We start from the raw sequence: 57671 nt of genomic DNA on the forward strand, positions 1-57671 counted from the left end.
AAATGGTTCTTATTCTCTTTACGCTGTCGTTACAATATGTATATGAACTTCTTTTCTTTTTTACTTCAAAAAACACCTTTTCGATGCCTTGGAAGCGCCCTGCCTTATCAGCTAAGCGGGTGCAAATATACGCACCTTATTTCCTTCCCACAAAATGTTTTTCAATATTTTTTTTCAAAAAAAACCAATTAATCTATAAGTGCTTGTTTTTCAGTATCCCCCTATTTTACCTCTCAACACATTTTATGAAAAGAAATTCCAAACCAACCCAAATCGAATCACAAAATCGCGATAGGGATAATTTGGCGCGGAGTAATAATTAGGCTCTGAAAATATGGAATTCAGATGTTCGGCTTTTAAATAGATCCTAGTTTGCTTTACCTTGGCATTAATGAAAACATCCATCAATGGATAACCTCCGAATTCTTCGTTATTCTGGATATAGAATTCGCCCAACAATGGATTATAGGCATTCATATTGTATGATGTAAAATATTTAAAGGTCACACCTGTTTGCAAAAACATGGCCTTTTTGAACACGTCACTTGAAAAGTACAAGCTGTTTCTTGTAACTACTTGTGGTAGATTGAGCACTTGATTATCCTGAGTTACCTCTTGATACATCACTGTGTTCATCAACGCCCACTTTCTCCATTTTAGTTCTTTCTCATACTTAACCTTAAGATGATTCACGGTCCCCGCTTCTTGGAACGGTCTCACGAATGCGGTCTCTTGCCCCAGACCTATTTCCTCTTCGTTGGCAGTGGACGCAAAATAGGTGTAATTATCAACCCTGCTAAAATCTGCTTGCAACTGACCAATTTTTTTGGAATTGAAACCAACCGAGATACTTTGCGACTGCTCTTTCTCGAAGGCATCGTTATTCTGCCAATTGAAATTGCGATAATCACTCTGGTAAAGCAAGTAGTTAAAGTCCGGCATTCTGGAGGAAATGTGCACACCCCCCGTCAATGAGTTATTTTCATTCAACCTAAATGACGCATAGGCATCCAAATTATTCCCTGTAAGTTCCCCCGAAACAGTGTAATTGATATTCCCTTTTAAAGACAGTGGCCCAAATTCATTACTGTACCCCCCCCCTACCGAAATCTCCTCTCCCTTCAACTTATTTTGGATGGTTTCTTCTTCAGTAATAAGAATACTATTGAAGTAGTAGTTATAATTGTACAGGCTTACATTACCGGACAATTTCCCCAATGTTCTATTTGAAAATGTCACTGTTCCCTTATTGAACATTGTCTTCAACCGGGCCCTATCTTCTATGGGGGTTAAAAACGGGTCTTGACCAAAAGCATCGTTCTGACGGGTTTGTTCAAAATCATATATTTTGGTTTCATAGCTAAACTCATGCCCTATGGTCAACGTTGTGGGTTCATTGTCCGTTGAATCCTTCTTATGGTTCACCAACTTGAATTGCTGATCTAAGAAGTAACGTTTACCCAAAATCCTATTGTTGGCATCGGTATACTGCAAATCAATTTTTGCCCTATCCTGAAAATCGGGCAAATCGTCTTCAAATTGACTTCTATCAAGTAACCCACCGCTTTCTTCACTTTCCATCTCCTGTGCTGCTATGTGACCTCTTAACCCGTATTTTCCGTTTTCTGTAATGTAATTGAAGCTTACCCTGAATTTTCCATCTTGAGCTTCTTCATATCTATATTTTCCCAAAGAGCGAAATCCGTTATACGCTATGGCCGCATTGAATCTTTCCGTCATATTAAAGGTCAACAGAGCGTCGAGGTACTGCCCCTGCTCCATGGTCGTCTTGAACATGAGCTCGGTCATAGGGGTAGGTACACTGTAATAATCAACATCCTCTTTTTCGAAGTATCCCGGATGCTTTGCCGTAGCTCCGATTCGAGGATAATAGGGAATAGCCCCAAAGCCAACGCCCAATTCATTATAAGGTTGCCCCATATTGGTAAAGGGCATTAACTCAAAATCATCTTTGCGGAGATAATTATACTTGTAGTCCTTTTGAATAGTAAGCATAGTATCCACAAAGGTGGTATCACGCTGATAGGATACGATTTTATAATCTCGGATACCAATGGAGTCCTTTTGCTTTGCAAGTAATTTTCCAGGCCCCTTTGGCCTAAGCATTTGTTTGATGGAATCTTTTTTGGCTATGGTATCCTTTATTCCAACGTTTATCGAGTCCCTACCCTGAAGCTCCAAGGAATCTGTTTCCTTTTTCGGGGGAATCGAATCTTGTTGCGCCATTAGTGAATGGCCAAAGAATAAAAGCAGGGTCAATACTATAAATCTCATTCCATGATATTGGTTGGGCAAAGGTAAAAGTTTTGTTTCTAAAGAAATGTGAAAAATTTATTCATGAAAAAACCAGATTACACATACGAACATCGAACATGAAACCTTTGACTGATTTATGATAACATTAAGAAAATTATAACAATCAAGTTCAATTAAATGTTGCTTATTGCCGTTGAAAATAAAATCGCTAAAAAAGAGTAAAAACTATTTAAAAATCAGGTTATAAATGAATTTTAAATTAAATATTTTGACTTTGCTAACCGCCACCGTTGGAGCAGCGCAAGTTAATTTTACAAATCCAGATGAAGGAGCCGTAGTATCGTTCCAAACAACAGCTATAGAACCGAAAGAAACAAAAACAGAAGGATCTCCATATTTTGATGAGAATTTCAAGTATGGCCAAGTTCTAATAAACGGAAAAGTAAAAACCATAGGAAATTTAAGATATAATGCGGCCAACAGTGAGATAGAACTTCAAAAGGGAGATAAAGAATACTCCGCTGTGTTAAAACGCAATTACATTTCTGCGCGAATCGATGATAAGTTGTACAAACTATACCCTTACTTGGATGACTCCAACAATGAAACCACTAGAATCGGATATTTCATCCCGTTGAATGAAGGTAAGGTAAAATTGCTCTACAAACCAGAGAAGAAACTTCGACGAGGTAGAACAGGAGCAACCAACTATGACAGAACGGTTCCTCCCAGATTTATAGATATAAGTGATTACTATATACAGAAAGAGGAAGAGCCTGCCACAAAAATATATTTGAGAAAAAAATACTTTTATGATTTATTGGGCAAGGAAAACATAAAAGACTTTATCAAAGAAAATGACATAAAGCCCTTCAAAGAAGAGGATGCCATTAAATTGATGCAATTCTACAATAACAATATCTTGTAGATACAGCAAATACTATAAATTCAATAAAAAAATGGAGCCATTATCAGATAATGGCTCCATTTTTTTATCATCAAACCAAAACGTTTCTGTAGTTTGCAAAACTCATTCTATAAGGCTCAAGGAATGAAAATATAAAACCGGGCTGAAAATTAATATCAGACCGGTTTTTATATTATAAAAGGATATATATCCTAGTTAAATAAATTATTGGTTAACACAGAATTCCAGAGTTTGAGAGCCACCAAATTCTCCGCCACCCGTCAATACATCCAAAATAGAGCACTCCAAGGTGTAATAACCTACCATGTTACCATCACTCTGTCCATCACCATAAGCATCATATATGGTAAATGTATAACATCCATCCTCCAAGAAAAACTCAGATGTATAGGTATCTCCTCCCGACACATTGGCATAAGGACCTCCTGAAACTACAACTGTTCCAGATTCATTGGCAATTTCCCAGGTAGTTTCTGCTCCATAGGTATCAGTTACCACTGTCAATAAGAAATCATTACATATAATCTCCTTGAAATATTCAATGGAAACTGTTTCATCAAAAGCAACGCCACCTTCTGGCGCACTAAGGTTAAGAACCAAGGCATAAACTTCTCCGTCCACTAAAGGATCGAAATTCAAAGATACATCCAGAACACCATTATACCCATTTGCTGGTATCGTAACTGTTCCTACGGAGTAATTTTCCCCTCCGCCAACTGAGGTGTCTGAAACAGTGACATCAAATGTCCTATCTGAATCTGATACTGTAGTCACATTAACTGGAATTTCCAATGCAAGACCTTCTTCCGGCACAGAGACGTTATAGCTTGTGGTTCCAAAAGAAACCCCAGTTTGGCCATTTACGTTGTCAAAAACCGTTACCTCTTCTTCACAAGAAGAGAGAATCAAGGCAACACCTGCAAAAAGAATCCCAAATTTCTTAATTATATTTTTCATCTTTTTAAGTCGTTATCGATTAATTAATAATTTGGATTTTGTTCCATATTAGGGTTAGCATTGATTTCAGCTGCTGGAATAGGTAATTGGAACCTATAGTCGCCTGCCGGCAAAATCAATACTTCTGGAGGAGTTCCAGTACCGTCTTGAATATCCCCATTATTAGAACGCTGAATTGGTTCTCCTCTACGCTTCAAATCAAAGAACCTGTGTCCTTCAAAACTTAGTTCCACTCTTCTTTCATACTGAATGGCATCTTCCAAAGCTTGACCACTTTCTCCACCCGTATAAGAAGTGTATCTGGCATCCCTTAATGTGTTTAAGGTAGTAAGTGCGGGACCTTCCTGATCCAACTCAAATTGAGCTTCCGCTTTATTCAACAATACTTCTGCAGCTCTAAGCACCTTGATATCCACACGGCCATTTACCTGACCCGTTTCTCCCAAGAATTTTCTAACTGCATTGTAATTGTTTCCTTGATTGGTAGCATCATACTGAATAACATCTAACCTCAAGTCATTTGCATCCAAATTATTGTAAAATTCATAATCAATAACATATTCAGAAACAGTATTAGGAGGTGTAGTTTGGCTATACAATACACCAACATTGTTGAAACCAGATTCAGAGGAAGTGTTCACAGACCATTCAATGATAACACCTTCATTGGTCGTATCCTCATAAACATCCAACAAGTCTGCAGCATCAGCGACATTGGTTTGTACTTGATTAGCAGCGCTTACGGCTAGTTGATAATCTCCATTGTAAAGATAAACCCTAGACAACATACCGTATACACCATCTCTATCCAAACGGCCTTCACCATTTGAATCCCCAATAAGTTGTGCTGCTTGTTCTAAATCACCAATTATTTCGGCATAGTTGCTAGCAACAGTCTCTCTAGCAGGTTGAGCATAAGGATCTCCTGTGTCTCCATCTTCAACTTTCATGTAAACAATACCTGGAGAGTTGTTTGCATCAGCGCTCTGTGTTGGAATCATCGCATACACCCTAACGAGGTCGAAATGCGCAATGGCACGAGCCGCCATGGCCTGACCAAGGATATTGTCCCTTGCTGCACCAGCGGCCAAATTATCAATCTGCCCAATCACCAAGTTAGCAGCATTGATTGCCTCATAAGCCTCACTCCAATATAGGGAGATTGCCCCTGCCGTATTTGCATTATATCGATAATCATAATAATCTTCGTTTGATCTACGGCCTGTTTGGGAAAGAATCACGTTATCCGCAAGAATATCCGGGATACCCTGCAATCCCGAACCGGGAGACGAATAGTAATTCCATAATTGGCTATAGATACCATCCACCCCGTTTTGAAAACTGGACACACTATTAAAGAATGTCGCTGGATTTCCTTCCTCGAACGGATCAATATCAAGTTCGTCGTCACAAGACACCAATAGACCAGTGGCAAGCAACGATGCTAAACAATATGTATATAACTTATTTTTCATGTCAATTTTTGTTTTTTAAAATCCTATTTCTACTCCGAAAGTATAAGATCTAGTCTGTGGATAACTAAATAAAGAGAAGGCTCCTGGGATAAATCCAGCAGTACCTGCCTCAGAACTCTCGTCAGAACCAATTCCGATTTCTGGATCACCATTGTATTCCGTTATAGTAAACAAGTTCTGACCTGTAGCAAATACTCTTATCCTGTCAATACCTGTTCTATCCATGAATTTGCCTGGCAACGTATAGTCGACGGTTAACGTTCTCAAACGAAGGTAATCCCCTCTTTCCAACCAACGATCACTGTCTTGGTCAGCGGTACCTTGGTACAATGGACTTGGCAATACATTGGTATCTCCAGGTTGTTTCCAATAGTTAAAGGCTTCCACCCTTTGGTTGCTATCGATATTTCCAATTGAAATACCTGCCTGTCTTTGGAAGTTCATGATATAGTTTCCTGCTTTACCAACAAAATCTGCACGAACTCCAAAACCACCCCATTTAATGGAAGTGAAGAACCCTCCTTCTATGTTTGCGTATGGAGACTTACCTTCCAATATGGTATTGAACGCCCCACTGTATTGATTGGTAATATTACCATCCAAATCGTAATACAAAGGCTCTCCATTGGCTGGGTTGACCCCTGCATATTTTACCGTATAGAAAGAATTGATTTCCTCGCCTTCTCTTAAGATGTTATAACCGAAATCCCCGTTAATGATATCACTACCATCCACCAAGGATACAACCTTATTATCCAAAAAGGACACGTTTCCTCCTACTCTCCAAACAAAGTTTTCAGCTCTGACAACATCAGCATTCAAGGATATTTCAATACCACTGTTTTCAACTTCACCAATATTGGAAGTAATTGAATTATTCTCATCACCAACTGTATGGGACAATGGTTGATCCAACAATAGGTCTTTGGAATTCTTCTTAAAGTAGTCCACTACACCATTGATACGATTGTTGAACAATCCAAATTCAACACCAATATCCAAAATGGCCTGAGACTCCCACTGTACATTAGGGTTACCTACACCGATTGGAATAGCTGTTGTATTTCCATTGTACGTATTAAATTGTAACAAGTCAAGAAAAGCAAAATCCCCAATGTTTTGGTTACCAGAAGTACCATAAGAAGCTCTAAGCTTCAAATCGTTAACAAAAGTACCTTCCATAAACGACTCATTGGCAATGTTCCATGCAGCACTTCCACTATAGAAATATCCATACTTGTTTTCTGGACCGAACCTAGAAGAACCATCCCTTCTAATGGAACCAGAAAGTATGTATTTACTATCATAATCGTAGTCCACGAAGAGACCTTGGGAGAATAGACTCCTTCTCGCCTCCCCAGTACCCGCAGACGTTGCTTCCGCCGCAATATTCTGGTATGGTATTTCTGGAGACGGAAAACCTCTTGAACTAGCAAACAAGCTTGTATAGATATTTTCGTTGTACTCCAAAAGGAAACTGGCAGACAAATTATGGTAATCCCCATAAGTATCCGTATAAGTAAACAAGTTATTTACGTTATACTGCAATGTATTCTGAAAATTATCAGTCTGGGTACCTGGGAAGTTAGCATCACCAACAATGGTATTCAAAACACCACCGGCCAAAGACCTAGCTGTCCTGTTATACCTGTTATTTGATGCCCCCACAGTAAATCTGTTCGAAAATTTATCAGAAAACTGAATATCAGCAAACAAACTACCCACAATCAAGAAGTTTCTATTGTCCTCAGGCTCTGTAATCAAAGCCTTTGCAATTGGAAAACCTGCTGTTGTCGGGTTGAATATAGGATCGCCTTGATCATCAGTCGCAATACTTCCATCAGGGTTTCTTGAATACAATGGATCCCATGGGTTGTAATCATACATAGCCCTAAATGGATTCTGTACGTTATTACGGTCCCTTGGAAGGTCAGTTGTATTTCTTGACAATGAAATATTGGTTCCAACATTCAACCAATCCTTTGCTTGGTAGGTCGTGTTCAAACGAGCTGTAATTCTTTCAAAACCATCAATTCTGTCAATAATACCAGTATTCTTATCATAACCCAAAGACATAAAGTATGTCATTTTCTCACTCCCTCCTGATATGGAAAGTGAACTGGACTGTATTTGGGATTTTCTCAACAACTCCTCTTCCCAATTTGTATCCAACCCAATCAACCTTGCTCTTTCCGCGTCATCCGCATTGGCACCAGGTAATGATTGTGCTGCACTTACCCCCAAATCAGCAAATTGACGCTCAAGTTCCAATTTTTGAGAGGCATTCATCAAATCAAATGGGTCTGGAATTCTTTCTGCAAAACCATAAGATGATCTGAATGTAACTCTAGCGTCTCCCGACCTACCTTGTTTGGTAGTGATCAAAACAACACCGTTTGCACCACGGGAACCGTACTTGGAAACAGTGGCCGCATCCTTCAAGATAGAGAAGGTTTCAATATCGTTAGGGTTCAAATTGTTGATGAAATCCGAATTGACCGGAACACCATCCACTACGTAAAGTGGGGTTGTACTAGAAGAAATGGAGCCCACACCCCTAATCGTTACAAATGCCGTTTGACCAGGTCGTCCGTTCGCAGCTGTCACCTGAACACCCGCGGCCTGACCTTGAAGAATGTTATCCACACTTGTAGAAGGAACAAACGCTTCAATCTTTTCAGTGGATACTGTCGAAACAGCAGAAGTTGAAAGCTCTCGAGAACGAGAACCATACCCCGTTACCACAACCTCTTCCAAGGCCTGGGCATCTTCCTCCATCTGAATATTAATGGTTGAGGAAGCCCCTATAGTTCTTTCAACTGTTTTCTGACCGATGTAACTAAAACGCAACACCTGACCAGTACTAACGGTAACTGAATAATTACCATCAAAATCTGTTTGGGTTCCTGAAGACGTCCCAACGACGACCACGGAAACACCTGGTAACGGCAAACCATTTTGATCCGTCACGTTACCTGAAACTGTTTTCTCTTGTCCATAAGAGAAAGACATGCATAACGCCAACAAGGGCGTTAGCATCCATGCTAACTTAGCTCTCATTTATTTCATTTTTTGAATTAGTCCGCTCAAAAATCAATATAAAAAGTTAATATTCAAAAAAATTAACAACTTTGCACTTAATAAATGACAGCTTTATCATACATTTTTTTAATAATTTTAACATAATTTCTTTACGTTAAACCCTTGTTTATTGGGTGTTTATAATTTTTTTTAACTATTTATTGGTAATTGTGTTTTTTTACGGAATTGATGTGTTAAATTTTTAAGAGATATGTTAAAATCATGTTATCATTCTGTTTTCGAAGCAGGAACAGATGAAGCCGGAAGAGGCTGTTTGGCCGGCCCTGTTACTGCCGCAGCGGTCTCCTTGCCAAAAAATTTCAATAATGACATATTAAATGACTCCAAACAGCTTTCAGAGGTAAAACGAACATTATTACGCCCCATTTTGGAGAAAAAAGCGGTTTCCTTCTCCGTTTGCCATGTTTTTCAGGACGAAATCGATGAAATAAACATTTTGAACGCCTCATTTTTGGCTATGCACCGCGCCATCGAAAAGCTTAACCCGATTCCAGACTTTATCATTGTGGATGGAAATAGGTTCAAGCCTTATCCCGATATAGATCACGAGTGCATTGTCAAAGGGGATGGCAAATACATGAGTATTGCGGCAGCTTCCGTTTTGGCAAAAACATATAGGGATGAGTATATGGCCAAAATCCATGAAGAATTCCCAATGTACAACTGGAAAAAAAACAAAGGGTACCCAACCAAGGAACACAGAGAGGCCATAAAAAAATACGGTATTACCAAGTATCATCGAAAAAGCTTCAGACAACTTCCCGAACAATTGACACTGGATATTTAAAAATCCTAACTTTGTGTCAAACTTCAAGAATGAGATCAAAGGCACTTTTTTGTTTGCTCCCCATTTTTATCGCATCCTGTACCAAAGAGGTAAAGACCAAAGACTCCCTTTTAGAACATTTACCACCCGATCCATCCCTCGTTGTAAAGATTGCCAACTTGACCAATTTCAAGAGCGAACTCAAAAACAATTCAACCCTTAACAGTATTAAAGGTTTTACCAGCATTGAGGATGTTATAGATAAAATCAATGGTCTGGAACACCTCTCTACCGACAAAACCTGTGTGCTTGCACTATACGAAATAGGCAAGGACAACTACGACTATGTACTGGCCGCCAAAAAAGGGCCCGGCATATTCAATGTGGACAGCGTGGCAAACAAAACAGTGGAGACCCTGACCTATGAAGGCACGGCTGTCACCAAATACAATCTTGACGGTTTGGAAGTGTTCAGCTTGCAAAAAAATGACGCCATCCTGATGGGTTCTTCAATGATGTTGATGGAAAACCTCATTAGGGTAAGTGAACACACACCTGCAGATCCAACTTTGGAAAAACTCTACCAAGCCAGTTCACTGGATAAATCCGCCACCCTGTTCATCAATCCAAGTGGCAACACATCCTTACTCTCGTTAAAGGAACAAAACAAAAGCGACCACCACCCCTTTTCATCTTGGATCTCTTTGGATTTTACCGCAAATTCGGACGAAGTTGGTTTAAGCGGGGTCGCCATGGCTCCCGATTCCACTAAAAATTTCATCAATTTATTCAAGGGAACTGCCCCCTTGGCCAACAAAACCCCTTCGTATGCACCACTAACTTCCCAAGCCATATTATCCTATACTTTTGACGACTATCAGGTATTCGCCAAAAACCAGAACGCATATTTGGACAGAATCAAACAAACCGATTCCCTTTTCAATACCGTTGAAGAAGTTGGGGTAATTTATCTCAACAACGAAAAAGTGGTCCTTTTAAAATCGTATGGCACCCAAAGCCTTTATGATTATTTGGATAGTCGCAAGACTGCTTCACAAAACTATCAGGACAGTGAAATTCTAGAGTTGGAGGATACAGGACTGGTGGAAGAAGGCTTTACTCCCTTGGTCACAAATTTTAAATCCAACTACTGCACCATTATAGAAAACAGCTTCATCTTTTCAGAGGAAAAAGAAGCCTTACAGACCATCATCAGCAATCATAAAAGTTCCTCTTCTTTTGATAACGACCAAGGTTACAAAACCGCAAAAGCATCTTTGGCGAGCGAATCCAGCATGCTTTTCGTTTCCAATGCATCAGGCATTGGATTTTTTGCCGATCAGGAACTTGCCCCCGAAATATCGGAGGATATTGATGAAGACGATCTAAAGGAACAGGTCTTTGCTTCGCAGATGGTAATGGACAACGGTTTCGGGCATTTCAACATATTGGCATCAAAAATTGAAAAGAACCGAGAAAGAAATACAGTATCCCCTCTATTCACACTGGAACTGAACACAGACTTGGCCACAGACCCACAATTTGTAAAAAACCACAGGACCAAGCAACAAGAAATCGTGGTGCAGGACCAGAACAATGTCCTCTACCTGATCTCCACAGATGGAAAAGTCCTATGGACGAAACAATTGGAAGGTAGGATCCAAGGGGAAATACAACAAGTCGATTTATACAAAAACGGAAAACTACAACTGGCCTTTACCACGAATGACCAATTCCTGATATTGGACCGCAATGGCGACGAGGTTACTCCATTCAATATTGAATTTGAAGGTGGCAACCTTAACCCATTGGCTGTTTTTGATTATGATGGAAGTCGAAACTACCGCTTCGTGATCACACAGGGAAGTAAGGTCTATATGTACAACAACCAAGCTAAGATTGTTCACGGGTTTACCTTTACCGATGCCCAGAGCAATATTTTAGGGACACCAAAGCACTTCAGGGTCGGCAACAAAGACTATTTAGTGTTTAAACAGGACAACAGTACCCTTCGAATTCTGCACCGTGTGGGCAGCGACCGAATCAAAGTGTCCGAAAAAATAGATTTTTCCAGCAACGAAGTCTTTCTATATAAGAATAAATTTTCCATGACCAACAAAACTGGTGTGCTGCATCAAATAGACACCAACGGAAAACTCGTCGCCACTGATTTCAACCTAAATCCCGATCACGGGTTTTATGCTACGAGCAACACGCTTGTATTTATGGATGACAATATTCTCAGTATAAAAGGAAGAAAAGTGGAGCTGGAACTGGGTGTTTACTCCAAACCAAAAATATTTTACATCTACGATAAAATATACGTTGCGGTAACGGACATCCAGAACCATCAAATCTATTTGTTCGATAGTCAAGCGGAGTCGATTCCAAACTTCCCCGTATTTGGCAGTTCTTTGATGGACCTTACCGATATGGACAATGACAGAAAGCTGGAACTGGTCGCCAAGGACCAAGACAACTCCCTGATTGTGTACAAAATAAACTAATCCATAATCTTAATGCGACTTATACAATAGTTGCTACGAAACATACATTTTTGAACTGATTGAAGGTTACATTTTAGTAGTTTGGATAGAATTGCTTTATCAACAAACTAAAAACACTATTAAATGAAAACCTCGAACAAACTTTTCTACTGTTTGTGCTTTGCCCTATTGATGGGCACCAGCGGAGAGGCCCAATTTTTTAAAAAATTGGCCAAGAAAGCTGAAAAAGCAGCTCAACGAACCGTTGAAAACAGGGTAGAAAAAGAAACCTCAAAAAAAACAGATCAAGCACTAGACAGCATCCTAGAACCAGGTTCTGGGAGCAAACAAGCACCTGGCAACACCCAAGGAAATGGCAACACCAATGGCAACGCTGGAGAGAATGGCTCGTCCACCGAAAACGTTACCGCAGGCCCCAAGACCATAGAAGTCTACAGCAAATTTGATTATGTTCCTGGGGACAAGCCCATTTTCTATGATGACTTCAATGATGACTTCATGGGCGACTTTCCCTCCAAATGGAACACCAATGGGTCCGGCGAAGTAGTTACGGTCGGGAACATACCCGGAAAATGGTACTCTATTGCCAACAAGAGTTTGACCGTACCCAATTTAGGCACCACGCTTCCCGAGGATTTCACCATGGAATTTGACTTAAAAGCGACCAATCTTACCAAAAATACCAGTTCACAAGCTACGCTACGCATTTATTTATCAGAAACCTCCCATTTGACCACTAATGAGAACAATGCCCTATCAAATCTTTCTTTTTGCCAATATATACCGATAGGGGTTAAAGTAGATAACAACTTCAAAGGTGATCCATCCCCTATTCAAAATACCATGCAGCATGATTTAAGGGCAATTTTCCAAGATGTAGTGCATGTCTCCATTGCCGTAAATAAAAACAGGTACCGCCTATGGCTCAACGAAAACAAAATTGTAGACCTGCCCCAATTTATTGTAAAACCCGAGCTGATCAATTACGTTAAGTTCCATGTCAATGGCATCGATAAGCATAATAATCAGGAGCAGGTGCTGATCAGCAACTTAAAAATTGACGAAGGCGGTGTAGATCTTCGCAGAAAACTCATGTCGGAGGGGAAGATTTCCACCAATGGCATCCTGTTCAATTCAGGTTCAGCAGATATTTTGCCCCAATCCATGGGCATTATCCGTCAAATCTCACAAGTGTTGGATCAGGATGGTTCCATTAGCCTCAATATTGTTGGGCACACCGATTCTGATGGTTCGGATGAGAGCAATATTACACTTTCCAAAAATCGGGCTGAGGCTGTCAAAGAAGCATTGGTATCCGTTTATGGTATTTCCGCGGACCGACTGAGCTCCGAAGGAAAAGGAGAAGCGGAACCTGTTGCCGACAATGGCACAGCACAAGGCAAAGCACAGAACCGTAGAGTTGAATTCATTAAAAAATAATACTTAACACATATATGAAACGATATTTTCTATTACTGCTACTTGCCGTATTGGCGGCTCCCAATTCACAGGCGCAATCCGCTTGCAGCACTTACTACCTCTTGGCCGATGGTGCCAACTTGCAGTACACCAATTATGACAGAAAGGGCAAGGAGGATGGGCAAATCAACTATAGCGTTACCAATGTGGAAGGCAGTGGCGACAATGTAAGTGCCACTATGATGATGGAAATGGTGGACAAAAAGGGAAACACCTATACCTCGGATTACGAGATTACTTGCGATGGCAACGTGGTTAAAATTGATTTTAAATCCTTGATGAATGAGCAAATGCTCAGTCAAATGGGCGATGTTGAAATGGATATATCAGGAACCGATGTGGAATTGCCCAACAATCTTTCCGTGGGACAAGAACTGCCCGATGCCAATATATCGGTAAAAATGAAAATGGGAGGGGCGATCAACATGAACACCAATGTGGAAACCATTAACCGCAAGGTTGAAAAACAGGAAAGCATTACCACTCCTGCCGGTACTTTTGATTGTTATGTGATCTATAGCGAAACCAAGACCAAAATGATGATGGCGAACAGCACCTTCCCATCACGCACTTGGCTGGCCGAAGGTGTCGGCATGGTAAAACAAGAATCCTACAACAAAAACGGAAAATTGGTGGGCAGCATGGTCTTGACCCAGCTCAGTAAATAATTGATTTCTTTTGCAGAAGAAGAAAAACCGAGGCTTGAGCCTCGGTTTTTTTATGGATTGATCAACCTTTCGGTTATATGAATTGCACGTTTCGATGCTCTATTTACAACTTTTCTCTGATGCCTTTTCTCCAAAAGTAAATTCCAAAAATACAGGTAACAATTGCAAACATAATTCCGTTCTCGCCAAGCCAATGTTCGGCCCCATCGATTTTCATTGTTAGAGGAGGCATTATTTTTTGAATATACACATTGCTTACTGCGTGAAAAATAACGGCTGGCCATAAACTTTTGGATTTGAAAGTATAGTAAGCCATCATAAATGACATGGAAATAATCACAACAAAGAATGTTATAAATTCCAATAGCATATTATTGCTATAGTAAACGAGAAGCGGCCAATGCCAAGCAGCCCAAATAATTCCACTGAAAATAGATACACCGGTAAAGGAAAGTACCTTTCTCAATTCATGGATAAAGAATCCCCTCCATCCAATTTCTTCTCCTAAAGTTGTTGCCGAAGCTCTTATTACCTCAACAGTTCCCAATAAGATAATGGCTATGACTGTAATCGACGTTGGATTTAATGCTCCTATTCCAAACAAACCAAGTTCCTTACCCCATTCTGTAATTATTTCTTCATTGGCTAAACTTCCAAAACCAAAAATCCAGATGAGCATATAGGTGATTACCCCATACAAGGCAGGAATAAAATAAGACCATCGGATATATTTCCAATTTCCCCAACTCCAATTTAGGGAGGAAATTTTACGACCCTTTATTTTTAAGGTGATAATTGCAGCTATGGCTGGACACCACATTATGGCCCCTACATATATCCTTGAGGGATATAAATTGACAATGGCATAATGAAAAGGGGAAGTAAGGGCAATAACGAGTACAAGAAATAGAAAGATGGTCTTCCAAGCTTCTTTTCTTTCTGATAAACTTTTAAGCATTTTCAGTATTAGTTTGTTTTTGGAAGACGAAGAGACAACTGTTTTGTTACATGATGCCTTGTAACCAACACCCACCTGTCAACCGGCAGTAGTCAAGTTAGTTGCTTTTTGGCTGACATCTAAAACAGATACCAGATTGTCCAGGCAATGAAAAACCCTGCCAAGGCAATACTTAAGGGAAATCGTTTCATGGCATATTGAATTTAGTTACCGGAGACACAATGGGAACCAACTGAACAGAATTTTGTTCTTCGGATTTGAACCCAAATGCAGCCAATAAGTACAAATAAATCCTAAACCCCAGCCTCTTCCTTGACCAACTCCGCCTCAAAAAGTGTAGTAAAATGTTTGAGCAACTTTCCTTTTACTTCTTCCATATCCACTTTTTTTTGGCCAAGTTCCACATTTAAAGAAGTAACCGCCTTGTCCTTGATACCACAGGGGATCATCATATCAAAATAGCCCAAATCGGTATTTACATTAAGGGCAAAACCGTGCATGGTCACCCAACGGCTGGCCCGTACACCCATGGCACATATTTTACGGGCAAAGGGAGTGCCTACATCCAGCCAGACACCGGTTTCTCCTTCTGAGCGTTGTCCCTTAAGACCATAATCGTCCAATGTCAATATGACCATTTCCTCTAAAAAGCGGAGGTATTTGTGGATATCAGTGAAGAAATTATCCAAATCCAAAATGGGGTAGCCCACTACTTGACCAGGGCCATGATACGTAATATCGCCACCACGGTTGATCTTATAAAAAGTAGCGCCCTTTTCGGCCAGCTTTTTTTCGTCCACCAATAAATTATTGATATCACCACTCTTGCCCAAAGTGTACACATGCGGATGCTCCACAAACAAAAAATGGTTCGGGGTTTCAAGGCCGGCATCCTCTCGACGGTTGCGCACCTTAGTGTCCACAATATTCTTGAAAAGGGCTTCTTGGTAGTCCCAAGTTTCCTTGTAATCCTTGAATCCTAAATCTTGTACGGCAACTTTCTTGTTCATGCCACAAAGATACGAAGCTCTATACAGGAAAACTATTTCTCAAGCTCTACCTCCAAATCCAGTACCGATGGGTCTTTCATCAAATCCAAGAAATTTACCTCATAAATCAAGGTCTTGCCATCTTGGCTAAAAGTTGCCGCTTCGGCAGTCGTGGATTTTATCTTTTTCGGGAAATGATATTTGAGGGTATACGTTGAACCCGAAAGGAACATCTCCGCACCTTGCAAGCTATCCAGTTGCTGTTCGAGCAACTCTTGATCTACAATTTTGGCGGTACGGGTAAATTTATTTTTCCTGAACGTATAATTAACCTCTGTTGGTTGTGCAGTAGGTTTCATTTGGCCTTGTTGCGGATTGGCGTTCGGTCCCATTGAGCTCGCATCTTGGAATGTCGCAAAAGCGTCATTGACCTCGGTTACATTTTTAAACTCACTGAAGAGGTCGAACATCATGGTTTTTTCTTCAGGGTTCATGACCATGCGCATATTGAAGGGCTCCAACTTTTTCAACTTTTCTTGTTCTTCTTTGGGCAGTTGGGCGATACTATCCTTCTTCTCCTCCAAAAAATCCTTAAAGGAAATTATGGAATCTATTGGCTCTTCATTGGTCTTGGACAATTCATCTCCCGCCATGTCCATCATCTCAGAACCATCAAAATTGATGGATAGCTTTCCAGAACCATCTTCTTCTAAATGGATTTCTTCGGTAAAATTGCATGAGGCAGCCAAAAAGATAATTGCGGCAATAAATGCAAATTGTAATTTTTTCATGATGTATCGCTTATGGTTTAGTGTGTTTATATGATCATGGTTGATTCAGAAGTGAATCTAGACCGTGCTAAAAGTACCATAATCAGGATATATCCACAATGGCAATGGATAATTTTGGATAAAAAGCAACTGGATGGCAAAACATATAACCGTCTAATTGGGGTTGTTCAAAATTACCAAAGCGGCAATTACACCTGGCACCCAACCGCAAAGAGTCAATAAAAAAACGATAAGTATAGAGCCACACCCTTTGCCTATTACTGACAATGGGGGAAATAGAATGGCAAGTAAAACTCTCCAGAAACTCATGATTGTATGATTTGATTGATGATACTTATAGGTAGTTGAAATGCCTGTTTTGTTACAGAAAACCATTATTTTTAACCAAAATCGGATAAAAAATGCGGTTTTTCGTCCTTATCTTACTCTTTATCAACTCGTATGCCCTCTTTGGGCAATATCACATTTCAGGGCAAGTATCCCAAGAAAATGCGGGCAATGCCATTTACCTATCCTTGGTGGAGGACTATCGGAAATCGTCCCGGGTGTATTTAGATCAGATTGTCCAAAAATCCGAAGTGGACTCCTTGGGTCATTTTTCTTTTGAAGGCAATAACCTGAGCGATCAAAACCGCATCTATCGCATCCATTTGGATGGCTGTTCGGACAATACAGGCGGCAATCACTTTTTGGGCCGATGCAACAATAGTAAAAATGTGCTCTTTATCGCAACCAACAAGGACACCTTGGAATTCCCGACCTCTTTCGAAGAACAATCACTCTGCACCATTAACTCCACCAACCCCAAATCGGGCCTTTTGTTGGAAATTGAGGGTTTAAAGGAACAAATGGCCTATGATTTTGCCGATTATCCAAGCGAAGCCAAGAAAAAATTGAATTTGGACAAATGGTTCAAAACCCTGCATAATTTTGGACAAGAGACCAATGAACCCTTGGCAGAACTTTACATTTACGATTTTTTATCGGACAAAAGGAATGAAACCTTCAGGTTTTATCTGGAAGACCTTACCACAAATGATTATTACGAAAACTTGCTGGGTCGTTTGAACCACACTTACCCTGATGAAGAGTTTACCAACCAATTCAATGCGGAAATCACGACCGACAAAGAATTGGCCAGTTTTAGCCAACCCAGCACATCCAAATGGAACCGAACCTTGATTGCTCTGCTGGCAGTTTCAATTCTGGGCAATGTTTTGTTCTTCCTTGGCAAGAAAAAACAAAACAATACTGATAATTTATTGGAAAAACTCACGCCACAAGAGCAAAAAATCGTCAATCTGATACTGGAAAACAAGACCAACAAAGAGATCGCCTCTGAACTTTTTGTAAGTGTCAGCACCATAAAAACACATATCAACAATTTGTACAAAAAGTTGGATGTTACCTCAAGGGATGAAATGTCCGTTCTCTTCAAAAAGTAAATTTCAACCCCCGGTCTAGTACCGATTTCCAACGTATCAAAATCGTTTCCACCATTGATTTTATTGAATTTGGTCGCCAAACCATAAATCATATAAAATCATGAAACGAGTTTCAACATTATTCTTTTTGCTTTGCATCTTTGGTGCTTCGGCACAAAATTTCAACAAGGAAATCATCACCGAAAACGGACTCCAGTTCTTGGTTGGACAAATCAACCTTGAAGGTTTGCGATCCCAACCCTATAGCAACTGGTTTCAAAACAGGTATGAGAACTACCATCCGGATGAAACAATGGTTGCACTTTTCAAGGAAAAACTAGCAGATTACAACATCAAACTATTTTTGGGTACCTGGTGTGGTGATAGCAAGCGGGAAAGCCCCAAATTCATCAAAATATTGGAAACTGCGGATTTTCCAATGGAGCAATTGGAAATCGTTGCATTGGATTACCGCAAAGGACATTACAAAACCAGTCCCACGGGCGAAGAAAAAGGATTGAACATCCTAAAAGTTCCCACCATCATCTTTTTTAAAGATGGACAAGAGGTCAACAGAATCGTGGAAAGCCCGTTGGAAACTTTGGAAGATGACATGGCACAAATCGTATTCGAAAAGGACTATGTGCCCAATTATGCATATTAAGTATGCACAAGGCAAGGATTTAAAGCGCAAAAGTGTAATTTTGCGCTTTAAATTTTTTACAGACTATGCAACTATCGGAACAAGAGATCGTTCGAAGGGAAAAATTGACCAAACTCAGGGAAATGGGCATCGACCCATATCCAGCAGCATTATATCCTGTTGATGCCACATCCAAGAGCATCAAGAATGATTTTGAAGAAGGAAAAAAGGTGGTTATTTCCGGTAGATTGATGTCGCGTAGAATCCAAGGTAAGGCATCCTTTGCCGAACTTCAGGATAGCGAAGGGAGAATCCAAGTTTATTTTAACCGTGATGAAATTTGTCCGGATGACGACAAGACCTTATACAATGATGTGTACAAAAAATTGTTGGACATCGGGGACATCATCGGCATAGAGGGAGAACTTTTCACTACTCAAGTAGGCGAAAAAACTGTGATGGTAAAAAACTTCTCGCTGTTGAGCAAGAGTTTAAGACCATTGCCTCTACCAAAGGTAGATGATGAAGGAAAAGTGTACGATGCGTTTAACGACCCCGAACTACGTTATCGTCAGCGATATGTGGATTTGGTAGTGAACCCACACGTTAAGGACACTTTCATTAAAAGGACAAAGATCACCAACAGTATACGGGAATTTTACAACCAAAAAGGATATTTGGAAGTAGAGACCCCTATTCTACAACCTATTCCGGGAGGAGCCGCGGCCCGTCCGTTCTTAACGCACCACAATGCATTGAATATTCCTTTGTATTTGCGAATTGCCAACGAATTGTATCTAAAAAGATTGATTGTCGGTGGATTTGACGGTGTGTACGAGTTTGCCAAAGATTTCCGTAACGAAGGAATGGACCGCACCCACAATCCAGAGTTTACCGTAATGGAACTCTATGTGGCCTATAAGGACTACAACTGGATGATGGACACCACCGAAAAATTATTGGAAAAAGTGGCTATTGATGCCACAGGAAGTTCCAAAGTGAAAGTCGGCGATCACGAAATAGAGTTCAAAGCTCCATACCCAAGAGTTCCTATTTTGGAAGCCATAAAAATACATACCGGTTACGATGTTGCCGGAATGGAGGAAGACGAACTCCGCGAAGTGGCCAAAAAATTGGACATTGAAGTGGATGAGACCATGGGCGTAGGAAAACTGATCGACGAGATTTTTGGTGAAAAATGTGAACACCACTACATACAACCGACATTTATCATCGATTATCCAAAAGAAATGAGCCCGTTGACCAAAGAGCACCGTACCAATCCAAGGCTTACGGAGCGTTTTGAATTGATGGTGAACGGCAAGGAATTGGCCAATGCCTACTCTGAGCTCAACGACCCTATCGATCAACGCGAACGCTTTGAGGACCAGTTGAAACTTTCAGAAAAAGGAGATGACGAAGCGATGTTCATCGACCAGGATTTCTTGCGTGCTTTGGAATACGGAATGCCACCTACTTCGGGTATCGGTATCGGTATCGACCGTTTGGTAATGTTGATGACCAATAATTCATCCATCCAAGAGGTGCTGTTCTTCCCACAAATGCGACCAGAGAAAAAGCAGGTGGAACTTACCGAAGAGGAAAAAATCATTTTGGACATCCTTAAACCTCAAGGCGAAATGTCTTTGGCGGATTTAAAATCCAAAGCTGGACTGAGTGGCAAAAAATGGGACAAGAGTACCAAGGGACTTAGCAAACATGGCCTGATCAAAGTAGAAAAAACGGAAGATGCATTGCTAGTAAAGTACATCGGATAAGTCCAAAATTTCTATTTAAACAAAACCCAAACCCCTGAACCTTAAATCAAGCTCAGGGGTTTTCTTTTTAAAAAAAGTTCTATCTTTCCGCGATTTTCCTTCTATTTGGAAGGAAATTTTCCAGCAGCATACCCCAATAATCTTACTAAAATCTACTTATATGAAAAGAATGAAATTCACATTCCTTTTTGTGCTGTTGGTGTCTTTCACCACTATGGCACAAGAAGTAACCGGAACCGTTTATGACGATCAAAACGTGCCTTTACCAGGAGCTTCGGTACAAGTAAAAGGCTCCACAACAGGGGCCATTACCGATTTTGATGGCAAGTACACCATCGAAGCCAACGAAGGGGATGTCTTAGTGTTTTCATACGTTGGCTTCAACACCAAAGAAGCAACCGTAACGGGCAGCACCTTGGATGTAACCCTGCAAGCTGGTCTCGAACTGGAAAACGTAGTGGTGGTCGGGTCAAGGAATGCCAATAGAACGGCAACAGACACTCCAGTGCCTGTAGACGTCCTGGATGTGACCGAATTAACGCAATCCGCCCCTCAGGTTACCGTTACCGAAATCCTAAACTATGCGGCTCCATCCTTCACTTCCAATCCCCAGACCATTTCAGATGGTACGGACCACATTGCCCCAGCTTCATTACGAGGTCTCGGCCCTGACCAGGTATTGGTGCTCATCAATGGAAAAAGGAGACACAAAACAGGATTGGTAAATGTCAATGGAACCTTTGGCCGCGGTAGTGTAGGAACGGACATGACCACCATCCCATCAAATTCCATTGCCAGAATAGAAATATTGCGTGACGGTGCGGCCGCCCAATACGGTTCTGATGCCATTGCAGGGGTCATTAACATTGTATTGAAAAAAAGTGTAAATGAACTGCAAGTGGACATCAATACAGGGGCCAACATGACCAGCGAGCACAGTCCACAAAAAACCATTGATGGTGAAAAAGTGAGCTTGGGGTTGAATTACGGATTGCCCATTGGAAAAAACGGAGGTTATATCAACTTTACAGGTAATTTTAATCATCGGGGATGGACCAACCGAATGCAAGAGTGGAAAGGTTCCATTTTTAATGCTTACAATTCCATTGAAAGGGTTGCAGCCGCCGATAACTACGACACTTCCTTGTTACTTGATGATGATTTAGCCGATATTTTTCAATATGCAGCTTCGGCAGGTATTGCCTTGAATGGGGATGAAACCAAAGAAGAACTACAAGGTATTCTGAGTACAGATGTCACAGAATCGGAATTATTGGCCAGAGGATTGGAGCGTAGCGATTTTAACATGCGAGTGGGACAATCCCAATTAAGAGGAGCTCAATTCTTTGCCAACCTTTCCATTCCGCTGGACGACAACTTGAAACTCTACGGTTTTGGTGGGTTGAGTTTTAAAAATGGTAATGCCGCTGGTTTTTACCGGCTCCCCAATCAATCAAGAAGCTACACACCCGCCTATCCCAATGGTTTTTTGCCTGAAATCAACTCGAATATCGTTGACAAATCCGCGGCATTCGGAATCAAGGGAATGCTCGGTGATTGGAATGTGGATTTCAGTAATTCTTATGGGAAAAATGAGTTTTTGTATCGGGTTACCAATTCCAATAATGCCTCTTTGGTCAATTCCACTCCTTTTGAAGCCGATTCCGGTGGATTTAATTACAGTGAAAACACCACTAATTTTGATATGAGCCGTTTTTATGAAGATGCTATGGCAGGGCTCAACATTGCCTTTGGCGCAGAGTACCGCGTGGAAAACTATGCTATCGTAGCCGGCGAAGAGGCTTCATACACGCAGTACAACACTTTGGGAAATCCACATGACCCCACAGACCCAAGCTCTGAAGTGCCTGTCGACTTTTTTGGCAGTACCAGACCCGGGGGCATTCAAGTATTTCCAGGTTTTAAACCAGATAACGAAATCAATGCCTTTAGAAACACCATTGCCGGCTATTTTGATGTGGAAGCCGATTTTACAGAGTCTATTTTGCTAAGTGGAGCGGTTCGGTATGAAAACTTTTCCGACTTTGGAGGAACTTTGAACTTTAAGTTGGCTACGCGCCTTAAAATTTCCGATAACTTTAATTTTAGAGGTGGCGGCCAAACTGGTTTTAGGGCTCCATCGCTACATCAAATACATTACAGTTCCACCTCTACGCTATTTGTTGATGGAATTCCAAATGAGGTGGGTATTTTCCCCAATACATCAAGGGTAGCAAGGCTTTTGGGCATTGAACCATTGAAAGAGGAAACTTCCGTAGGTGCAACGGCTGGTTTTACTGCCAGAATCCCTAGTGCCAACCTTAAATTCACTTTGGACGGCTATCTCATCAATATTGACGACCGCGTGATTCTTACCGGGCAGTTTGATGACAATGGAAATGCAGAATTGGCCAACTTGTTTCAGCAGGCTAATGCCACACAAGCAGCATTCTTTGCTAACTCCGTGGACACACAAACCATGGGCTTGGATTTTGTAGTTGACCACAAAGCCCATATCTCGGACAAAGTTTCCTTAACCAATACCTTGGCCTTTACTTTTTCGGAAACAAGTGTGGAAGAGGTTAAAGTGCCCGAAGCCATAGCCAATGCTGGATTGAGTGACACATATTTTGACCCTACCAGTAGAATTTATTTGGAATCCGCCGTCCCAACAACCAAGGGAAACCTTTCACATAATGTAAAAGTCGGGGACAACTGGAATTTCTTTTTGAGAAACGGTTATTTTGGAGAAGTTAGGGAGGCAACCAACGAAGAGGACCCAACGATCGATTACACTTTTGGCGCAAAGATAATCACTGATCTTACCATTGGATACAACCTTGCAAAGAGTACCACACTAACTATCGGAGCCAACAATCTTTTGGATGTTTATCCAGATAAGAACGACCCTGCATTTAGATCCAGTGGACGGTTCATATACTCCAGAAGGTCAGTTCAATTTGGGCAAAATGGCCGTTATGTTTTTGGCAGATTGACATTTAAAATCAAATAAACCCTTTGCTTTTTGATTATTTGATACTGAAGCCCCACCATGGGGCTTCTTTATTTTTATCTTTTAACAAAAAATCCTAGCTTAGAACCCCAATGGAACTAAGCAAAAAAATTGGACTGGTCCTTGGACCCGTTGTCTTTCTTATATTGAATTTGTTGCCATTTGAAATGGTATCCGAAAAAGGCGACCCAGTAATCTCGGTAGCGGCATGGATGCTGATTTGGTGGATTACCGAAGCGGTCTCCATTTCTGTGACGGCGCTTCTCCCCCTACTTTTGCTGCCCATCTTAAAAATTTTGCCCATTGCCGAAGTAGGTGCCAAATATGGAAGTCCTATTGTATTCCTATTTTTTGGTGGCTTTGTAATGGCCTTGGCCTTGGAAAAGGTAAACCTGCACCGCAGAATAGCATTGAACATTATTAGGCTAACCGGAACCACTCCCAACAAAGTGATCTTGGGCTTTATGATCGCCACGGCCACCTTGAGCATGTGGATCAGCAATACCGCTAGTACCGTGGTCATGTTGCCTATAGCCATTTCCGTAATCAATTTATTGATCAATGATAAAGATGGATTTACCAAGAGCGACCAGAACTTTGCACTTTGTGTTATGTTGGGCATTGCTTTCTCCGCGAATGCGGGGGGAATAGCCACGGTAATCGGTACACCTCCAAACTCCGTTTTGATTGGTTTGTTGGAAAATGAATATAATACCGAAATCTCCTTTTTAAAATGGATGACCATTGGTTTGCCGTTTTCCATCATCATGATAGGCATTTGTTATTTGGTGCTCGTTAAATGGATGTTCCCCAACAAGGATTTAAAGTTCAGTGCCTCAAAAGAGGTCATTCAGGTAGAGCTCGAAAAATTGGGCCCCACCTCGGGCAAGGAAAAAATGGTGCTGGTCATTTTTGCGGTTACCGTGTTCCTCTGGATTTTCAGGACCTTGATCAACAATATATTTCCAAAATTGGGCCTAACAGATACCATGATCAGTATTTTCGCGGCCCTTGCACTTTTTGCCATTCCTTATAATATCAAAAAGGGAGACTTTATCATTACCTGGAAAGATACATCAAGATTGGCCTGGGGCATTTTGGTGCTGTTCGGCGGGGGGCTTGCACTGGCACAGGGGATGTCAGCAAGTGGCATCGTGGATCTGGTGGCCAATGGAATTGCGCAAAGTGAGATCAGTATATTGTTCACTGCCGCCCTTTTGATTTTCCTTATGCTCTTCATGACCGAGTTGATGAGCAACGTTGCCCTAGTGGCTGTTTTGGCACCTGTGGTTGCCGGTATTGCCATTGGATTGGATATCCCCATGCTTCATTTATTGATTCCCGTGACCATAGCCAGTAGCTGTGCCTTTATGCTTCCTATGGCCACACCTCCCAATGCCATTGTATTTGCAAGCGGTTATGTGAAAATCCCTCAAATGGCACGGGTTGGGGTCATCCTAAACCTGATTGCCGTGGCTCTGCTCGTTTTGATGTTTCAGTTTGTGGTTCCTCTATTATTCTAAACCAAAAATGCCCCTCCGGGCGGAAGGGCATTTTCACAAACTAACTAACTCAAAAAAATGTAAGAAACTAACTTAACCAACGCTACCCACTTTTGTACAAGTGGGACGTAACTCTTTGTTAAGTACAAAGTTACAACCCTTTTTTGTGAATATTATTGTAATTAGTTTTTTGTTAACGGTACGTTTGTTAGAATGGAATGATTCGTTCTTTTAGTGCTTTTATCAAAACGATGCGAAAACCATATCAAAATGGCCAAATGAATAAGTAAACTGCATAGACAAAGGTTTTTTTATGAAAATTCCACCAAGTTTAATTTCCATGTTATTTTTTTGTTAACCAACCATTTATAGGTTTTCCTTAACAAAAAAAAGCCCTCTGGAGAGGGCCTTTTACTAACTAACTCAAAAATTTGTAAAATGAAAACTAAAACATTCTACTAGTTGATCCTTTTATACGGATCAAAATTTTCTGGGAGATACTTGGATGTATCAAATCCCAAATCCATTTTTTCATCTTCCATGTAATTGATAGAGGTAACTGCGATTACATCAGTATAAGGATTGAAGTCCGCTGGCAGCAAATATTTGCTGTTGACCCCCAATACAAGCTCTGGCTCTTTCTCCATGTAAGTAATTGATTTTAAATCCACATACGCCTCGTAAGGAGAAAAATCCTCGGGCAAGTAATCCTTTGTATCAAAACCTAGATCCATATCCTCTTCTTCCATGTAATTGATGGAATGTACATCCACCACGTCCGTGTAAGGATCAAAATTTTCCGGCAAATACTTTTGGGTATCAAAACCTAATGCGGGTTCAACTTTGTTTTCGAGGTATATGATGGAATTCAAATCAAAATAGCTTTTATACGGATCAAAACCCTCAGGGAGATAATCTGCGGTGTCAAAACCCAAATTCACTTCAGGCTCTTCCTCCAAATACACTATTTCATTCAAATTCAATTCATACGATGCATAATCCATCTCTGAAGTTGAATTGTTTGACTCGGCACTTATATTAAGTGTGGTCAAACTGTTCTCTAAACTACCCGGTGTCTCGGACTGAACCTGGACAACCTTGGTATTTTGTTGGTCGTTTGCTATGGCCGTACTACTTAATAATACACTTCCATAAATTAATAATAACTTGTTCATTTTTTGATTGAATTTTATGATTGATGTTATGCCTATAAGACTATCCAAAACCAAAAACGTTACAGTCTTTAGGATTTTTTTACGAAAAAGGAATAGCCGCTGAGCCCAGCTATATGGGGCGATTCACTCCAAACCATCAGTAAAACGCAGGACTCCCAAAGGTTGATGTATTCCGTTAAAAAAAATGTTGTTAATATTTATTTAACAGTTAATCTTCCCGAATTTTAAGTTCTTTGGATCTTCTTAGTTATTCAAACTGACATATAATGATCAAAAAATTACTACCTCGACTACTTTTAGTCATTATTTCATTAGGTGCTTTCCAATCTGCAGAAGCACAACTTTTCAAAAAGAAAAAGAAAGAAACCGAGCAAAAAAAAGACGATAAGTCCAAACCTGGTGATATAAAGCCTTATGATAAGGTCATTACCAAAGACGCAAAAACCGACGAAGGGCTTTTTAGCGTTCATACCGTAGATGACAAACATTACTACGAGATTCCGGATTCCCTGTTCAACCGCGAAATGCTCATGGTAAGCCGAATCTCCAAAACTGCTACAGGTATAGGTTTTGGTGGCGGAAAAATCAACACCCAAGTGTTGCGTTGGGAGAAAAAAGACAAAAAAGTATTGGTACGAGTGGCTTCCTATGAAAATGTGGCGGCAGATTCTTTGCCCGTGCATGAAGCTGTGGTAAACTCCAATTTTGAACCTGTACTGTTTTCTTTTGATATCAAGGCCATCAATAAAAAAGATTCCCTGAGTCCCGCCACGGTAATCGAAATAGACCCTCTATTTACAGGTGATGTAAAAGCCCTTGGCTTTCCCGATGGATACCGAAAAAGATACAAAGTTACCCGCATGGATGGTGACCGCAGCTATATCGAATCCATCAAGAGTTATCCCCTGAACATAGAAGCTCGCCACGTAAAAACATATTTGTCCAGTGATCCACCCAGCAACTCCAGCTTGGGATCCATTTCTTTGGAAATCAACAATTCCATGATCTTGTTGCCAAAAGAACCGATGAAGCGTCGCTATTTTGATGAGCGTGTGGGATGGTTTGCCAGAGGACAAGTGGATTACGGATTGGATGCACAGGAAAGCAAAACCGTTACCTATCTGGATCGTTGGAGATTGGAAGTCAAGGACGAGGACATCGAAAAATACAAAGCAGGTGAATTGGTAGAACCCAAAAAACCTATCGTATATTATGTAGACCGTGCCACGCCAAAAGAATGGGTACCCTATATTAAACAAGGTATCGAGGATTGGCAAGTAGCTTTTGAGGCTGCAGGTTTTAAAAATGCCATTATCGCAAAAGACCCTCCTTCTCCAGAAGAAGATCCCGAATGGTCCCCAGAGGATGTAAGATATTCGGTAGTGCGCTATTTGGCCTCCCCTATTCCAAACGCGAACGGACCGCACGTGAGCGACCCTCGAAGTGGTGAGATTTTGGAATCGGACATCAACTGGTACCACAATGTGATGAGTTTGCTACGTGGTTGGTTCTTTGTACAAACAGCGGCCATTAATCCCGAGGCTCAAAAAACCGAGTTCAAGGAAAATATCATGGGTCGCTTGATACGCTTTGTATCCTCCCACGAAGTAGGTCACACGTTGGGACTTCCACACAATATGGGAAGTAGCGTGGCATACCCTGTGGATTCTCTCCGCTCAGCAAGTTTTACCCAAAAGTATGGAACAGCACCATCCATTATGGACTATGCCCGTTTCAACTACGTGGCACAGCCAGGGGACGAAGGTGTGGCTTTGATGCCAAACATCGGTGTTTACGATAAATACTCCATTAAATGGGGGTACAAACCTATTTTGGACAAAACAGCGAAAGAAGAAAAACCAATTCTAAACGATTGGATTTTGGAACATGCAGGAGATCCCATGTACCGTTTCGGCCATCAGCAAGTGGGAGACATCCACGACCCAAGCTCACAAACCGAGGATTTAGGGGATGATGCAATCAAAGCCAGTTTATATGGTATTGAAAACCTGAAACGTATCGTTCCCAAATTAAGGGAATGGACTACCGAGGACGGTAAGAACTATGATGACTTAAAGACCATGTACGGACATGTGGTTTCACAGTTCCGTAGATATATGGGACATGTTTCCAACAATATTGGAGGTGTTTACGAATACCACAAAACCGCTGATCAAGAAGGTGCCGTGTACACCTACGTGAGCAAGGAACACCAAAAAAATGCCATGGAATTCATGCAGGAGCAACTCTTTGAAACCCCTGAATGGTTGATAGACCAAAACATTTTCAATAAAATTGAATATTCTGGTTCCATAGAGCGTATCCGTGCCACACAGGAAAGCTATTTGAACACCATGCTGCAATTGGGCAAATTGGCCCGAATCATCGAAAACGAGACATTGAACGGTAATGAAGCTTACGGATTGGTGGAAATGATGCGCGACCTTCGCAGAGGAATCTGGTCCGAGACCCGAAGCGGCAAAACGATCGACACCTACCGAAGAAATCTTCAAAAAGCGCATATTGACCGCTTGGAGTATTTGATGACCGCGGACAGCCAAAGGAAACAGCCAGATTTTGGAGGTTACAGAAAATCAACGCCGATCAACACGAGCCAATCGGATATCCGTTCAGTGGCACGTGCTGAACTAAATAATTTAAAAAGAGACATCAGAGGTGGTCTTGCTAGGATTTCAGACACCATGAGCCGCTATCATTTACAAGATGCCCTAGAGCGAATAGACCTTATATTGGAACCTGCCAAATAGGCCTTCTTTTTAAGAAAGGTAATATGGAACAAGGTGTGACCGATACATTCATCGATCACACCTTGTTTTTTTATATCTACACATCCAATCAAAGTCGTTTCACAACATATCTGTGAGATTCTCAATCGGATTGATTACTTTAGTAATCCCAAATCTCACATCATGAACTACAAAACAAAAAGCTTAATCTACTTTTCCTGTTTCGTGGCAGCTTCCGTGTCATATTATTTGATAGAGCAACACGACGAATTCCAAAATCAACTCAATTCGCAAAACTACGTTGAGACCCATTTCGAGGATGCCGACGAGTATACCGATGATTCCGAGAAAAACCTTGAGGAGAAACTCAAGTAATTTCCCTAGAACATATCCGTACTGTTAAATGCTTCATAAACTATGTGCAATGGTTAAACCTTTGGATACAGTTCATGTCCAAAGAACAAATCATTAAAGTTTATACCTATGAAGCGAATAGCAGTAGTATTGGTTATGCTGATAAGCATTGGCATGACCGCCCAAAGACAAGATGACCAAAGAATGCGCAAAGGTCCTAAAATGGACATGACCGCCGAAGAGATGGCCACATTGCAAACAAAACGAATGACCTTGGCGTTGGATTTGACCGAGGCACAGCAAGATAAAGTGTACGACATCCAATTGGAAAATGCCAAGTTCAGAAAAGAGAAGTGGGACGAGATCAAAGCATTGAAGGATAGCGGCGAATGGAAAAAGCCTACATCCGAAGAGCGATATGAAATGGAAAACGCACGTTTGGACCGTCAAATCGCAATGCAGGAAAAAATGAGGAATGTGCTGGATGAAAATCAGTACGAAACTTGGAAAAAGTTCTCCTATCGCAAAAAAATGCATGGCAAGAAAAAAATGCAGGAGAGAGGGAGAAGAGGATAGTGTTTTTTGTTGATTTAAGAAGCCGCGCCAGCCATGGTCGCGGTTTCTTTTTTTATCGTTTATTTTAACGATAAATTTAAATATCGGTTTTTTTATCGATATATTTGATTATCTGCTTTTTTACAGATATTTTTACTTATCCGTTTATACATGGATATTTAATATTATCTGCTTTTTAGCAGATGCTTATCAAAATTGATAATCATGATTGCCATTCTCACAGGTGATATCAAAAACTCCTCGGAACATAAAGCCAATAAATGGCTGCCTCTTTTAAAAGAGGCCCTGGTCAAATACGGCAAAGAACCCAAGGACTGGGAAATATACCGGGGAGACAGTTTCCAACTGCAAACCAAGCCAGAAAATGCATTGGAGGCCGCAGTCTATATAAAAGCCTGTATCAAACAAATTCGCCATTTGGATGTTCGCATAGGAATTGGTCTGGGCAATAAAAATCATGACGCACCCAAGATTACCGAGTCCAACGGTTCAGCTTTTATCAACTCGGGGGGATGTTTTGAAAACCTCAAGAAACAAACCTTGGGTTTGAAATCCGGCCATGGAAATTTTGATGAAACCATCAATTTAATGCTCTTGCTGTCAACAATGACAATGGACAATTGGTTGCCTGCAACCTCGAAAACAGTAAAGGCGGCCATGGAACACCCCAATACCAATCAAAGTGAAATCGCATCAATACTGGGCAAATCACAAAGCACCATCAGTGAAGCATTAATTAGGTCAGGATTTGATGAAGTCCAAAAAATGATTCATTTTTACAAGGCACAACTTGCCCAATTATGATGCTTATAGCCTTAAAATTGATACTCGCCCATTTCATCGGGGACTTTGTACTCCAACCAGCTCATTGGGTGGAGGACAAGTTGAAGAAAAAGGGCCGGTCCAAATACCTGTATTTCCATATTGGGGCGCATCTACTGGTGCTATTGATCATACTGCAGTTTCAACACATTGTGCCCATCTTGGTCATTGTGGTAACACACTTTCTTATCGATTTGGGCAAATTATCCCTGACCAATCCAAAAAACTATCGCTGGCTGTTTGTCGTGGACCAAGTACTTCATCTTTTGGTTCTTGGTTGTGTGCTGTACTGGATAAAGCCATTCCCAGTGGATTTCGGCGCTTTGTTTACCGAAAAAACCTTGCTGCTGATTACTTTTTTGGTGTTTGTCACTTACGTATCCGGCATATTAATGCGCATGTTACTGGCCCCATATATCGATGAAGTTGCCAAAGACGATGCCACCAGCGAAGGAGGCTCCCTTAAAAACGCAGGGACCTATATCGGCATGCTGGAAAGGCTATTCGTATTTGGCTTTATTTTGATGCAGCAATGGGCAGCCATCGGCCTATTGATCGCAGCCAAGTCAGTGTTCCGTTTTGGTGACCTCAACAAGGGCAAAAACCGTAAGCTTACCGAGTATGTCCTTATCGGCTCCCTATTGAGTTTTGGCCTGGCCATACTTTCGGGGATGTGCTATATGTATCTTACCGAACAACTTTAGTACTGCCAGAAACCGAAAAAGCCATCCTTTAAAGAATGGCCTTTTCTAAACTAATGAATTGAAAACACTTAGTTAAAACAGATTGGCATCTTTTAAGATCTGTATACTTTCCAAAACGTCGCTTACCGCGAGGGTCATGGATTTTGCGGAGACCGTGGCCCCCGATATCCCATCGATATCCTCTCCGTAAACCAACTTCTCTCCCGATTTCCTCCCGATAAATTGCTTCAACCAACGCTGGCTTCCCACTTGGCGTCCATGATCTTCCCGATATATCAATATTTTGGATTTTTTCACGCTGAGGTCAGGATTCAGTAAAACCACATAGTCAAAGGTTTTCTTTAAACTGGGAGCAACGCCCACATAAACATATCCTAACTTTTTTTCCGAAGAAGTGATCTCAAACAGGTTTTCCCCTCCTAATTCGGAAGGGGTTTGCTCGTTCAAATCAAGTGACACCTCCATAAGGTCCATGGAGAACTCCTCTACCTCATACGTTCCCTGTATGGCACTATTGATCTTTTCCTGGAGCTTATCCGATATCTTGTCAACCTTGAATCCAAACAGCAACAAGGCTGAAGCCATCACGGCCCAACTGATAAAGTGAAGCTTACTGCCCTTCAACACGATCTGTAGTTTTGTCGGTTACAAACTTGTTGATGGCCATCAAAATATCGGCCTTGTTGGCATCTTCCTTCTCTAAACCGTAAAAGTGCATGAATAAAGGTTTGCCATCAACCTGCTTGGCAAGCGTCAAATTACCTTCTCTGTCATATACTTCATCCCATGCACCCCTGGCCTTGGCCCAAAAATCTTTGTGCTTGGCCCACCAATCAGTGGCTGCCTTACACTTTTCATCCGCTACCTTAACATAGGTATTGTATCCTTTTTCCTGTGCCAACAGTACATCTTCTAGGCCATCTTTACGGATAATTTTATCATTGTCCTGCTCGTGTACCCAGCCCGTACCCGTAATCTCTTGCCTGTTTCCACGGCTCATCACGTTGTAATCGCTTCTTTTGGAATATTCCCTACGTGGTAGAGGGGAATCACTTTTGTTTTCCCAGTAATGCTTCCCATCATAATGTACCCAAGTGGAAGAACCCGCATACCTTGGGCTATCGTCCACCTGATACACTTTTTGTGTCCATTGCCCCTTTACCTCATCCGCAGGAAGCTCGGTAAACACCCAATTATTGTCCTTATCGTAATGGAATATCTTCTGGTTCTCATACAACCAGTCCTGTCTCCAATGTTTGATCACCATGGTATCGTTAAGTACCAACAAGTGCTGTAGTGAAATCTTATTGTCTTCGTCTTCTATGGGCAATGCCAGTTCCAGTGCCTTGGACGTATAATCCAAGTGTTTCTCATAGTCAATCTCGGGAGCAAAGGTCTCCGTGTACTCAAAACTGACTTCGTAACATCCGCACATGTCCAGAATGGCTTCGCGGTCCAGTTCTTTTTTCTCTTGTGATGTTGCATCCGTAGTTGCCAAAGCCACAAACAACAAGGGTAGGATAAATTTCTTCATATCGGTTTCTGTTAGAATGTTTTAAAAAATGTTTGGTCAAAAATACTAAACTTATTTAGATTGATTTAAAATAAAATATATATTTGTCATTAAATTTAAATAGAATGAGTCTAAATAAAAATAAAGGTCTCTTATTTTTAACCTTACTTTACCCCCTTTTCGGATTTGCCCAAGAATCAAAAACCACTGAAAAAGACTCATTGTCCATGCAGCAATTGGACGAGGTGGTATTGACCGGGGAAAGCAAAGTGATGTCCCTCAGTAAAAAATTGTTTGCAGTTGGTGTTTTGAACCAAAAGGACATTGCCAAAGTAGCAGGGAACAATTTGGCCGACATCCTCAACTACAATCTTAATATTACCGTTACCCCAGACCCCTCAACAGGTCGTTCCACTATCAGTATGTTCGGATTGGACGGACAATATGTAAAAGTGCTCATTGATGGCATACCTATGGCCAGTGACAATGGTATGGGCAACAATATCGACATTACACAAATCAACTTGGAGGATGTGGAACGGATAGAAATCGTGGAAGGTTCCATGGGTGTGCTTTACGGAGACAATGCCGTAGCTGGAGTAATCAATATTGTGACCAAACGTGGATTGGACAATACCCATAGATGGCAGTTGCAACTATCCGTACAAGAAGAAACCGTGGGCAGCGAATATGCACTATTCGATGAAGGCCGACACATCCAAAACGCAAAACTTATCCATCAATTGAGTGATAAGACCAGTATTTCCATCGGGGGTTCCCGAAATGACAATGCTGGTTTTTTTAATGATTACCGCGGAAAAAACTATGTGAACATTCAGGATAATGCCGTGGTAAACGATAGCCTTCGGGGCATGGAATGGAACCCAAAAGAGCAGTTGACCGCCTTTGGCAACTTCAACACATCACTGGGCAGGCACAATATCTTTTACAAGATCCAATATTACGATGAATCAGTTCCAGTGTACAATCATTATGTGAACGGTAGGCTGGACAGTAATACGGGTATGGTCAACCCAACGGCCTTGGATGAGAATTTCGATACGGAGCGCCTCATGAACAACCTTAACCTTACAGGTCCCATAAAAGGATCCACAGTATACAACCTGTCCCTGTCCCATCAGACCCAAAAGCGCTATTACAAACAATATGTGTACAATATCCTCCAACAGGGCATTGAATCCATCATCGCTGACGATTTAAGTCAATCCAGTGAAATATGGTATTCGAAGGGCTTTGTGAGCAACATGGTTCCAAAATCGAATTTCTTCAACCTGCAATTGGGATATGAGTTTAACCATCAAACAGGTTTTGATGCCATTGCCACCGGCGAATATTCCAGCGATGTGGTGGAAAACACTTTGGAGAACTACGATTTCTTCGGGGTGGCTGACTTCAATCTTACTGACAGGCTATCCATTTTTCCAGGAGCGCGATTTACCAATAACTCCCAATTCGGAAACAAGTTGATTTGGTCCCTCTCCTCTACCTACGACATCAGCAATACCTTTAAAATAAAAGCAGTGTTCGGTTCCGCCTTCAGGGCGCCCAATTTTGAAGAATTGTTCTTCTACTTTGTGGACTCCAACCACAATGTGCAGGGAAATCCCGACCTGGATCCCGAAGATGGCATCTCACTTTTCCTGAACGTAGAAGAAAAATTCAGGCTGTCCGACGCAAGTATGCTCAAAACCGCCCTAAAATCCTACTATTTTGATATTGATGGGAAAATAGCTTCCGTCATTGATGTGGACGAGCAAGACCGCAACCTGTTCACTTTCGATAATGTGGACCGCTCCAGAATTCTGGGGTTCTCTTTAGAGAATTCCCTGATCATGAACCGTTGGCAGGCTTCATTGGGCATGACTTATTTGGGTGCTTCCACCATAGTGGACGAATCTACGGATAACAACAGTGATTATCTGTGGAGTTTCAATCTACAATCAGCCTTGAGCTATACCGTTCCATCAATCAACACCACCCTATCGGCCCAACTCAAATACACGGGAAGAACCCAGATTGTGCAGAGTGGCACGGATGGCACCGAAGTAGGCCAGACCGATGATTTCACGTGGATGGATGCCTCGGCTCGGACCAACATTACAAAAGACTTAAGCCTTACGCTAGGCGCACGGAACATCTTCGACATTGTTCGGGTAAATGCCTCGGACACTCCCACGGGAGCCCATGGAAGTGGAGGAACACCAAGTCGTTTGTTCGGCAATGGAAGATCGTATTACCTAAAACTATTATACAATCTAAATTTCAATTAAAACCAATGAGAAAGACAATCCTTTTAAAAGCAATCGCACTCTTGCTCATCATCAGCTCTTGTAGCGATGATGAAGGCCAAGACCTGATAGACTTCACGGTAAACTTCACCAGTGAGACCGTGAGCACGAACGAGGAAGACACTTCTGTTGATGTACAGCTCAACTTTTCCAGACCTGCATCGGAAGCGGGAACCATTAACATTGCCTATACGGGAACCAATGCGGAATATGGAACGGATTTCACCACAACACCTGATGGGGGATCGGGAACCATTGCCATTAACGTAGCGGAAGGAGACCAAAATGCGTCTTTTACCTTTAACAAATTGACCAATGCCATCGAAGGCTCCACAAAATCAGTGAGCTTTTCCATTGATGGGTTTGACAACATCGATTGGTCCCAAGGTGCGGCAGCATCCACTTTGGTCAGCTTTACCCCTATTGCATCGACCAGTGGGGTAATCGATTCTGAAAATGGTGGCGCCACCATACCCAACCAAGTCTATTTTGATTTCAGCTCAGCGACACAGACCGTCGTTAAGCGAGACACATGGGAAATTGCATTGTACAACGGAACAGAAAACCGTGTGTTTTTGAACTCAGCCCTAGCTGTATCAGCTGTTGAGCTTACAGGGGTTACCGATTTACTAACCATTACAGAAGCTAGCAATCTTTCCGAACCTATGGAATTGATCGGTTTAAATGCCATGTTCCAACCGGAACCTGTAACGGTAAACACTGTATCCGAGTTATTGGAAGGCTTGCCAGTTGGGTACTACCAATACGGAAACTTGGATGAAGGTATTTCCTTTACCGACAATCCTGAAGGTACTTTGGAAGACACTGCCTTTAGCGAGGTATCGACCACGGCAGAGGAAAACCACGTTTATATAGTAAGTATGGGCAATGAAATTCCTATTGAAGGAGAATTGGAAGAGCCCATCGATCCAGGAAGCATTAACACTACTGGAGATCATAGAGGATTTTTAAAGGTAAGGATCTTGAGCGATGGCAATAACTACACCATTCAATATGCGGATTTGGCTGAAACCGATTCGTACAGTGAAGTGACCGTTGCCAAAGATGCCGCTTATAACCTTACCGCTTTTAGTTTGACCAATGGCGAAACCGTAAGCGTGGAGCCCACCAAAGAGCAGTGGGACATTAATCTCAGTGGCGTATTTGCTTATTATGGCGATTCAGGGGGGCTTGTTGCAGGCCTTACCTATTCTGATTATGTGGTGCACAATAATTTGGGGGGAGCAGGCGTATACCAAGTTATAGTTGAAGACGATGCCCCTACATATACTGATTTCAGTATGGGCAATGTGGATGAAGCTTCGTTTGTTTTCAACAACCGTTCCCAAATAGGAACCGGATGGAGACAACCCTATGGAGGTCCCGTTTATGAAGACAGATACTATGTTCTGAAGGACATTGATGGAAACTATTACAAATTCATGTTCACAGCATACACCAGCACAGAAGGCGAAAGAGGAAACTACCAATTTACCTACGAACGCTTGTAAAGATTCATTTATTCAGATGCTCAATACTCGGCCCACCATACCTTTTGTTATCCTATCATTCTGAGTGGTTCAGTTTGAGTTAGTTTGTGTGAGAAGCGGGGCCTAGGGTCCCGCTTTTTTTTGTTGATTCCCGTTCACGGCACGAAAAAAATGGTTAGCGTTAAGCCCAACCATTATAAATACGTTATTTTATATTAAAAGATTTTTAATGAAGGACAGCATGGGAGTAATAGCAACGAACAAACGCGAAATAAAACTTTTTTATAATGCAGAAACCAATAAAGGCATGCAGACCTTGGCCTATGCGAAATCTTCCAAGAAAAAAGTGTTGGACGTGAATCTGGACAAGGTAAAAGTCACGGCTACCCAATGGGCCGAATTGGCCAAGCTATTGGGTAAACCCATAAAGGAACTGATCAATACAGAACATCCGGATTTCGTTAACAACTACGGAAAAAACCTAAAACCATATAGCGATGAGGATTGGCTCAAAGTCATGGAGAACAGCCCCAAGGTAATTACCCAACCCATTTTGGTAAACGGCGAAAAAGCCGTTCAAATCGACGCCCCATCTAAGGTTTTGGCCTTTTTGGAAGATGAAGACTGATTCCTTCTCCCATACCCATTGAACACACCATTGACACCCTTATGCCACAACAAAACGTTTCACGCTACATTAAAATCACGGTCGGAATCATTCTAGTATTGATACTTACCACCGTTGTGGCCCAAATCATGTTTACCAACAAAGTGGAAACAGCACTGCAAAAAAAAGTACCCGCTTCACTTAACCTTACCTATGGTAATTTAAGTACGAATGTGCTTATGGGGAAAATCAGCCTGAGCGATGTTGGTGCCAATAATACGGAACAAAACATCGATTTTAAGGCAAAATCCATGACCATTTCCGGTCTCAACTACATTCCCTTGCTTCAAAATGGGGATATTACCATCAGCGAGCTTCATCTGGAAGCGCCAGAGGTCGTCTACCATCAAACCGAAAAAGACACTACTTCTAAAAAGGACAAAAAATCTCCATCCAAAACATATATAGTCAAAAGCTTCAATATCCAAGGTGGACGTTTTAAAATGCTGAACACAACATCCAGCAGTACAGCCATAGTAGAGGGCATCGATTTTACCCTTTCCGATATCAAATTCGACCAGGAAACCGCTCAACAAAGCATACGCTTCGCCTATGGTAATTATGAGCTCAATACCGACAAAGGCCATTTCAACATGAGCCCTTTGGAATTCATCGAGTTTGAGCACATGCAATTGACCCCTGATGTGGGCGGGTTCCAACATTTTGTACTGCGTACCAAATACAGCAAAGCGGAACTTTCCCAAAGATTGGCCGTGGAGCACGACCATTACGACCTTACCATCGACAATATCATCCTGAACAATTGGGACTTTGGCTTCGAGGGCGAACTGCCCTACTTCCACTTGGGCGCATTGGAATTACGAACACCCATTTTCCATGTGTATCGCGACAAACTGTTGCCCGACGACACCACGCACAAAAAACTCTACAATCAGGCACTTCGCGAGCTGGATATGGCCCTTCAGGTGGACTCCATTCAGATTTCGGAGGGACTTATTACCTATCGGGAGCGGTTGAAGGTCGATGTGGACCCCGAAAACCTCAGCTTTTCGGATATCGAGGCCAGTATCAACAACCTGCATACCAAAGGTAAGGGAGAAGTAACGGTGGATATCGATGCCAAATTGATGGACAATGGTCCTTTTACCCTGGACTGGAGCTTTGACCCCCAAAACAAGGCCAATACCTTTTTGGCAAAAGGCTCACTGTCCAATTTCCAGTCCGAAAGCATCAACCCGTTTTTAAAGACCAACCTCAATGCCGAGGTCAAGGGCACTATTCAGCAAATGTATTTTACCATTAACGGGAACGAACTGGAATCGCAGGGCGATATAAAAATGAAATACGACAACTTCGAGTTCACCGTGCTCAAAAAAGATGGTTTGAGTGTCAATAAAATACTTACCGCCGTAGTGAACCTATTTACCAAAAACGGCGAGAAAACGGATGAGGACGGCTTCCGGCACGGCGATTTCAAAGTGGGACGGAACCAGGATAAATCCTTCTTCAACTATTTATGGATTAACTTAAAAGAAGGCTTGGTCGACACCATGACGGGGCGTGGCAAAAAACGGGACTGAGTTTGGCATTTGCAATCAATCCTATTTTCCTGAAAAGGGACCGTTCCCAATTTTCAAGTTTTCATTGTCCACTCTCAAACCTTAACCCTTAACCTTCTACCTTTAGCCATTGCTCCTTTACCCTATTCTAAATTGTTCACTGCTAATTGACAACTGTTAATTCTCCTCTTTTATTGATAATTGTCAACGGTTCATTGCTAATTACAGAAAACCCCTAGTTTTTTTAAGGTTTTTGTACAATGTTATTGTTTTGAAAATTAGTAGTTTGCACTCCCAACCTCCCATTTATTTAATGCAACACGTATTGTACCTGTGACCGAATGTCATAGGGATAACCCCCTATACCTGTTAGTCAAAATACTAAGAGGTCACAAGGGGACTGGCCATCCAACGTCAAAACATGTGAAAGCCAAAAAAGACACCAAAAATAATTGGACGAGTATTCGAAAATCGAAAGAGTAGGTTATTACTAACATATTAAATTCTAAAGAATGTCCAATTATCTTAAAACACTTAACCTCATAACTATCATAGTTGTTTTTGTATCATCATGCTCAGATAATCAAAATGATTTATCGCATGACACGAACCAGTTACGTAGCATTTTTTTAAAGGACAAGGATTACAATCATGTAAAGAAAGATTATTTGTCCCTAGAAAATTCTGTAAAGACTGATTTATGGATAGAAAAACTAAATCAATTGCAGAACTCAAACCTACCCGAGAATCATAAAAACCTTATCCAAGAACTTACCATTGAACTTAAATCAGGTAACTCCAATGAAACTAAATTACGCTCTTTGGCCATTGAACTTGCCAAAATAACACCAGAGCATGATTTTTTGATGATGTTCGGGGCACTGGAAGATTATTCTCCAAAAATCGATGGAGGCTTTCATGATGACTTTATCTCAATAGAGTTACAAGAGAACCTGCAAAGCATAGGCTCATTTAACGAGAAAGCAAAAACAAACCTGACAGGCAAAGCACTACCAGAATGTAATTGTAGTTGGACTTGTGATTGGTACAACAACGGATATTCGGACACCAATTGCAACGAAACAACTACTGGCTGTGGCTTTTTATGGCTACAGAGTTGTGATGAAAAAGTTTAATTCCAGAAATCTGCCTCTGTAAATTCAGGGGCAGTAAAATTTTAATCTATGAAATTATTCTCCCAAAAACTTAAATACTTTATTGTTCCAGCGACATATATTCTAGCTGGTATCATCTCATATGGCGATCATTTTCATATACTGCCCCTGACCCTTATCGCATGTTTTTTGACAGCCTATTTTTTAAAAGAAAACATCAGGAGACAAATGTTATGGGCTCTTTTACCCCTATGGTTGTTAATATTGATTCCTTCTTTGATTGATTTGGATTTCAAGCGATCTCTCCTCTACTTAATTTTTATCCCCATAAGCGCATTGCTTGGTCGCTGGGCAAAAACATCATATTTTGCACCTAAGTTTGCTCTTACCATTTTGCTCTCCACATTTTTAGGAAAATTTGGTTATCCCAGTGTTTTTTTGGCCTTAACAGACGATTCGAAGTTTTATGACACCAAACCATTTCCAAAAAAACTGATTTTTACGGACAAGCATAAAGACACTATTCAATTTCAGAATAAAATAACTGTGTTGGATTTTTGGAACACCTCTTGCAAACCTTGTTATGAAAAGTTTCCCTACTACGAGAAAATAAGTAAAAAGTACCAACACCCTGAAATTGCCTTCTACTCGGTAAATGTTCCTCTAAAAAACCAAAGCTTTGAAGAACGCACCAAAGCGGAGGAAAAACTGGGTTACTCATACAAAACCATATATAGTGAAGCTTTGAAGAAAGTCCAGAAAAGCTTGGGTTTTAATTCCTACCCACATCTTATAATTCTAAATGATAGCACCATAATTTACAGTGGTAATTTTGTGACGGGCGAAAGTATCTATATTGACAATCTGGATAGGCAATTACAAAAAATAACACAAAAGAATAGCCTCCAATTATAACTCTATGAAATTTTTCAACACCAAAAAAAGAAACTGACGGGAATAGGTCTTGCTTTAGTTTTGTTCATCCTTTTATTCTTGAAAATTCTATTTGGTTAACACAGAGTAGCCCTATTTTTAAAATCAACCTTTCTTTTACCTTCTGCGGAATTAAAATTTCAAAAACATTAAATATAACCTGAAAAACCAACCTCAAAATCTTCATTTTTAAAGTCTTAAAACACCTTCCCCACCGCCTCAATAGTTCGATCCAAATCAACATAACTAAGGGCATCGTTTAAAAAGTAGCTCTCAAAAGCAGAGGGCGGTAAGTACACCCCATTCTCCAACATCCCGTGGAAGTATTTTTTAAAGGTATCGTTGTTGCCCTTCGCAGAGCTGGCAAAATCCACCACAGGCTCGTCCGTAAAGTGTACGGAGATCATACTGCCATAACGGTTAATCTGGTGGATCACACCTTTTTCCGTCAGGGTTTGGGCAATGCCTTTGTGCAAATACTCCGTTTTTTTGGCCAAACTGGTAAAAATTTCAGGTTGGTTGTTCAGGGCAGTGAGCATGGCCAGTCCGGCACTCATCGCCAAAGGGTTTCCGCTCAAGGTACCCGCTTGGTACACCGGTCCTTCTGGCGCCAAATGTGACATGATCTCCGCACGGGCCGCAAACGCTCCTACGGGCAGTCCACCCCCGATCACTTTTCCGAACATCACAATATCGGCATCAATGCCCAAGGCTTCCTGTGCGCCACCTTTTCCAAGGCGAAAGCCTGTCATTACCTCATCAAACAACAACAAAATACCTTCTTGGGTGCAGAGTTCGCGCAAACCTTTAATAAATTCATCTTTGGGTATAATACAGCCCATGTTCCCCGCTACGGGTTCCAAAATAATGGCGGCAATCTCGCCTTTATTGGCTTCCACCAAGGCTTTCACGCCCTCCAAATCATTATAATCGGCCAATAGCGTATCCTTGGCCGTGCCCTGCGTTACCCCAGGGCTGTTGGGACTACCAAAAGTAACGGCTCCACTCCCCGCTTGTATCAAAAAAGAGTCGGAGTGGCCGTGGTAGCAACCCGCAAATTTAATGATCTTCTCCTTGCCCGTGTACCCGCGCGCGAGGCGCACCGCACTCATACAGGCTTCGGTGCCGCTGTTCACAAAACGGATTTTGTCAATGTTCGGCACCATGGACACCGCCAGTTTGGCGATTTCGGTCTCGATTTCGGTGGGTGTTCCAAAGGATGTTCCTTTTTTGGCCTTCTCCACCACCGCATTGATCACAGGTTCGTAGGCATGGCCCAGAATCAGCGGCCCCCACGAAGCAATATAGTCGATGAGTTGGTTACCGTCTTCATCGTACAGGTAGGCTCCTTTGGCCTCCTTGATAAAAATAGGGTCGCCCCCGACGGCTTTAAACGCTCGTACAGGTGAATTCACTCCCCCGGGAATGTATTTTTTGGCCTCGGCGAACAAGGCACTGCTTCGTTGATAGATCATATATGTTCTGTGTCGTTCCTGTACTTCGGCTATGCTCAGCATAAACTCCGGCAGGAATCTGTTTTCATCAATTCTTTTTCGTCATGCTGAACTTGTTTCAGCATCTCATCCAATCAGCTTTTACTCCTAATGAGAACCTGAAACGAGTTCAGGTTGACGTTTGTCAGTTCGAGCGCAGTCGAGAACGACACGGCACCACATCTCGACTGCGCTCGATGTGACAAGCCATATAGATTTCGACCTGTTTTCCGCAAAGGTAATGATGATCATTCGTTTTGGGAAATGGATTTTGCGAATGCTTAGCTGATATTCCTGTGAACGTAGAAATCCATTTTATTTTTCCCTTGCTTGTCATTCCTGCGAAAGTAGGAATCCATTTAACCTTGTGGATTCCGCATCAGGTGTGGAATGACATGTAGAAAATATAAAGGTGCTCCGCTTAGCATTACAAGTTCGATATCAGTTCGAGCACAGTCGAGAACCACAATACCACAGCACTACGTAAGCACCCCTCGACTGCGCTCGGGATGACACCATAGACAGCTGTGAAAACTACTGCGCCACCCGAATATTGAGCACCTGACCGATGGAAATAATATTGTCGTTGAGATTGTTGAGGCGGCGAAGCTCGTCCACCGAAATATCATAGCGCTTGGAAATGGCATACAATGTATCGCCCTTTTGCACCTTGTGGGTAAAAACTTCGTACTGTCTGGTGTTTCGCACCGTGGGCAAACCGTTTTCCACAACCGCTTCGTCGTATTCATGAAGATTGTAGCTTTCTATGATGGAAATCAGTTTTTGCGGGTACTTACGGTCAGTAGCATACCCCGCCTGACGTAATCCGTGGGCCCATTTCTTGTAATCGTCCCGTCTGTAGTTGAACAAAAACGCATAGCGTGAGCGGGTGGATAGGAAAATACTGTGATCGCGGAAGGAATACATCGGGTGGTTGTACTTACGGAAACATTCGCCTTTGGCATCATCATCATGGAAATCGAACTCCCCTTCCCAACCAGCATGGCATTTGATTCCGAAGTGGTTATTTGTCTTCAAGGTCAATTCACCCCTGCCCGAGCCACTTTCCAAAATACCCTGTGCCAAAGTAATACTGGCCGGTATGCCATAGGCACGCATTTCGTACTGGGCAATCTCAGCAAAGGTCTCGATATAATCCTGGGTGTCCGAAATCGGGAAACGTTCAAAACGCCCGGTATCTTCCGGCATGGGGTACATACCGGCATCTTCTTTGGTCTCTTTACTACGGTTTACCGTAGTTTCTTCGGTATTGCTGACTACAGGAGCGCCCTTGCGTTGGGTCGTCCTTCTTTTTTTGGCACCACAGCTAGAGAGCAAAAGTGCCGCTATCAATACATATCCTATTCGCCTGATCATACGTCCAATAACGGTAAATTCTTCTTTTTCAATACAAGGTTCATGCCTTTTATGCCTTGCAGTCCCCCTGTGTGAATCGCCAAGATTTGGGTTCCTGGTTCAAAAACATCCTGCTTTATGAGATCAAAAATACCAAAAAGCATTTTACCTGTATAAGTGGGATCCAATGGGATGCCCGTTTCACTTTTAAAAAGGTTGATGAATGCAATCAGTTGTTGGTCCACTTTGGCATAACCTCCAAAATGATAATCGGTTACAAGCTTCCAACGGTCATTATGGACAAAGGTACAAATCTCCTCGATTAAAAAATCGCCCTTCAGTGCAGGGAAGCCCAAAACCGATTGATGCGGTCGTGATGCATTGATGAGTCCAGCTACGGTGCCACCCGTACCCGCAGCACTACAGATGTAATCGAATGTCACATCTTCATCGGTCAAGATTTCCGAACAGCCCTTTACTGCCAATGCATTGGTTCCGCCCTCGGGCAACAGGTATACATCGCCGAACTGTTCCTTCAATTTTTCAATAAAGGATGGGTCGTTTTTGTATCGATAATCACTGCGGGAGACAAAATGGAACTGCATACCGTGTTCATGGGCCAGTTTCAAGGTAGGATTGTTTTGCCATTTACCCACCAACTCTTCACCACGAATCACACCGATGGTTTTCAATCCCTGTTCCCAACCTGCATACGCCGTTGCCGCAATATGATTGGAAAAGGCCCCACCAAAGGTGAGCAAGGTGTCTTTACCATGCTTTTTTGCTTCAAGCAGATTGTATTTGAGCTTGCGGTATTTGTTTCCGGAAACAAACGGATGGATGGTATCCTCTCTTTTCAAGTAGAGCCGAATGCCCTTTTCTCGGAGAAGGGGCATGTCTATATGTTGATTGGGTATGTTCAATCCGAATAAATCAACGGGTCAGGTACTTTAAAAAACCAAAGGTTTTGCGCTTGGATAGATACTGCATATCCTTTTCATTGGCATAGGCCTCACGCTCGAAACTGATGTTCTGGTAAGCGCGATAACTGTTCAGGTAAAGTACGGTCCTAAACAACCATTCCGAGATATAGAGCACATAAAACGGTAGGATCAATAATTCGCGTTGTTGCTTCAAGTGGATACGCTCATGGTTGATGAGCACTTCATCCGTCTTTAATGAATCTTCCTTTAGGATAATGAAAGGCCATAGGGAGAGTCCCACATAATTTTTATAGAAGAAATGTTTGAAGACAACGATCAAATTGACAAATGGTTAGGTTATCTCTACAAATATAACTGCAAAAAGTGCTCAAAATTGGACAGTTAGCAGAAATCAATCAACATTTTCCGTGGACAACCTTGTTTTGAAAATCTTAAAAGCCTCGTGTTTTTGACACGAAAGCTGTAAATTTATATAACAAAAAGGTTGCCGTACATGAAAGAACGCATACCCTTGGAAGAGGGTGATTATTACCTGTCGGAACAAGGGTACAGGGTTTTTACAGAGAAATACCATTTAAAACGCGGTTACTGTTGCGAGAGTGGTTGTCGCCACTGTCCGTATGGATACAATGCAAAAACCAACACCCAAAAATAAGTGTTCGGCACAATATTTGTGATTTATTCACCTATATCTCAAGAATTTAAAAAAATAGTACTATGAAAAGTTTGAAACACTTCGCGTTAATTGCTTTGGCCTTTGGCTTATTGGCCTCCTGTACTTCGGTCAGGGTAGTGTCCGATTACGACCAAAAAACTGACTTCAATACCTATAAAAGCTATGCTTTTTACAAGACCGGTATAGATAAAGCCCAAATCTCCGATCTGGACAAGAAAAGAATATTACGCGCCATTGAAGCCGAATTGGGTGCTCGTGGATTTGTGAAATCAGACAATCCCGATGTATTGATCAGCATTTTTACCAAGGAGCGTGAACGTGTGGACATCTATAACAACAACGGCTGGGGCTGGGGTGGATTTTATAGCCCATGGGCCTGGGGGCCTGGTTGGGGCTGGGGTTATGGCTATGGAAACAATGTAAGCACCCGTACCGAAGGCTCTCTTTATATTGACGTGATCGATGCCAATAAAAAAGAATTGGTATGGCAAGGTCGAGGCGTAGGCACCCTGAACAATACCAAAAACATTGAGAAAAAGGAGAAACGTATCAAAGAATTCGTTTCGCAGATCTTGGAGGAGTATCCGCCCAATATGGCCATGGCCTCCAACTAAAATATAGACCGCCCAATGGGCGGTTTTTTATTACCCTTAACTTTCCTTAAGAAGATTTCCACTCCCTATTTCGTATCTTTAAGACGCACAAAAATTGACCTATGAGCTACGAATCCAATCCTATACTGGACAAATTACCGAAGCACCTCAAGCAATTCATAAAACCACAGAATTATGAAGAGTACACCGCCATTGACCAAGCTGTTTGGCGCTATGTAATGCGAAAAAATGTGGATTACCTAAGTAAGGTCGCCCACAGTTCTTATATGGATGGATTAAAAAAGACTGGGATTTCCATTGACCATATTCCCAATATGTATGGAATGAACCGCATCCTGAAAGAAATTGGATGGGCGGCAGTCGCGGTGGATGGTTTTATCCCCCCCTCCGCCTTTATGGAATTCCAAGCGTACAATGTACTCGTCATCGCTTCGGATATTCGCCAGCTCGAAAATATTGAATATACCCCTGCCCCCGACATTATTCACGAAGGGGCCGGGCACGCACCCATTATCGCCAATCCCGAATATGCCGAATATCTGCGTCGGTTCGGGGAAATCGGCTGCAAGGCTATTTCCAGTGCAAAGGATTACGAGCTCTACAATGCAGTGAGACATCTTTCCATCATCAAGGAAGCACACGGCACACCGCAAAGCGAGATTGACGAAGCTGAAAAACATATTGGACATCTGCAGGAAAACATGGGCGAACCCAGTGAGATGGCCTTGATTCGAAATCTGCATTGGTGGTCCGTGGAATACGGTTTGATAGGCACCGTGGACCACCCAAAAATTTACGGCGCAGGGTTGCTGTCATCCATTGGGGAAAGTACATGGTGCATGACGGACAAAGTGAAAAAAATTCCGTACACCATTGAAGCGGCACACACAGAGTTTGATATAACCAAACCGCAACCACAACTATTCGTAACCCCCGATTTTGCCTTTTTGAGTCAGGTGTTGGAGGATTTTGCCAATACCATGGCCGTACGGACGGGTGGACTTTCAGGGATTAAAAAACTGATTGGTTCCAAAGCACTCGGCACCATCGAATTGAGTACAGGACTGCAAATCTCCGGAGAGTTCAGCAATGTCATCGAAAATGATGGCAAACCCATATACATTCAGACTACAGGAGGAACGGCTTTGGCCTACCGTGAAAAAGAATTGGTCGGGCACAGCACAGCACACCATGCGGATGGTTTTGGTTCCCCCATCGGGAAATTGAAGGGTATCAACATTGCCATCGAGGATATGGGGCCTCGTGATCTGAAAGCCTACAAAATCTATGAAGGTGAAGAAATTGTATTGGAATTCGAAGGCGGAATCAAAGTAGAGGGAACTATAGTGACGGGCACCCGAAACCTCATGGGGAAAATCATTCTCATTACTTTTGAAGATTGCACTGTTACCCAGAACAATAAGGTTCTATTTCAGCCTGAATGGGGATTGTACCACATGGCCGTTGGTCAACACATTGTATCAGCTTATAATGGTCCCGCAGACTTGAACAGCTTCAATTTGATGAGCCACCAGATTACGGAAAGCACCATCAAACTGAAAAAAGATGAAAAAAGGATACAATTGGAGCGGTTCTATGAGCAAATCAGGCATTTTAGGGAAGGTAAAAACACTACGGTTTCACGAAACAAAGTGCTTCAGGCCCTTAAAAAAGACCATCCCAAGGACTGGTTATTGCCCGTGGAATTGTACGAACTCGCCAAGCAGGACAACAATCAGGAATTCCAGCAAGAGTTGTTGGAACACTTGGAACACATTAAGCAGGATAACCCAAAATTGGGCCATTTGATTGATGATGGGCTCCAGCTTGTAGATACAGCATTGGTCAGTTAGAAGCCTAGCTTTTCCATATTTGCCGTAGTAGGTTTCAATTGGGGAACCTCAGCTTTTGTAACGGGATAAAAAGAAACATTGAACTCTTTACCGTTTCTTTTCAGGCCCAGTTTAACTTGGTGTTCAATACTGCCCTGCCAAATGCTTCGGGAAAACACCTTGTCGCCCACTCGAACACCTGCTTCCCATGCCTTGCTCCCTTCCGCCACGCCGGCAATTTCTTTTCTGTCCTTGGTAAATTCAAATCCAAGCTCGTAAATGTCACTTTCAGGGCTGTAATCCAATCCTAAATCATCAAACAGGGCTGCCAAATCCACTTTTTGGCCTTCTTCAATGTACTTTTGGAAAACAGGTTCAAAATCACCTTCCCAGAATCCATCCATCATTCCAACAAAATAGTCATGGTTGACTTTTTGGTCCTTGGTGGTCGCATCGGTATGGATTTGATGCATCACATCATCCAAACTTTGCTTGCCGCCACTTATTTTTTGGATATTCCGATCCAGATAAAAGGCAAAAATCGTCCCTCTCCAGTAAGGCAGTTTGGAATATTCATAGCTGGTCCAAAAGTTATCATAATTGATTTCGGAATTCGGAGCCTCTCCCACCGATGATGCATATAGATCACGAATGGTTCGGTTCATCTCTGCAATAAAAAAAGTACCGTCCAATTCATTGATATTGTTCTTTGCGATGTTTTTGAAAGTGTAATACTCGGTAAATCCCTCACTGAACCAATACTGTTCTTCTTCGTTCTCATTATGGATGGTGTGCCCAAGCCAATTATGCATCAGCTCATGGTTAAAAAGATATACCATCTGACCTATATCGGTCTGATCATTATTGGAAACCGAGGTCGCGAAGGAGTTGGTCAGTCCCGTTCCTTGAAAACTGCTGCCATTCTCTAGCGGAAAAGGTTGCATGATTACCGTAAAGTAGGTCTGGGAATGGTCGTCCCAAAAATTGCGCTGATACGTAAGGGTTTCTTCCAGTACCTTAAAAACATCTTCGTCTTTGAACGGAATCCATTCGCCACGAGTAGCCAAACTAATCCGGTTCCCCTCTATCTCTCCATTAAATACCCTAAAATCCCCTCCAACAAAAATGGCACTTCCAAACAAATCCATGTTCTGATCTTTCAACAACTGAACTCTTTCTTGACTACCAAAACTGTTGTGAATGGTGTATCCCTCCTCTGGAAACGATGACCAGTCGAGCAGAATGTCCAGCTGCTCCTCGGTATTTTCAGGCACCATGAACATATTGTGCGAAAACACATGGAAATACTCTTGATTGATGATAGGACGGTAAATTTTGTCCGTAGAAACATCCTCTTTGAAATCCTGCTTCAAAAAATATTCGAATTCCAACTCTTCTACATCCTTCGGATGCATCAAAACTATGCGGTTGCTATCAGCATCCTTTTCAACGGCACCTTCCACATTCAACAATGCCATACTGCCCAATGAATTGTATAGATCCGTCTGCCCCCAAGCGTCATTTGGAAGCGACAATTCCGTTGTTCCATCTGGACTGGCCTCCAAGGTCATGGTAATTTTGAGTTGGGGAATACTATCGACAACTACGGAAGCAATTTCGTAGCTAATATCGGATTCTGGTTGATGCTGACAGGAAAATAGAATAGTGGCTAAAAGGGCGGTTAGCAGTACTCTTTTAAACATGGTTTCAATTGATTGATGTACTTTATAGACGCATCAAATCACAAAATGTGACAGCTTAATCCAAAAAAGTTTTCAATTGTTCCGTGTTTTCCACGGGAGTGTTGTTGTACACCAAAGTCCATCCCATGGTATGGGTCAACACCAAAATGTGTGAAAGTTCGCTTATCAACCGATTTTCTGCATTGGAACGTAGGGAGGATGCCTCGATTTTCTCCATCAAAGAAGCATTCACGTTTCGTTTGATGGTATTGTAATCGCCTGCATTGAATGGATTCAAGTAATCGGCGGTGACATCGTAATACTCAAAATCGGGACTGATTTTTATTTCTGGTTCAGGAATCCGGGTAATGGTAAGCAATTTTTGTTCTTCGTCCACTTCATAATTGATTTTGGACATGTCATAGGCAATGGATACATCGGCATTTACCACCACCAAGGCCTTTTTATGGGCAGTGACCAACGGACCGAACAGTTCTTTGGAATCCTTGTAGTTGTACACCTCTGCAAAATGCCCTTCCGTGACCACCAATTTGGAAACATTCCGCAACTCCTGCTGAATGAGCATGGAATTTTCTTCCAAAATCGATTTTTGCTCACGGTCATCAGTACACGATTTATAAATCAAAACCGAGGCCAATGCTATTATCGCTCCAACTAATACTTTCTTCATAAAGAACTTATCTTGAATTTCATGAAAGGATACCTTTCTTGAAGATACGTAATTTTTGCACGGAGCGATGTTTTGAACTTTTGATGCACTTCGGAATCAGGATTGAACGGTCGGTGCAGCAATCCTTTTTGTACAGCTTCCACCTCATCCATTACGGAGTAAGCATTTTTAGAGATCCAAACGGATGTAAAGCGCTCCCAAATGTAATCCACCGCCAGTTGGTTCGGGTGCACCATATCGGTTCCATAAAAACGATAATCGCGTAGCTCATCCATCATAATTTCGTAGGATGGAAAGTAAGCAAGGTCTCTCGACTGCGCTCGAGATGACAAAACGGAGTGAACTGCAGTTATTAAATGTGCCTTGCTTTGCTGGTTCTCCACAAAACCATCTTTGATATGACGAACGGGCGAAATCGTGAAGATGATTTGCGCTTCAGAATTCACATTTTGAATCAACGCTATGATATGTTGAAGGCTCGATTCAATTTCAGCTACACTTAGTAGTTTTTTAGTGAACTGTTTCTGCGGAACCTTATGGCAATTGGCCACCTTTTTACCTGATGAATTATACTCGTACACCCAAGCGGTTCCCAACGTGATGATGATATGGGAAGATGCTAATAGATTGGCCTTGGTTTCTTTCAACCTTTGGTTGAGAAGATGCAACAATGCTTTGGGATTATCGGAACGCAAATCGGAATGCGCATCAAAACAACGCCAAATCCCGTCATGCTCAAAAATTTCTTCTTGCCGATAGTTTTTCCCTGCGATGGCTCTCTGCACCAAATTTTCAATGGCCAAAGGATGAAATAATATGCCAAATGGATTTTGAAGTGTTTGGAATTTAAAGTAATCCAGCTTCGCGCCTATATTTTCCACAAAACAAGACCCCAAAAGCACCAACTTATTTTGATAATCAATGGGATTATCGCTAGGTGTTAAAGGTAACTTGGTTTGTAGTTCCATGGGTTGGTATCTATTTTTTTCTAGATCTTGGACTTAATCTATGAAAGACTTGATAAGGATAAACAACATAATAAACTTGATCTTCATTGATTGTATTTTGGTTGTTTTTCCATGCTAATTCAATTGTTTTTTCAGTCTCTTCTTTTTTCCCGGAATTATATTGTGATATGGCCTTATAATAAAGAGCGTCTGCAAAGTTTTCATAAACCTTTAAACTCATATCAAAATTTTCGATTGCATTTTCGTAGTTCTTGAGTTCATATTCAACTACTCCCATGTAAAACCAGTCCATATAATGGCATGCTTCCTCAGGAGGGTCGTTAGGGAAATCTTTGAATTGCTGCTCTTTGCTTTTTAGGAGGTAATTTTTAGCATTCTCAAATTGGTTCAACTGCAAATAATCCAATGCTATGTAAAAATTATACGTGTGGTCCATCACATACCCATCCCCATACTTTTCCTTTGCCAACTTTAATTCATCTATAGACTCTTGGTACTCATTGGAGAAAAGACATTTCATAAAACCACTGTAATCCAAATATCTTTTGGGGTCATGTAAAACCGCTTTTTCCAAAAAGGGTTTTCCTAAAGAAAACTTACGCTCTTTATATAATGGCATTGCTTTCTGCTGCCAGAAATAAGCCGAATCAGGTTTAATCATCAAAGCAGAATCCAAATAGTGCTGCCTGTCCACAGAATATACAGGGACTTTATTTGCTTTTTCCCAATATTCCGCAATTTTAATTGAATCATCAGCTGATAACACAACCTTTTCAGATTCAAACGACCTTACCTCTTCTATTTTGCTCTCATTTTCAGCACAAGCTTGAAAAATCAGAAATATATACAAGATTTTTTTCATACATAATATAAAGAGAGGTTGGGTTAATAAAGGAATTAATTATGACAGATAAGCCTTCACTCTATCCAACGCTTCGGGGATTCCATCAGGATTTTTACCCCCAGCAGTAGCAAAGAAAGGTTGTCCTCCGCCCCCCCCTTGAATGTATTTGCCCAGCTCACGGACAATGGTTCCGGCATTCAAATCTTTTTCCGCCACCAAATCCTTGGAAATGTAGCAGGACAATATGGCTTTTCCATCTTTTTCCGAAGCAAGAAATAGGAATAGATTATCTACCTGACCACCCATTTCAAAGGCAAGGTCCTTGATTCCTCCTGCATCCAAATCCACTTTTTTCGCCAAGAACTTGGCACCGCCCAAATCTTCCAATTCGGCAATCAACTCGTTTTTGAGTCCCTTGGCTTTATCTTTCAACAATTGCTCCACTTGTTTTTTAAGAGCCATGTTTTCCTCTTGCAAGCCAGCAACCGATTTTACAGGGTCTTGGGAGTTCTTCAACAAATCCTTTATCTCAAAGAGCATACGGTTATTGTTGAAGTAAAATTCTTTAACGGCATCGGAGGTAATGGCTTCGATTCTACGAATTCCAGCAGCAACGGCGCCTTCTGAAACAATTTTGAAGTGCCAGATATCGGCCGTGTTCTTCACGTGGGTGCCACCGCAAAGTTCAATGGATTGTCCAAAACGAATGGTACGCACCGTATCTCCATATTTTTCTCCAAAAAGTGCCATTGCACCCTGCTCCATGGCTTCTTTCATCGGAACATTGCGGCTTTCTTCCAAAGGAAGGTGTCCATCGATACGGGCATTGACGAAGTTTTCAACTTCCCGTAGTTCTTCCGTGGTCAATTTTGAAAAGTGGGAGAAATCAAATCGCAAGTATTTGGAATGTACCGCGGAGCCTTTCTGTTCCACGTGGGTCCCCAAAACTTCACGCAATGCCTGATGCAATAAGTGTGTTGCGGTGTGATTGCACTCGGTTCTCCGCCGTTGTTTTTGATCTACAACCGCTTTAAAACTTCCAGAAACCTCTTTGGGCAACGACTTGGCAAAATGAACAATCTCGTTGTTCTCCCTTTTGGTATCCACAATATAGGTAACATCGCCATTGGACGCTTCCAAATAGCCTTTATCGCCTACCTGACCTCCGCCTTCAGCATAAAATGGAGTAAGATTGAACACCAATTGGTATTGATCGCCTTCCTTTTTACTGGTCACTTTACGGTATTTAACCAACTTCACATCGGCTTCCAAACTATCGTAACCAATAAATTCCTGTTCGGCATCGGTCATCAGAATGTTCCAATCATCCTTGGACACTTCGGATGCTGCACGGGAACGATCTTTTTGTGCTTTCAATGCTTTTTCAAACCCTTCCGTATCCAATTGATAGCCTTTCTCTTCCAAGATCAAAGCGGTCAAATCTATCGGAAAACCAAAGGTATCGTAAAGTTCAAAGGCCTTGTCCCCCGCAATGGTTTTATCTTTTGATGATTTGATCACGGAATCCAATAACACCAAACCTTGCTCCAAGGTACTCAAGAAAGAGCTTTCCTCTTCCTTGATCACATTTTCAATCAATTGGTATTGCTCTTTCAACTCTGGAAAAGCCTTGCCCATTTGTTCGCTCAAGACTCTTACCAATCTATGGATAAATGGTTTGTTGGTATCCAAAAAGGTAAATCCATAGCGAATGGCACGACGTAAAATCCTTCGGATGACGTAACCTGCCCCTGTATTGCTAGGTAATTGTCCATCAGCAATGGAAAAGGCAACTGCGCGAACATGGTCAGCTATCACACGAATGGCAATATCGGTTTCCTCGTTGGCACCATATTTTTTACCTGTGATGATTTCCACTTCGCGAATCAGAGGGGTAAATACATCGGTATCATAATTAGATTGCTTGTTTTGGAGTACCATACAAAGGCGCTCAAAGCCCATTCCCGTATCAATATGCTTTTCTGGAAGTGGCTCCAAACTGCCATTGGCTTTACGATTGAACTGCATAAAGACCAAGTTCCATATTTCCACCACTTGTGGATGATCTTGGTTGACCAAGGAAGCTCCGTCAACTTTTGCTTTTTCCTCTTTGGAACGAATATCCACATGGATTTCGGAGCATGGTCCGCAGGGACCTTGATCGCCCATTTCCCAAAAGTTGTCCTTTTTGTTCCCTTTGATGATCCTATCCTCGGGCACAATGGCCTTCCACAAATCGTATGCTTCTTGATCTAGTGGCAATCCATCGTCTTCGCTTCCTTCAAAAACGGAAACATAAAGACTGTCCTCATCAATTTTATATACCTCAGTGAGCAATTCCCATGCCCACCCAATGGCTTCTTTCTTAAAATAATCCCCAATACTCCAGTTCCCCAACATCTCGAACATGGTGTGGTGGTAAGTGTCTTTCCCTACCTCCTCGAGATCGTTGTGCTTTCCGCTTACCCTTAAACATTTTTGGGTATCGGTAAGGCGTTTGCTCTTAGGAATGGAATTCCCCAAAAAGTACTCCTTGAACTGGTTCATACCAGCATTGGTGAACATCAAGGTCGGGTCGTCCTTCATGACCATGGGCGCCGATGGTACAATTTTGTGGTTCTTTTCTTTGAAAAAGTTTAAAAACTGGTTTCTAACTTCTTGGGATGTCATTGAATTCCTAGGGTTTTCTTAAATTTAACACTTTAAGCAAAACAATTTTTATATTTGTTTGTTCTGTTTAAAATGAGTGAGCAAAAATAGGATAAAATCCATTCATGTCTAAAGTAAAGTACTATTACGATCCGGACACACTTTCGTACAGAAAGATAGAGCCGAAAAAATCCAAAAAGTACAGGAACATATTCTTGTTCTTGTTGGGGTCCGCGTTGTTCGGTTTCCTTGGACTGATCATCCTTTTAAATACGAGTTGGGTAAATACTCCCAAAGAACTTTCCTTGGAACGTGAAGTTCGTAATTATGAACTGCAATACGATATCCTCAACCGAAAAATGGACCAAATGGAACAGGTTTTGGCCAATATTGAGGATCGGGACAATAATATTTACAGATTATATTTTGAAGCCAACCCTATTCCCGAAGAGCAGCGAAGAGCTGGTTTTGGTGGGGTAAATCGCTATAAAGACCTGGAAGGCTTCAACAATTCCGAAATTATCATTGACGCTACCAAAAGGTTGGACATCATCCAAAAAGAAATGGTAATTCAATCCAAATCCCTGGATGAAATTGCCAAATTGGCGGAAGAAAAGGAAAAATTGTTGGCTTCCATTCCAGCCATTCAACCTGTAAGCAACGAAGACCTTACCCGAATGGCATCTGGTTACGGCTGGCGTTCGGACCCGTTTACCAAAGCTCGCAAAATGCACTGGGGCATGGATTTTACCGCTCCGCGTGGAACTCCGATCTATGCATCAGGTGATGGTAAAGTGGTTCGTGCCGACAATAGATCTTCAGGTTACGGAAAACACGTTCGTATCGATCATGGGTATGGTTATATTTCCTTGTACGGACACATGAGCAAATACAATGTTACCGTAGGCCAAAAAGTCAAAAGAGGCGACCTCATCGGCTTTGTAGGCAGTACGGGACGTTCCCAAGCACCCCACGTGCACTACGAAGTGTTCAAGGATGGGGAACGCATCAACCCTATCAACTTCTACTACGGAAGTTTGTCTGCTGAAGAATTTGAGAACATGCTCAGGTTGGCAAACCAAGAGAACCAATCACTGGATTAATGCACGTAGATCTTCCAGAAAAACGATATTATGGCATAGGCGAAGTAGCCAAGGCCTTTGGGGTAAACACTTCCCTGATTCGTTTTTGGGAAAAAGAGTTCGATGTACTCCAGCCTAAAAAAAACGCCAAGGGCAATCGTAAATTCACGCCGCAGGATATCCAAAACCTACAATTGATATACCATTTGGTAAAAGAACGTGGATTTACCTTGGAAGGAGCAAAAATTCATCTGAAGGAAGAAAAACAGAAGGCACTTTCCAATTTTGAGGTAATTCAAAAACTGCAAAAGGTAAAAGCAGAACTATTGAAAATAAAAGAACAACTATAAACACTTTAACCAATAGAAAATGAAAAAAGCAGGTATCGCAGGATTAGGTTGTTTAGGCATATCGATAATTGCCATTGTAATTATTTTGGGTGCCGGGGTTTTATTTGCATTTAATTTCAACAACACAGCCGTACAATACGAAGCTGATGCAAAAACAGCTTGGGCCAATGTGGAAAGTTCTTACCAAAGAAGAAATGACCTCATAGGAAATTTGGTGCAGACCGTTCAAGGTGCTGCCGATTTTGAAAGAGGTACCTTGACCGATGTCATTGAGGCAAGAGCCAAAGCCACATCCACCAATATTGATGCAAACAACATTACCCCGGAGCAGTTGGCAGAGTTTCAACAAGCGCAAACTGGGCTGTCATCTGCCCTGTCCAGATTATTGGTTACCGTGGAGCGTTATCCAGAATTGAAAGCCAATCAAAACTTTTTGGAGCTGCAATCACAACTGGAAGGCACAGAAAATCGCATCAATGTGGCAAGGGACAGATTTAATGAAAAAGTGAATATTTATGATGTTCACATTAGCAAATTCCCAGGAACAATACTTGCTGGATGGTTTGGTTTCGAAGATATGCCAAGATACCAAGCTGATCCAGGTTCCGAAAACGCCCCCGATGTGAACTTCGAATTCAACTAAATTATGTCGCACGTAGAAGAGTTTTTGACTGCTGAGGAAGAAAGTGATATTGTAAATGCCATTGTTGAAGCCGAAAACAACACTTCTGGCGAAATACGGGTACACATTGAAGCATCGTCAAAAATAGACCACTTTAGCAGAGCACAACAGCTATTCCATTTTCTGAAGATGGACAACACCAAAGAAGGTAACGGTGTTCTTCTATATGTTGCGGTGGATGATAGAAAGTTTGTCATCTATGGCGGAGAAGGTATTGATAGGGCCGTTCCCAAAGGATTTTGGGATACCACCAAGGATGTGATCGCTTCACATTTTAAAAAAAGAAATTTTAAACAAGGTATCGTTGAAGGAATTCTATTGGCGGGCAAAGAACTGCAGGTCCATTTTCCATGGGACCACGACGACACCAATGAACTGAACGATGCAATATCCAAAGGGTAGTTTTTTACTGTTTTTTTTATGTATCTCCATAGCTTGGGGACAATTTACCATACCCGAAAAACCGCAGAAAGAAACGAGTGTTTACGATTATGTGAACTTGTTGTCTCCCTCGCAGAGCAATGCCTTGGAACAAAAGCTTATTCAGTATTCCGATAGTACGTCCACGCAAATTGTAGTGGCCATAATTAGTTCCACCGAAGGAGAGAACATCAATTATTTGGGAG

49 protein-coding genes (1 of these 49 running past the window's edge) are annotated in these 57671 nt (G+C 41.8%); 29 read left to right on the forward strand and 20 right to left on the reverse strand.

Translation table 11 applies throughout. From position 1 onward, the window contains the following. Positions 1 to 243: 243 nt before the first annotated feature. The gene (locus PY092_RS17495; RefSeq protein WP_275617091.1) at positions 244 to 2295 is read right to left on the reverse strand and encodes a putative porin; all 2052 of its coding nucleotides are present in this window, start codon (positions 2293 to 2295) and stop codon (positions 244 to 246) included. Positions 2296 to 2524: 229 nt separating this feature from the next. Here PY092_RS17495 and PY092_RS17500 point away from each other — a divergent pair, with 229 nt between their 5' ends. Then, complete coding sequence (locus PY092_RS17500) at positions 2525 to 3205, forward strand: hypothetical protein (RefSeq protein ID WP_275617092.1); 681 nt, start codon at positions 2525 to 2527, stop codon at positions 3203 to 3205. Between the two features lie 204 nt (positions 3206 to 3409). Here the strand turns inward: PY092_RS17500 and PY092_RS17505 are convergent, their stop codons facing one another. From PY092_RS17505 to PY092_RS17515, 3 genes are read right to left on the reverse strand one after another with little or no spacing between them, the layout of a single operon-like run. Next, the gene (locus PY092_RS17505) at positions 3410 to 4162 is read right to left on the reverse strand and encodes a hypothetical protein (protein WP_275617093.1); all 753 of its coding nucleotides are present in this window, start codon (positions 4160 to 4162) and stop codon (positions 3410 to 3412) included. A gap of 23 nt (positions 4163 to 4185) precedes the next feature. After that, positions 4186 to 5601, reverse strand: coding sequence for a RagB/SusD family nutrient uptake outer membrane protein (locus tag PY092_RS17510; RefSeq protein ID WP_275617094.1), 1416 nt, complete (start codon positions 5599 to 5601; stop codon positions 4186 to 4188). Between the two features lie 51 nt (positions 5602 to 5652). Continuing rightward, positions 5653 to 8697: a SusC/RagA family TonB-linked outer membrane protein gene (locus tag PY092_RS17515; protein ID WP_275617095.1), complete on the reverse strand. Its 3045-nt coding sequence runs from the start codon at positions 8695 to 8697 to the stop codon at positions 5653 to 5655. 232 nt (positions 8698 to 8929) lie between these two features. Between PY092_RS17515 and PY092_RS17520 the strand changes: the two genes are divergently transcribed. The 4 genes from PY092_RS17520 (at position 8930) to PY092_RS17535 (ending at position 14159) form a co-directional block, all read left to right on the forward strand. Next, positions 8930 to 9526, forward strand: a complete 597-nt coding sequence (locus PY092_RS17520; RefSeq protein ID WP_275617096.1) for a ribonuclease HII — start codon at positions 8930 to 8932, stop codon at positions 9524 to 9526. Positions 9527 to 9555: 29 nt separating this feature from the next. Further along, entirely contained in the window at positions 9556 to 12012 is a 2457-nt protein-coding gene (locus PY092_RS17525) for a ribonuclease HII (protein WP_275617097.1), read from the forward strand. Between the two features lie 123 nt (positions 12013 to 12135). Then, positions 12136 to 13452 (forward strand): OmpA family protein, encoded by a 1317-nt coding sequence (locus tag PY092_RS17530; RefSeq protein WP_275617098.1) that lies wholly within the window; start codon positions 12136 to 12138, stop codon positions 13450 to 13452. Between the two features lie 14 nt (positions 13453 to 13466). Then, positions 13467 to 14159 carry a TapB family protein gene (locus tag PY092_RS17535; protein WP_275617099.1) on the forward strand — a complete coding sequence of 231 codons (693 nt, stop codon included), beginning with the start codon at positions 13467 to 13469 and terminating at the stop codon, positions 14157 to 14159. Between the two features lie 103 nt (positions 14160 to 14262). Here PY092_RS17535 and PY092_RS17540 read toward each other — a convergent pair whose 3' ends face one another. The 4 genes from PY092_RS17540 to PY092_RS17555 all read right to left on the reverse strand — a co-directional run bounded on the left by PY092_RS17540 (position 14263) and on the right by PY092_RS17555 (position 17206). Next, on the reverse strand, positions 14263 to 15117 hold the full coding sequence (locus PY092_RS17540) for a CPBP family intramembrane glutamic endopeptidase (protein ID WP_275617100.1): 855 nt from the start codon (positions 15115 to 15117) through the stop codon (positions 14263 to 14265). A gap of 293 nt (positions 15118 to 15410) precedes the next feature. After that, complete coding sequence (lipB, locus tag PY092_RS17545; RefSeq protein ID WP_275617101.1) at positions 15411 to 16127, reverse strand: lipoyl(octanoyl) transferase LipB; 717 nt, start codon at positions 16125 to 16127, stop codon at positions 15411 to 15413. Positions 16128 to 16159: 32 nt separating this feature from the next. Next, positions 16160 to 16897, reverse strand: a complete 738-nt coding sequence (locus PY092_RS17550) for a hypothetical protein (protein WP_275617102.1) — start codon at positions 16895 to 16897, stop codon at positions 16160 to 16162. 153 nt (positions 16898 to 17050) lie between these two features. Next, the gene (locus PY092_RS17555; protein ID WP_090291467.1) at positions 17051 to 17206 is read right to left on the reverse strand and encodes a YqaE/Pmp3 family membrane protein; all 156 of its coding nucleotides are present in this window, start codon (positions 17204 to 17206) and stop codon (positions 17051 to 17053) included. Between the two features lie 92 nt (positions 17207 to 17298). Here PY092_RS17555 and PY092_RS17560 point away from each other — a divergent pair, with 92 nt between their 5' ends. The 5 genes from PY092_RS17560 (at position 17299) to PY092_RS17580 (ending at position 25278) form a co-directional block, all read left to right on the forward strand. Next, entirely contained in the window at positions 17299 to 18342 is a 1044-nt protein-coding gene (locus tag PY092_RS17560; protein ID WP_275617103.1) for a response regulator transcription factor, read from the forward strand. A 100-nt stretch (positions 18343 to 18442) separates the two neighbouring features. After that, positions 18443 to 18985 carry a thioredoxin family protein gene (locus PY092_RS17565; protein WP_275617104.1) on the forward strand — a complete coding sequence of 181 codons (543 nt, stop codon included), beginning with the start codon at positions 18443 to 18445 and terminating at the stop codon, positions 18983 to 18985. A gap of 65 nt (positions 18986 to 19050) precedes the next feature. Next, positions 19051 to 20742: a lysine--tRNA ligase gene (gene lysS, locus PY092_RS17570; protein ID WP_275617105.1), complete on the forward strand. Its 1692-nt coding sequence runs from the start codon at positions 19051 to 19053 to the stop codon at positions 20740 to 20742. A gap of 160 nt (positions 20743 to 20902) precedes the next feature. Next, positions 20903 to 23755 (forward strand): TonB-dependent receptor, encoded by a 2853-nt coding sequence (locus tag PY092_RS17575; RefSeq protein ID WP_275617106.1) that lies wholly within the window; start codon positions 20903 to 20905, stop codon positions 23753 to 23755. A gap of 92 nt (positions 23756 to 23847) precedes the next feature. Next, positions 23848 to 25278, forward strand: a complete 1431-nt coding sequence (locus tag PY092_RS17580) for an SLC13 family permease (RefSeq protein WP_275617107.1) — start codon at positions 23848 to 23850, stop codon at positions 25276 to 25278. A gap of 437 nt (positions 25279 to 25715) precedes the next feature. Here PY092_RS17580 and PY092_RS17585 read toward each other — a convergent pair whose 3' ends face one another. Then, positions 25716 to 26432 (reverse strand): hypothetical protein, encoded by a 717-nt coding sequence (locus PY092_RS17585; RefSeq protein ID WP_275617108.1) that lies wholly within the window; start codon positions 26430 to 26432, stop codon positions 25716 to 25718. A 266-nt stretch (positions 26433 to 26698) separates the two neighbouring features. Here PY092_RS17585 and PY092_RS17590 point away from each other — a divergent pair, with 266 nt between their 5' ends. The 5 genes from PY092_RS17590 to PY092_RS17610 all read left to right on the forward strand — a co-directional run bounded on the left by PY092_RS17590 (position 26699) and on the right by PY092_RS17610 (position 31635). Continuing rightward, positions 26699 to 29200 carry a zinc-dependent metalloprotease gene (locus PY092_RS17590; RefSeq protein ID WP_275617109.1) on the forward strand — a complete coding sequence of 834 codons (2502 nt, stop codon included), beginning with the start codon at positions 26699 to 26701 and terminating at the stop codon, positions 29198 to 29200. A gap of 162 nt (positions 29201 to 29362) precedes the next feature. Then, positions 29363 to 29554 carry a hypothetical protein gene (locus PY092_RS17595; RefSeq protein ID WP_275617110.1) on the forward strand — a complete coding sequence of 64 codons (192 nt, stop codon included), beginning with the start codon at positions 29363 to 29365 and terminating at the stop codon, positions 29552 to 29554. A 108-nt stretch (positions 29555 to 29662) separates the two neighbouring features. Continuing rightward, positions 29663 to 30109, forward strand: coding sequence for a hypothetical protein (locus PY092_RS17600; protein ID WP_275617111.1), 447 nt, complete (start codon positions 29663 to 29665; stop codon positions 30107 to 30109). 204 nt (positions 30110 to 30313) lie between these two features. Beyond that, positions 30314 to 30913, forward strand: a complete 600-nt coding sequence (locus PY092_RS17605; protein ID WP_275617112.1) for a transcriptional regulator — start codon at positions 30314 to 30316, stop codon at positions 30911 to 30913. Continuing rightward, positions 30910 to 31635, forward strand: a complete 726-nt coding sequence (locus PY092_RS17610) for a DUF3307 domain-containing protein (RefSeq protein ID WP_275617113.1) — start codon at positions 30910 to 30912, stop codon at positions 31633 to 31635. The genes PY092_RS17605 and PY092_RS17610 overlap by 4 nt, the downstream gene beginning before the upstream one ends. Before the next feature lie 72 nt (positions 31636 to 31707). Here the strand turns inward: PY092_RS17610 and PY092_RS17615 are convergent, their stop codons facing one another. Both PY092_RS17615 and PY092_RS17620 read right to left on the reverse strand, forming a co-directional pair. Beyond that, positions 31708 to 32262 (reverse strand): FMN-binding protein, encoded by a 555-nt coding sequence (locus PY092_RS17615; RefSeq protein ID WP_275617114.1) that lies wholly within the window; start codon positions 32260 to 32262, stop codon positions 31708 to 31710. Then, positions 32246 to 33169, reverse strand: a complete 924-nt coding sequence (locus PY092_RS17620; protein ID WP_275617115.1) for a DUF6607 family protein — start codon at positions 33167 to 33169, stop codon at positions 32246 to 32248. The genes PY092_RS17615 and PY092_RS17620 overlap by 17 nt, the downstream gene beginning before the upstream one ends. A 104-nt stretch (positions 33170 to 33273) precedes the next feature. Between PY092_RS17620 and PY092_RS17625 the strand changes: the two genes are divergently transcribed. The 6 genes from PY092_RS17625 (at position 33274) to PY092_RS17650 (ending at position 41164) form a co-directional block, all read left to right on the forward strand. After that, positions 33274 to 35439 (forward strand): TonB-dependent receptor plug domain-containing protein, encoded by a 2166-nt coding sequence (locus PY092_RS17625; protein WP_275617116.1) that lies wholly within the window; start codon positions 33274 to 33276, stop codon positions 35437 to 35439. Between the two features lie 5 nt (positions 35440 to 35444). Continuing rightward, positions 35445 to 36968 (forward strand): HmuY family protein, encoded by a 1524-nt coding sequence (locus tag PY092_RS17630; RefSeq protein ID WP_275617117.1) that lies wholly within the window; start codon positions 35445 to 35447, stop codon positions 36966 to 36968. Positions 36969 to 37176: 208 nt separating this feature from the next. Continuing rightward, positions 37177 to 37575 (forward strand): arsenate reductase family protein, encoded by a 399-nt coding sequence (locus PY092_RS17635; RefSeq protein ID WP_275617118.1) that lies wholly within the window; start codon positions 37177 to 37179, stop codon positions 37573 to 37575. A 41-nt stretch (positions 37576 to 37616) separates the two neighbouring features. Beyond that, complete coding sequence (locus tag PY092_RS17640) at positions 37617 to 39155, forward strand: AsmA family protein (protein WP_275617119.1); 1539 nt, start codon at positions 37617 to 37619, stop codon at positions 39153 to 39155. 491 nt (positions 39156 to 39646) lie between these two features. Next, positions 39647 to 40270: a bacteriocin fulvocin C-related protein gene (locus tag PY092_RS17645; RefSeq protein WP_275617120.1), complete on the forward strand. Its 624-nt coding sequence runs from the start codon at positions 39647 to 39649 to the stop codon at positions 40268 to 40270. Between the two features lie 48 nt (positions 40271 to 40318). Further along, entirely contained in the window at positions 40319 to 41164 is an 846-nt protein-coding gene (locus PY092_RS17650; protein ID WP_275617121.1) for a TlpA family protein disulfide reductase, read from the forward strand. A 215-nt stretch (positions 41165 to 41379) separates the two neighbouring features. On the opposite strand, the gene hemL is transcribed toward PY092_RS17650, so the two are convergent. The 4 genes from hemL to PY092_RS17670 form a co-directional block, all read right to left on the reverse strand. Further along, entirely contained in the window at positions 41380 to 42657 is a 1278-nt protein-coding gene (gene hemL, locus PY092_RS17655) for a glutamate-1-semialdehyde 2,1-aminomutase (RefSeq protein ID WP_275617151.1), read from the reverse strand. A gap of 552 nt (positions 42658 to 43209) precedes the next feature. Beyond that, complete coding sequence (locus PY092_RS17660) at positions 43210 to 44052, reverse strand: glucosaminidase domain-containing protein (RefSeq protein WP_275617122.1); 843 nt, start codon at positions 44050 to 44052, stop codon at positions 43210 to 43212. Next, positions 44049 to 44927 carry a 1-aminocyclopropane-1-carboxylate deaminase/D-cysteine desulfhydrase gene (locus PY092_RS17665; RefSeq protein WP_275617123.1) on the reverse strand — a complete coding sequence of 293 codons (879 nt, stop codon included), beginning with the start codon at positions 44925 to 44927 and terminating at the stop codon, positions 44049 to 44051. Before PY092_RS17665 ends, PY092_RS17660 begins: the two co-directional genes overlap by 4 nt. Positions 44928 to 44964: 37 nt before the next feature. Next, entirely contained in the window at positions 44965 to 45294 is a 330-nt protein-coding gene (locus PY092_RS17670) for a hypothetical protein (RefSeq protein ID WP_275617124.1), read from the reverse strand. A gap of 174 nt (positions 45295 to 45468) precedes the next feature. On the opposite strand from PY092_RS17670, the gene PY092_RS17675 reads away from it, so the two are divergent. From PY092_RS17675 to PY092_RS17685, 3 genes are all read left to right on the forward strand, one after another. Next, positions 45469 to 45630, forward strand: a complete 162-nt coding sequence (locus PY092_RS17675) for a DUF5522 domain-containing protein (RefSeq protein ID WP_275617125.1) — start codon at positions 45469 to 45471, stop codon at positions 45628 to 45630. Positions 45631 to 45692: 62 nt separating this feature from the next. Further along, a complete protein-coding gene (locus tag PY092_RS17680; protein ID WP_275617126.1) occupies positions 45693 to 46265 on the forward strand; it encodes a DUF4136 domain-containing protein in 573 nt (190 codons plus the stop codon). Positions 46266 to 46366: 101 nt separating this feature from the next. Beyond that, positions 46367 to 48118, forward strand: coding sequence for an aromatic amino acid hydroxylase (locus PY092_RS17685; protein WP_275617127.1), 1752 nt, complete (start codon positions 46367 to 46369; stop codon positions 48116 to 48118). Here PY092_RS17685 and PY092_RS17690 read toward each other — a convergent pair. Genes PY092_RS17690 through alaS form a run of 5 tightly spaced genes read right to left on the reverse strand, consistent with a single transcriptional unit; the run spans position 48115 to position 54952 of the window. Beyond that, the gene (locus tag PY092_RS17690) at positions 48115 to 49800 is read right to left on the reverse strand and encodes a M1 family aminopeptidase (RefSeq protein ID WP_275617128.1); all 1686 of its coding nucleotides are present in this window, start codon (positions 49798 to 49800) and stop codon (positions 48115 to 48117) included. The genes PY092_RS17685 and PY092_RS17690 overlap by 4 nt on opposite strands. A gap of 55 nt (positions 49801 to 49855) precedes the next feature. Then, on the reverse strand, positions 49856 to 50470 hold the full coding sequence (locus PY092_RS17695) for a DUF4230 domain-containing protein (protein WP_275617129.1): 615 nt from the start codon (positions 50468 to 50470) through the stop codon (positions 49856 to 49858). Further along, complete coding sequence (locus tag PY092_RS17700) at positions 50467 to 51438, reverse strand: GSCFA domain-containing protein (protein WP_275617130.1); 972 nt, start codon at positions 51436 to 51438, stop codon at positions 50467 to 50469. The genes PY092_RS17695 and PY092_RS17700 overlap by 4 nt, the downstream gene beginning before the upstream one ends. A gap of 10 nt (positions 51439 to 51448) precedes the next feature. After that, positions 51449 to 52300 (reverse strand): tetratricopeptide repeat protein, encoded by an 852-nt coding sequence (locus PY092_RS17705; RefSeq protein ID WP_275617131.1) that lies wholly within the window; start codon positions 52298 to 52300, stop codon positions 51449 to 51451. A 39-nt stretch (positions 52301 to 52339) separates the two neighbouring features. Beyond that, positions 52340 to 54952, reverse strand: coding sequence for an alanine--tRNA ligase (alaS, locus tag PY092_RS17710; protein ID WP_275617132.1), 2613 nt, complete (start codon positions 54950 to 54952; stop codon positions 52340 to 52342). A gap of 104 nt (positions 54953 to 55056) precedes the next feature. Between alaS and PY092_RS17715 the strand changes: the two genes are divergently transcribed. The 5 genes in view from PY092_RS17715 to PY092_RS17735 are tightly spaced (at most 19 nt apart) and all read left to right on the forward strand, a layout consistent with a single transcriptional unit that may run on beyond the window. Further along, on the forward strand, positions 55057 to 56034 hold the full coding sequence (locus PY092_RS17715; RefSeq protein WP_275617133.1) for a M23 family metallopeptidase: 978 nt from the start codon (positions 55057 to 55059) through the stop codon (positions 56032 to 56034). Beyond that, positions 56034 to 56363: a MerR family transcriptional regulator gene (locus PY092_RS17720; RefSeq protein WP_127137505.1), complete on the forward strand. Its 330-nt coding sequence runs from the start codon at positions 56034 to 56036 to the stop codon at positions 56361 to 56363. The genes PY092_RS17715 and PY092_RS17720 overlap by 1 nt, the downstream gene beginning before the upstream one ends. 19 nt (positions 56364 to 56382) lie before the next feature. Continuing rightward, a complete protein-coding gene (locus PY092_RS17725) occupies positions 56383 to 57006 on the forward strand; it encodes a LemA family protein (RefSeq protein WP_275617134.1) in 624 nt (207 codons plus the stop codon). Positions 57007 to 57009: 3 nt separating this feature from the next. Beyond that, positions 57010 to 57447: a TPM domain-containing protein gene (locus PY092_RS17730; RefSeq protein WP_275617135.1), complete on the forward strand. Its 438-nt coding sequence runs from the start codon at positions 57010 to 57012 to the stop codon at positions 57445 to 57447. Continuing rightward, on the forward strand, positions 57428 to 57671 hold the 5' portion of the coding sequence (locus tag PY092_RS17735; RefSeq protein ID WP_275617136.1) for a TPM domain-containing protein. Its footprint extends 542 nt past the window's final position; only the first 244 of its 786 coding nucleotides appear in the window; its start codon is at positions 57428 to 57430; its stop codon lies off the right edge, out of view. The genes PY092_RS17730 and PY092_RS17735 overlap by 20 nt, the downstream gene beginning before the upstream one ends.

This window comes from Flagellimonas yonaguniensis, from assembly GCF_029193885.1.
Taxonomy (GTDB): Bacteria; Bacteroidota; Bacteroidia; order Flavobacteriales; family Flavobacteriaceae; genus Flagellimonas; species Flagellimonas yonaguniensis.

What these genes read in the sequence shown, in the direction of transcription:
- PY092_RS17495 (WP_275617091.1), bottom strand. Translation starts at nt 2,295, where the DNA reads ATGAGATTTATAGTATTGACCCTGCTTTTATTCTTTGGCCATTCACTA.
- PY092_RS17500 (WP_275617092.1), top strand. Translation starts at nt 2,525, where the DNA reads ATGAATTTTAAATTAAATATTTTGACTTTGCTAACCGCCACCGTTGGA.
- PY092_RS17505 (WP_275617093.1), bottom strand. Translation starts at nt 4,162, where the DNA reads ATGAAAAATATAATTAAGAAATTTGGGATTCTTTTTGCAGGTGTTGCC.
- PY092_RS17515 (WP_275617095.1), bottom strand. Translation starts at nt 8,697, where the DNA reads ATGAGAGCTAAGTTAGCATGGATGCTAACGCCCTTGTTGGCGTTATGC.
- PY092_RS17520 (WP_275617096.1), top strand. Translation starts at nt 8,930, where the DNA reads ATGTTAAAATCATGTTATCATTCTGTTTTCGAAGCAGGAACAGATGAA.
- PY092_RS17525 (WP_275617097.1), top strand. Translation starts at nt 9,556, where the DNA reads ATGAGATCAAAGGCACTTTTTTGTTTGCTCCCCATTTTTATCGCATCC.
- PY092_RS17530 (WP_275617098.1), top strand. Translation starts at nt 12,136, where the DNA reads ATGAAAACCTCGAACAAACTTTTCTACTGTTTGTGCTTTGCCCTATTG.
- PY092_RS17535 (WP_275617099.1), top strand. Translation starts at nt 13,467, where the DNA reads ATGAAACGATATTTTCTATTACTGCTACTTGCCGTATTGGCGGCTCCC.
- PY092_RS17540 (WP_275617100.1), bottom strand. Translation starts at nt 15,117, where the DNA reads ATGCTTAAAAGTTTATCAGAAAGAAAAGAAGCTTGGAAGACCATCTTT.
- lipB (WP_275617101.1), bottom strand. Translation starts at nt 16,127, where the DNA reads ATGAACAAGAAAGTTGCCGTACAAGATTTAGGATTCAAGGATTACAAG.
- PY092_RS17550 (WP_275617102.1), bottom strand. Translation starts at nt 16,897, where the DNA reads ATGAAAAAATTACAATTTGCATTTATTGCCGCAATTATCTTTTTGGCT.
- PY092_RS17555 (WP_090291467.1), bottom strand. Translation starts at nt 17,206, where the DNA reads ATGAGTTTCTGGAGAGTTTTACTTGCCATTCTATTTCCCCCATTGTCA.
- PY092_RS17560 (WP_275617103.1), top strand. Translation starts at nt 17,299, where the DNA reads ATGCGGTTTTTCGTCCTTATCTTACTCTTTATCAACTCGTATGCCCTC.
- PY092_RS17565 (WP_275617104.1), top strand. Translation starts at nt 18,443, where the DNA reads ATGAAACGAGTTTCAACATTATTCTTTTTGCTTTGCATCTTTGGTGCT.
- lysS (WP_275617105.1), top strand. Translation starts at nt 19,051, where the DNA reads ATGCAACTATCGGAACAAGAGATCGTTCGAAGGGAAAAATTGACCAAA.
- PY092_RS17575 (WP_275617106.1), top strand. Translation starts at nt 20,903, where the DNA reads ATGAAAAGAATGAAATTCACATTCCTTTTTGTGCTGTTGGTGTCTTTC.
- PY092_RS17580 (WP_275617107.1), top strand. Translation starts at nt 23,848, where the DNA reads ATGGAACTAAGCAAAAAAATTGGACTGGTCCTTGGACCCGTTGTCTTT.
- PY092_RS17585 (WP_275617108.1), bottom strand. Translation starts at nt 26,432, where the DNA reads ATGAACAAGTTATTATTAATTTATGGAAGTGTATTATTAAGTAGTACG.
- PY092_RS17590 (WP_275617109.1), top strand. Translation starts at nt 26,699, where the DNA reads ATGATCAAAAAATTACTACCTCGACTACTTTTAGTCATTATTTCATTA.
- PY092_RS17595 (WP_275617110.1), top strand. Translation starts at nt 29,363, where the DNA reads ATGAACTACAAAACAAAAAGCTTAATCTACTTTTCCTGTTTCGTGGCA.
- PY092_RS17600 (WP_275617111.1), top strand. Translation starts at nt 29,663, where the DNA reads ATGAAGCGAATAGCAGTAGTATTGGTTATGCTGATAAGCATTGGCATG.
- PY092_RS17605 (WP_275617112.1), top strand. Translation starts at nt 30,314, where the DNA reads ATGATTGCCATTCTCACAGGTGATATCAAAAACTCCTCGGAACATAAA.
- PY092_RS17610 (WP_275617113.1), top strand. Translation starts at nt 30,910, where the DNA reads ATGATGCTTATAGCCTTAAAATTGATACTCGCCCATTTCATCGGGGAC.
- PY092_RS17620 (WP_275617115.1), bottom strand. Translation starts at nt 33,169, where the DNA reads ATGAAGAAATTTATCCTACCCTTGTTGTTTGTGGCTTTGGCAACTACG.
- PY092_RS17625 (WP_275617116.1), top strand. Translation starts at nt 33,274, where the DNA reads ATGAGTCTAAATAAAAATAAAGGTCTCTTATTTTTAACCTTACTTTAC.
- PY092_RS17630 (WP_275617117.1), top strand. Translation starts at nt 35,445, where the DNA reads ATGAGAAAGACAATCCTTTTAAAAGCAATCGCACTCTTGCTCATCATC.
- PY092_RS17635 (WP_275617118.1), top strand. Translation starts at nt 37,177, where the DNA reads ATGAAGGACAGCATGGGAGTAATAGCAACGAACAAACGCGAAATAAAA.
- PY092_RS17640 (WP_275617119.1), top strand. Translation starts at nt 37,617, where the DNA reads ATGCCACAACAAAACGTTTCACGCTACATTAAAATCACGGTCGGAATC.
- PY092_RS17645 (WP_275617120.1), top strand. Translation starts at nt 39,647, where the DNA reads ATGTCCAATTATCTTAAAACACTTAACCTCATAACTATCATAGTTGTT.
- PY092_RS17650 (WP_275617121.1), top strand. Translation starts at nt 40,319, where the DNA reads ATGAAATTATTCTCCCAAAAACTTAAATACTTTATTGTTCCAGCGACA.
- hemL (WP_275617151.1), bottom strand. Translation starts at nt 42,657, where the DNA reads ATGATCTATCAACGAAGCAGTGCCTTGTTCGCCGAGGCCAAAAAATAC.
- PY092_RS17660 (WP_275617122.1), bottom strand. Translation starts at nt 44,052, where the DNA reads ATGATCAGGCGAATAGGATATGTATTGATAGCGGCACTTTTGCTCTCT.
- PY092_RS17665 (WP_275617123.1), bottom strand. Translation starts at nt 44,927, where the DNA reads ATGCCCCTTCTCCGAGAAAAGGGCATTCGGCTCTACTTGAAAAGAGAG.
- PY092_RS17675 (WP_275617125.1), top strand. Translation starts at nt 45,469, where the DNA reads ATGAAAGAACGCATACCCTTGGAAGAGGGTGATTATTACCTGTCGGAA.
- PY092_RS17680 (WP_275617126.1), top strand. Translation starts at nt 45,693, where the DNA reads ATGAAAAGTTTGAAACACTTCGCGTTAATTGCTTTGGCCTTTGGCTTA.
- PY092_RS17685 (WP_275617127.1), top strand. Translation starts at nt 46,367, where the DNA reads ATGAGCTACGAATCCAATCCTATACTGGACAAATTACCGAAGCACCTC.
- PY092_RS17690 (WP_275617128.1), bottom strand. Translation starts at nt 49,800, where the DNA reads ATGTTTAAAAGAGTACTGCTAACCGCCCTTTTAGCCACTATTCTATTT.
- PY092_RS17695 (WP_275617129.1), bottom strand. Translation starts at nt 50,470, where the DNA reads ATGAAGAAAGTATTAGTTGGAGCGATAATAGCATTGGCCTCGGTTTTG.
- PY092_RS17700 (WP_275617130.1), bottom strand. Translation starts at nt 51,438, where the DNA reads ATGGAACTACAAACCAAGTTACCTTTAACACCTAGCGATAATCCCATT.
- PY092_RS17705 (WP_275617131.1), bottom strand. Translation starts at nt 52,300, where the DNA reads ATGAAAAAAATCTTGTATATATTTCTGATTTTTCAAGCTTGTGCTGAA.
- alaS (WP_275617132.1), bottom strand. Translation starts at nt 54,952, where the DNA reads ATGACATCCCAAGAAGTTAGAAACCAGTTTTTAAACTTTTTCAAAGAA.
- PY092_RS17715 (WP_275617133.1), top strand. Translation starts at nt 55,057, where the DNA reads ATGTCTAAAGTAAAGTACTATTACGATCCGGACACACTTTCGTACAGA.
- PY092_RS17720 (WP_127137505.1), top strand. Translation starts at nt 56,034, where the DNA reads ATGCACGTAGATCTTCCAGAAAAACGATATTATGGCATAGGCGAAGTA.
- PY092_RS17725 (WP_275617134.1), top strand. Translation starts at nt 56,383, where the DNA reads ATGAAAAAAGCAGGTATCGCAGGATTAGGTTGTTTAGGCATATCGATA.
- PY092_RS17730 (WP_275617135.1), top strand. Translation starts at nt 57,010, where the DNA reads ATGTCGCACGTAGAAGAGTTTTTGACTGCTGAGGAAGAAAGTGATATT.